We start from the raw sequence: 53,313 nt of genomic DNA on the forward strand, positions 1-53,313 counted from the left end.
CGCCGAGGCGACCCTGGCCGATGCGCAGGGCCGGCTATACGCCACGGCAACGTCCACGTTGTTGGTCTTCGATCTGGAGACGAGGGCGCCGAAGAAGGCCTGAGCAGGTTGCCCGAGCGCCGGCCGCGCGCCGGGCGGCTCGGCAATCTCCGATCAGCCTTTGCGGGGCGGACGGCGGGGCGCGTCGGTTTCCGGCCGGGCCAGCGCATCGCGCGCGGCCGCCAGTATCTGATTGGAGACCGTGTCGCCGCGGGTGGCGCGGGCCAGCATCAGCGCACCCACCATGGTGGCCAGTTGCGCCATGGCGGCGCGCGTGCGGGCGGGGGCGTCCGGACCGGGCTGCTGGCTGGCCATGGCGGCCAGCAGGCGTTTCAGTCCTTCTATATAGGCATCCTGCACCGGCGGTTCGCCATCGTGCCGGGCGACGTCGGTGGCCAGCGCGGCGGCCGGGCAGCCCTTGCCGGGGTGGTCGCGGTGCGGACTGCTGAGATAGGCGTCGACCAGGGCCTGCCTGGAAGCGCGTCCGGCCGCCACCGCCTGCCAGCGTGCGACGGCCTCGTCGAAGGCTTGTTCGCAGGCCAGCGCCGCCAGGGCGTCCTTGGATTCGAAATGGCCGTAGAACCCGCCGTGCGTCAGGCCGGCGGCGGCCATGACATCGGCGACGGTGACGCCGTCGATGCCCCGTTCGCGGAACAGCCGGGAGGAAGCCGCCTCGATGGCGAGGCGGTTCTTGCCGGCTTGTTCCCGTGAGACCCGGGGCATGCGTCTCTCCGTCCCGTCAGCCGCGCACGTAGTAGATGCGCATGGCCTGCTGGCGCGATTGCGGGTCGACCACGCGGATCGTGACCGTGCGCGCCGAGAAGCCCTCGGGCAGGGCCATGGAGCCCTGCGCGTGCGTGTACCGATCCAGCTTGATGGCGATGGGCTCGGAGGTGACCGCGTCGCGGCGGCCATTCTTGTAGTTGCCCGCCACTTCCAGGGTGATGTTGCCCTGGAAGGTCTGGCCGCCTTCCTTCTCGCGCATGATCAGCGCCTGGTAGGCCAGCTGGCCCGGTTGCTGCTGGCGGAACTCGCCCCAACGCACGCCGATGTCGCCGCCGCGTGGGTCGGGCGGGATGGCGTCCAGGAACATGGCCATTTCCTGGGTCAGCGCCTGCACGCGCTCGCGGGCCTGGGCCAGGTCGGTGGTCTGCTGTTGCTGGGCGGTCTGGTTGGCGTCGCGCTGGGCGCGCGTTTCGTCCAGCTGGGTCTGCAGGCGCTGGCGTTCCAGGTTGGCGGCGCTGAGCTCGGAGTGCAGTTGCTCGGACTGCTCGGCGGTCAGCCGCTGCGGACCGTAATTGGTCTGCAGGAACAGCACGCCCCCAGCGCCCAGGCCGATGCCCACCAGCAGCAACACCAGCCAGCGCGGAAGGCGCCGGCTACGCTTGCCCGGTTGGTAAACGGAGGGCTTGAAGACTGCCCGCTGCGATCGTCCGAATGCCATGCAAAAGACTTCCTATGCCTAAGTCGTGCCACGCCGGGCCTTCAGCCTGCTGCGGGCGAAAATACCAGAGGATACCTGCTGTATGCCGTGATGGGGCCTTGCGGACAACTCTGGTTGCTTACGTTGATACCGTGAAAAGTTTAGCCGCTGGCGACCAGCGAGGCGTCCAGTTCGTCCAGGCGCTCGGGCGTACCCACGTCGACCCAGCGGCCAGTGTGGTGCGTCGCCAGCACGGCGCCGCGCGCCATGGCGTGGCGCAACAGTGGCGCCAGCCTGGCGGGCTGGCCTGCCGGCAGGCCATCGAACAGGCGGGGCCGGTAGATGCCGATGCCCGCGAAGGTCAGCCGTGGCGCGCTGGCGTCGTCGGCCACGCGGCCATCGGCGCGCAGGGCGAAGTCGCCAGCGGGATGGTGCGCCGGATTGTCCGTCAGCAGCAGCCAGGCGTCCGCCTGCTCTGCATCCAACTGGCGTGCCAGCCCAGGCGCCTGGCCCGGATCCCAATCGCACCAGACGTCGCCGTTGATCACCAGGAAGGAATCGGCGCCCAGCAGCGGCAGGGCCTGGAGGATGCCGCCGGCCGTTTCCAACGCGGTGGGTTCGGCCGAGTACCGGATGTGCAGGCCCCATTGCGCGCCGTCGCCCAATTGCCGGACGATCTTCTCGCCCAGCCAGGCATGGTTGACGACCACGTCATGGATGCCGGCGGCGGCCAGGCGCTCCAGGTGCCAGACGATCAGGGGCTTGCCCCCGGCGGCCAGCAGAGGCTTGGGCGTGTGGTCGGTCAGCGGGCGCATGCGTTCGCCACGGCCCGCGGCCAGGATCATGGCGCGCATCAGAAGGTGTATCCGACCGAGGTTTCTTTCTGGTCGAGGCGGTCGAGCAGCCGCACCAGCGGGGCGAACACGCCGTAGCGCTGCGCCACCTGGCGCACGTAGGCATTGACGCGCGGCATGTGGGAGAGATATGCCGACTTGCCGTCGCGGTGGTTCAGCCGGGCGAACACGCCCAGGATGCGCAGGTTGCGCTGCAGGCTCATCCACTCGTAGGCGCGGTGGAACTCGGCGAAGTCGGGGTCCACCGGCAGGCCGGCGGCGCGCGCCATTTCCCAGTAGCGGATCGCCCAATCCAGTTGCTGAGGTTCTTCCCAGGTGGTGCGCGCGTCCGTGACCAGCGACGCCAGGTCATAGGTGAGCGGACCCGCCAGGGCATCCTGGAAATCGAGCACGCCGGGGTTGGGGCCGTGGCGCGGATCCTCGCAGACCATCAGGTTGGGCGAATGGAAGTCGCGGTGCACGAAGACCGTGGGCTGGCCGTCGGCGCTGCTGGCCAGCAGTTGGAACACCTGGCGCAGCGCGTCCTTCTCCTTGTCGTCCAGGGCGGCGCCGTGGTGGCGGCCGACATACCACTCGGGGAACAGTTCGAGTTCGGCGCCCAGGCGCGAGGCGTCGTAGGCGGGCAGGCCGGTGACCGCCGCCTGCTGCATGCATACCAGCGCGGCCAGGGCCTGCCGGTACAGCGCCTGCAGGCGCGCATCGTCCAGGCCGTCCTGGATGCGCTGGTAATAGGTGTCGTTGCCCAGGTCGGACAGCAACAGCAGGCCCTGCTCGGGCGCCTGCGCCAGCACGGTGGGCACGTTCAGGCCGGCATCGCGCAGCAGGTTGCCGGCGTGCAGGAAGGGGCGCACGTCTTCGTGCGGGGGCGGGGCATCCATGACGATGGCGGTGCCGTGGCCGGCATCCAGCCGGAAATAGCGGCGAAAGCTCGCGTCGCTGGACGCGGGGCGCAGGGTGCCGGGTTGCAGCGCCAGGTCGGCGGGCAGGCTGCTCAGCCAGGCCTGGAGCTGTTCCAGGCGGGAATCGGGGGGTGTGCTCAAGGCGGCCGTCTCTGGGTCGAAAAGCGGGGAAACCGGCCTGGGCCGGTGCCGTGATTGCCCGGGTATTGGGGTGTCGCGCGGCTTCTCTATAATACCGGGTCGTTCCAGCCCATGCGGTTGGTCGTTTCCTCATCGATAAGGTCGACTCGTTCGTGCGCATGGTCCGGTGCTTGTTTCTCTCCGCAGTCTGCGTTGCCGGGGCCGTGCAGGCCCAAAGCCGCCCGGACGCGTCGCCGCCGGCCGCCTCGACGGGCGTCGAGGTCCTGGGCCTGCGCCAAACCCCCCAGTTGCGAACCTCCTCCGGATTGCGTGTGCATCGTCTGAACGACGACCAGATCCCGGCCCACATGGAGGCCGACGACATGCAGGGCAGCGTCGATTCGCAACTGGTGCTCAAGGGCAATGCGCAGGTGCGCCGCATCGACGGCATCATCAAGGGTGACCAGATCACCTACGACCGCAACTCCGGTGACGTCGACATCCAGGGCAACGCGCGCATCCTGCGCGACGGCACGCTGATCACCGGACCCTCGGCGCGCCTGAACGTCGACACCTACAGCGGCGAGATCCGGCAGCCGAATTTCTGGATCGGCGCCACGGGCGGCCACGCCGAGGCATCGCACGCCGACATCTTCAGCCAGTCGCAGATGCGCCTGAAGCAGGTCACCTTCAGCGGTTGCCCCTGCGACAAGCCCGCCTGGTACATCAAGGCCGATACGGTCGACCTGGATTTCGACGAGAACGAAGGCGTGGCGCGCAGCGGCGTGCTGTACTTCAAGGACGTGCCCATCCTGGCGTCGCCCTTTCTCAGTTTTCCGATCAAGGCCGAGCGCAAGTCCGGCTTCCTGCTGCCCACCTACGGCACCTCCAGCAAGAGCGGCATCGACATCGCGGTGCCTTACTACTTCAACCTGGCGCCCAACTACGACCTGACGCTGACGCCGCGCTATTTCGGCAAGCGCGGCATGCAGCTGGGCGCCGAGGGCCGATATCTTGGACCGAGCTATTCCGGCATCCTGCAGGGCACCTACCTGCCCAATGACAAGGAAGCCGACATGGACCGCTGGATGTACCGCTGGGTGCATACGCAGCAGTTCGGCAACGGTTTCTATGGCCTGTGGGACGTGGCCAACGTCTCGGACGACGACTATTTCCGCGACATGTCCTCGCTGGGCCTGAACGAGTCGTCCACCACCTATCTGCCGCGCCGCGCGCTGTTCGGGTGGGGCAGTACCTACTGGCAGAGCTACATCCAGGTCTACAAGTACCGTACGCTGCAGGATCCGGACGCACCCATCAGCCCGCCGTTCGACAAGGAACCGGAGCTGTACCTGAAGGGCGCCCGCTACGACTGGAACGGCTTCGACGTCGAATGGGAATCCACGGCGGTCCGCTTTCGCCGTCCGCTGTTCATGGGCCAGCAACTGGGCGCCGAAGGCGACCGTCTGCAGACCTATCCCACGCTGGCGTATCCCATCGTGCGGCCGGGCTGGTTCGTCATCCCCAAGGTCGGCGTCAACTTCACGCAGTACAACACCGACTGGCACAATGGCGACTGGAACGGCCTGGGCAGCACCGATGCCTACCGCCGCAGCGCGTCGCGCACCGTGCCCATCGGTTCCATCGATGCCGGCATGGTCTTCGAGCGCGATGCCTCGCTGTTCGGCAAGGCCGCCACGCAAACCCTCGAACCGCGCCTCTATTACCTGCGCGTGCCGTACCGGGATCAGTCGGCCCTGCCGGTGTACGACACCACGCTGGCCGATTTCAGCTTCGCCCAGGCGTTCCAGCCCAACCTGTACGTCGGCGGCTGGGACCGCATCGCCAACGCGAACCAGATCACGGCGGGCCTGACCACGCGCTGGCTCGATGCCGACACCGGTTTCGAGCGCCTGTCGCTGTCGGCGGCGCAGCGTATCTACTTCGAGGATCAGCGCGTCATCCTGCCGGGCGAAACCCCGCGCGAGAACGTGCGCTCCGATTTCCTGGTGGGCGCCAGCGCCGCCCTGACCGACACGCTGAGCACCGACGTCGCGGCCCAGTACAACCCGTACGACAACCGCTGGGCGCGCACCTACCTGGCCGCGCGCTGGTCGCCGCAACGCCTGACCTCGATCTCGCTGGCCTACCGTTACCAGCGCGATCCGCTGCCCGGCGTGTCGTACCAGCCGCGCGGCCAGAACCAGATCAGCCTGGGCATGCAGTGGCCCTTCACCAAGCGCTGGTATGGTGTCGGCCGCATCGACTATTCGCTGCGGTCCGAAGATTCCACCGGCAGCACGATCGCCGAGTCGCCGCGCGTCACGCAGGCCATCGCGGGCCTGGAGTACAAAGGCGATTGCTGCTGGACGGGTCGCGTGGTGTTCCAACGCTATGCGGTCTCGGCTGCCGACACCAATACCGCGCTGTTCTTCCAACTGGAGCTCACTGGGCTCGGTGCACTGGGCACCGATCCCATCGGGCTGCTCAATCGCAGTATCCCGGGCTATCAGTCGGTTACGCCGCGCCCCGTGCCCGGCACGTCATTTGAAAGGTATGAGTAATGCGTAGATTGCAGAACCCGCGCCGCACGTCCGGCAATGCACTGCTGCTGGCCTTGTGCGCAAGCCTGGGGGCCGCACCGGCCTTCGCCCAGCAGGGTTCCCAGCAGGGCAGCCATCGCCCGGTGGCTGCGCGGGCGCCAGCCGCCCAGCAGCCCGCGGCGCCGCAACCGGCCGTCCAGGGCGAGCAGTTCGCCGACGGCATCGCCGCCATCGTCAACAAGGACGTGATCACGCTGCGCGAAGTGCGCCAGGCCGCGCAAGAGGCCGTCGCCGACCTGCAGCGCCGCAAGATCGCCGTGCCCGACAATGAAACGCTGCAGCGCCAGGTGCTGCAACGCCTGATCATGGAGCGCCTGGAGCGCCAGGAAGCCGATCGGCTGGGCATCCGCGTGGACAACCCCCAGATCGACCAGGCGGTCACCATGGTCGCCACCCGCAACAAACTGTCGGTCGACCAATTGCGCGCCGAGGTGCAGAAGTCCGGCGTCAGCTGGGAAGAGTACCGCCGCACGCTGCGCGACGAAATCCGCCTTGACCGCCTGCGCCAGCGCACGGTGGACTCCAGCATCATCATCACCGACGCCGACATCGATGCCTTCCTGAAGGATCAGGCTCGCGGCGGCGGCCAGTTTGGCGCAGGCGGTGCGCCGTCTGCCCCCGCCGCGGCGCAGGCCGCTCCCCAGGCCGCCGGCCCCGTGTCGCTGACACTGGCGCAGATCCTGGTGCGCGTGCCCGAGGGGTCGTCGCCGGAAGCCATCGCCGCGCTGCGCAAGAAGGCCGAAGACCTGCTGGCCCGCGCGCGCAAGGGCGACGATTTCGCCAGCCTGGCGGCCGCGGGCTCCGACGGCCCCGAGGCGCTGCAGGGCGGCCAGATGGGCTCGCGGCCGCTGGACGGCTGGCCCGATCTGTTCATCCGCGCGGTGGGCAATCTTCCGGCCGGCCAGGTCTCCGACCTGGTGCAGAGCGGCAACGGTTTTCACATCCTGAAGGTGGTGGCGCGTTCGGGCGGCGGTGCCGCGCCGCAAGGCGGCCAGCAGCCTGCCACGCAGCCGGGCGGCCAGTTCGCGGCGCCCACGCAGGCCAACCAGGGCCCGGTGCGTGTCACGCAGACCCACGCGCGCCACATTCTCATCAAGACCTCGGCGGTGATGACCGACCAGCAGGCCCGCGAGCGCCTCGAACAGGTGCGCCAGCGCATCGCCTCGGGCAGCACCACCTTCGAAGCGATGGCGCGCCAGTACTCGCAGGATGCCACGGCGCCGCAGGGTGGCGACCTGGGTTGGACCAACCCAGGTGAAATGGTGCCCACGTTCGAGGCTGCCATGAACGCGTTGCAGCCCAACGAAATAAGCCAGCCCGTGCAATCGCCGTTCGGCTGGCACCTGATCCAGGTGCTCGAACGCCGGGAGCAGGATGTCACCGACGAAATGCAGCGCATGCAGGCTCGCCAGATCCTGTTCGAGCGCCGCGCCGCACCGGCTTTCGAGGATTGGCTCGAGAACCTGCGTGGCCAGGCGTACATCGATAACCGCCTCGAAAAGCGCGAAACCATCGAGCAGCGTTATCGCTAGGCCGTCCGCGCACCGCCCTGCCTTGCCAGGGCGGTGCGCGACAGGCAAGGTAATACCCAATAATGTCCCAGCATCAGGCGCGCAAGCGCTTCGGCCAGAACTTCCTTACCGACGAAAGCGTGGTCGAGTCCATCGTGCGGGCCATCGGTCCGGCGCAGGATGACCGCGTCATCGAGATCGGCCCTGGCCTGTCCGCACTGACCAGACCCCTGCTCGAGCGGCTGTCGCATCTGACGGCCGTCGAGATCGACCGCGACCTGGCCGCGCGGCTGCGCAAGCAGTATCCCGCCGAGCGCCTGACCGTGGTCGAGGCCGACGCCTTGACGATCGACTTCGCCGGATTCGGCGCCGATCTGCGCGTGGTCGGCAACCTGCCGTACAACATCTCCAGTCCGCTGCTGTTCCATCTGATGACGGCGGTCGAGCACGTGCGTGACCAGCATTTCATGCTGCAGCGCGAGGTCATCGACCGCATGGTGGCCCAGCCGGGCGGCGCGGACTACAGCCGCCTGACGGTGATGCTGCAGTCGCGCTACCGCATGGTCAAGCTGTTCGACGTGCCGCCCGAAGCCTTCGATCCGCCGCCGCGCGTGGTGTCGGCGGTGGTGCGCATGCTGCCGTTGCCGGCAGACCGGTTGAAGCCGCGCAGCGACGCCGCCTTCGAGACCGTGGTGGCGCGGGCGTTCTCGCAGCGCCGCAAGATGCTGCGCCGCGTACTGGCCGATTGGGCTGCGCACGTTCCCTGGGACGATCTCGGCATTCCGCCCACGGCGCGCGCCGAGGAAGTGTCGGTGGACAAGTTCATCCGGCTGTCCGACGTGTTGTTCGACGCGGGCCTGGTCCGCTGATTTCCTTGCGCGGCGCGGGCTGCCCCGCGCAAATTGCAGGGCGCCAGGCACGGCGGCTTGCCGTCCTTCCCGATCGCTACAGCCGGCGCTTGCCCGCGGCCATCCAAAGGCGCATGGCATCGCGCGCACGGTCGGCCAGCAGCGTTTCCGCCTGTTCGCAGGCCTGCTGCAGCGTCATCGGGCCGCTGGCCAGGCTGAAGGCGGCGGTGATGCCGCCCGCATACAGGGCGTCGTAGCCCTCTCCCAGCGAGCCCGCCAGGGCGATCACCGGCACACCCGCGCGCTGCGCGATGCGCGCCACGCCGGCGGGCGTCTTGCCGCGCAGGGTCTGCGCGTCCATGCGGCCCTCGCCGGTGAAAGCCAGGGTGGCGCCTTCCATGGCCGCTTCCAGGCCGCCCAGTTCCGCCACGATCTCGACGCCGGGCCGGAAGGCTGCGTCCAGGAAGGCCAGCGCGGCATAGCCCAGGCCGCCGGCCGCGCCAGCGCCCGGGGTGTCGCGCAGGTCGCGCGACAGGTGGGCCGCGCACACGTCAGCCAGGCGCGCCAAGCTGGCGTCCAGTTCCCGCACCTGCTCGGGCGTGGCGCCCTTTTGCGGACCGAAGATGTGCGAGGCGCCTTGCGGACCGCACAGCGGGTTGTCCACGTCGCAGGCGACTTCGACGGTGGCCTCGCGCAGGCGCGCGTCCAGCCCGCCGGTGTCCAGGCGCGCCAGGCGCTTGAGCGCCGCGCCGCCCGGCGGCAACTCGGCGCCTCGTTCATCCAGGAAGCGCACGCCCAGCGCCGCCAGCATGCCGACGCCGCCGTCGTTGGTGGCCGAGCCGCCCAGGCCCAGGATGATGCGGCGCGCGCCCGCGTCCAGCGCGGCACGCACCAATTGGCCCACGCCGTGGCTGCTGGCCCGCAGCGGATCGCGTTGCGCCGGGGGCGTCAGTTCCAGTCCGGCGGCGGTGGCCATCTCGATGACGGCCGTGCCGTCGGCCAGCCAGCCCCAGCCGGCCTGGCGCGCTTCGCCCAGCGCGCCTTGCACGGGGCTTTCGCGCCATTGCCCGCCGGTGGCGGCCAGCACCGCCTGCACCGTGCCTTCGCCGCCATCGGCCATGGGCACGCACAGCGTCTGCGCGCCGGGGAAGGCCTGGCGCACGCCATGGGCGATGGCCTCGGCGGCCGCGGGGGCGGACAGGCTTTCCTTGAACGAGTCGGGGGCGATGACGATTTTCACGGGGCGCGTCTCCTGGCGCAGGCGGTTGATGTTGTCATGTCAATGCATGATACCTGCCGCAAAGTCGGGGGCGTACCATAGGACTTTGCGCCCGCCTCGCCGAACAGGAGACAGCATGACCGTAATGCGCCGCACCAAGATCGTCGCCACCCTGGGCCCCGCCACTTCGACGCCCGAACGCCTGGAGGCGCTGATCCGCGCCGGCATGGACGTCGCACGCCTGAATTTCTCGCACGGCAGCGCAGACGACCACCGCGAACGCGCGCGTCAGGTGCGCGAGCTGGCGGCCAAACAGGGCCGCTTCGTCGCGCTGATGGGCGACCTGCAAGGTCCCAAGATCCGTATCGCGCGCTTCACCGACAAGCAGGTCGTGTTGACGATGGGCCAGTCCTTCACGCTGTCGAACTCGCATCCCAAGGAAGAGGGCACCGCGTCCATCGTCGGCATCGACTATCCCGAACTGGCGCACGACTGCAAGCCCGGCGACGAGCTGTTGCTGGACGATGGCCGCGTGGTGCTGCAGGTCGACCGCATCGAGGGCGATGCCGTGCACACCACGGTTACCGTGGCCGGCCCGCTGTCGAACAACAAGGGCATCAACCGCCGTGGCGGCGGCCTGTCGGCCCCCAGCCTGACCGACAAGGACCGTGCCGACATCCTGCTGGCGGCCGAACTGGAACTGGACTACGTGGCCGTGTCGTTTCCGCGCTATGGCCACGACATCGACGAAGCCCGCACGCTGGTGCAGGCGGCCGGCAGCCAGGCCTGGATCATCGCCAAGATCGAGCGCGCCGAGGCCGTGGCCGACGACGAGGCCCTCGATGCCCTGATCCGCGCCAGCGATGGCGTGATGGTGGCGCGCGGCGACCTGGGCGTGGAAGTGGGCGACGCCGAGCTGGTCGGCATCCAGAAGCGCATCATCCTGCACGCGCGCAAGCTGAACAAGGTGGTCATCACCGCCACGCAGATGATGGAGTCGATGATCAACAGCCCGATGCCCACGCGCGCCGAAGTGTCGGACGTGTCGAACGCCGTGCTGGACTACACCGATGCCGTGATGCTCTCGGCCGAGAGCGCCTCGGGCCAGTATCCCGTCGAGGCCGTGCAGGCCATGGCGCGCGTGTGCCTGGGGGCCGAGAAGCATCCCACCAGCACCAAGTCGCACCACCGCCTGGAAGAGGTCTTCGAGCGCTGCGACGAAACCATCGCCTTGTCGGCCATGTACGCCGCCAATCATTTCCCCGGCGTGAAGGCCATCATCGCGCTCACCGAAAGCGGCAACACGCCGTTGATCATGTCGCGCATCCGCTCGGGCGTGCCCATCTACTGCTACAGCCCCAGCCCGATCACGCAGCACCGCGCGGCGCTGTTCCGTGGCGTGTACACGGTGCCCTTCGAGGCCGAGAAATACGATCCCGCCGAGTTGAGCGACGCCGCCATCGAGGAACTGAAGAAGCGCGGCCGCGTACAGGAAGGCGATTGGGTCATCCTGACCAAGGGCGATTTCCACCGCGACAGCGGCGGCACCAATGGGATGAAGATCCTGAAGGTGCAGTAGCAGGCGGCGTCGCGCGGCCGCGGATTCAGTCCGTGCCGTGCCGTCTCAGGCGCAAGGCATACGTGAAGCGGTCGGCGGGAAATACGCTGACCGTGATTTCGAAGGGGCCGCTGCCGCGCTCGCTCTGATACCAGCGCGTCACTTCCAGGGCATGCGTATCCGGCTCCACGCCCAGTGGGTGCGCAGCGTTCGGCGGCACGCCCACCGCGCGGATTTCCTGCACCACCTCGGTCACCGTACAGCCGTAGCGGTCTTCGATCATCTCGCAGATCAGGCCGGAGCTCTGGTGCAACTGGTCGCCCAGTTCCGCGCCGATCTCGGGATCCAGGTAGACGTCGGTCCAGCACAAGGGCGCATCGGGCTTCTGCATGTCCACGCGCAGCATGGTGACGCACAGCCATTTGCGCAGCACCTCGCATTTCAGCTTGGCGGCCAGCGCGGCATCGCACACCACCGGCCGGATGTGCTGCACGTGTCGCTCGGTGACGCTGGCGAACTGCATCAGGTCTTCCAGGTCGGACATCGAGCGCTGGTAGGGCTTGCGCGGCTCGGACGCCTCGATGCGGATGCCGGCGCGCTTGCGGCGCGAGATCAGGCCCAGGTTCTGCACCACCTGCAGCGCCGAGCGCAGCGTGGCGCGGCTGACCCCGTACTGCTGCGACAACTCGACTTCCGGCGGCAATGACGCGCCCACGGGCAGTTCACCAGCCTTGATCTGCCGGATGAGTTCCTGCGCCAGTTCCATGTAGCGCGCCGCCATTGTCTATCCCGTATTCCTTTCTTGTCGCGCAGCAGCCCGCCGAGGCGTGGCGGGGCCATTCCGCGGCCGGCCGGCTGCCGGATTTCTCGTCCCGGACTCTACACGCAATGCCGGGCTTGTCCAATTCATACGGGTAAACCCCTGGTACTCAGGATGCTATCAATTCAATAAAGTACGTACTTAATAAAAATGTACGAACTTATTGTCGATGCACGGAGACTGTAGTCATGGGCGTTTCACCCCCCACCGCAACACCTGATACCCGTCCGCCGGGCCCGTTCTATACCCGCCTGGGATTCCAGATCACCGCCGGCATCGTCCTCGGCATCGCGCTGGGCTTCATCGAGCCCAAGCTGGGCATGTCGATGAAGGTGCTGGGCGACATCTTCCTGCGCCTGATCAAAACTGTGGTGGCACCGCTGGTCTTCCTGAACCTGGTGCTGGGCATCCTGGCCGCTGGCGACCTGAAGAAAGTCGGCAAGATCGGCTTCAAGGCGCTGATCTATTTCGAGATCGTCTCGACCATCGTGCTGGCCATCACGATGGTGCTGGCCAACTTCTCCGAAGTCGGGGTCGGGATGCACCTGCAGCCCGATGCGGCCGCGCAGGCGTCGGCCCAGGCTGCCTATGGCAAGGCGGCGGCGCCGACGTTCGATGCCTTTCTCACCTCCATGATTCCCGACAGTTTCGTGGGCACGCTGACCGGTCATTCCTTGCTGCAGGTCGTGGTGCTGGCCATCGCGTTCGGGGCGGCCGTCCTGATGCTGACGGCCAAGACCCGCACGACCGTCGAAGGCGCCTTCACCACGATGTCCGAATGCTTCTTCAAGCTGACCGACCTGGTGATGCGCTTCGCACCCATCGGCGCGTTCGGCGCCATCGCCTATGCCATCGGCGCAAGCGGCACGCAGGCATTGATCTCGCTGGGCTACCTGCTGCTGGTGATGTACGCCATCCTGGCCTTCGTGGTCGTCGTGGTGTTCGGCGTGATCCTGCGCTGCGTGGGCATGAACATCTTCCATTTCCTGCGCTACTTCAAGTCCGAGATCGGCATCCTGTTCGCCACGGGGTCGTCCGAAAGCGCCTTTCCGCGCCTGATGGAGAAACTCCAGGCCCTGGGCTGCTCGAAGCAGACCGTGAGCCTGGTGCTGCCCACGGGCTATGCGTTCAACCTGGACGGCACGTCGGTGTACATGCCGCTGTGCGTGATGTTCCTGGCCAATGCCTACGGCATTCCGTTGACGTGGGAACACCAATTGGGCCTGTTGCTGATCATGCTGGTGACGTCCAAGGGCGCGGCCACGGTGTCGGGAGGCACGTTCATCGTGTTCGCCGCAACCGTCACGGCCTCGGGCATGTTGCCCATCGAGGGGCTGCCGCTGCTGTTCGGCATCAATCGCTTCACGTCACAGGCGGTGTGCATCTGCAACGCCATGGGCAACAGCGTAGCCACGGTGGTGGTGGCCAAGCTCAACGGCGACTTCGACACCGACGTCGCGCGCGCCGAGTATCACCGTGCGCTGGGCCGGCCAGCGAACGCTTCGCTGTAATGGCGCAGGTTTCCTTGCGCGCCATCCATATTCTCCTCAAGGTCAGTACTCATGAAGCTTATCGACGTACGTGAAATCTCCGTGCGCATGGAAGGCAACGTCGCCAACGCGTTGGTCAATTTCTCCGAGCACGATATTTCGCTGGTGGCATTGGTCAGCGACGTGATCCGCGATGGCAAGCCCGTCATCGGCTATGCGTTCGATTCCATCGGCCGCTATGCGCAGGGCGGCATCCTGCGCGACCGCATGATCCCGCGCCTGAAGCAGGCCGAGCCCGAGTCGTTGCTGGACGCCAGCGGCCGCCGTTTCGATGCGGCCAAGGTGCTGCAGACCGTGCTGCGCAACGAGAAGCCGGGTGGCCACGGCGACCGCGCTGCGGCGGCCGGCGCGCTGGAACTGGCGGTGTGGGACCTGAACGCCAAGCTCGACGATGAACCGGCCCACGTGGGCATCGCCCGCCATCACGGCCGCCAGGGCAGGACGCAGGGAGTGGACGTATATGCCGCGGGCGGCTACTACTATCCCGACGAGGGAGCGTCCGACGGCGCGGCGCGCCTGCGCGACGAACTGCAACGCTATCGCGAGCAGGGTTTCCAGGCCTTCAAGATGAAGATCGGCGGCGCCCCGCTTGCGACCGACCTGAAACGCATCGAGGCCGCGTTGGCCGTGGCCGGCGACGGCAGCCGCCTGTCGGTGGACGTCAACGGCCGCTACGACCTGGACGCCGCGCTGGCCTGCGCGCGCGCCATCGAGCCGTATCGGCTGCGCTGGTACGAAGAGGTGGGCGATCCGCTGGACTACGGCCTGAACCGCCGCCTGACCGATGCGTATGCGCTGCCGGTGGCCACGGGCGAGAACCTGTTCTCGCTGCAGGACGTGAACAACCTGGTGCTGTTTGGCGGCATGCGTCCAGGCAAGGACATCTTCCAGATGGACGCGGGCCTTTGCTATGGCCTGACCGAGTACGCGCGCATGCTCGATCTGCTGGAGACGCATGGCTACAGCCGCGCGCAGGCCTATCCGCATGGCGGGCACCTGATCAACCTGCACATCGCGGTCGGGTTGGAGCTGGGCGGTTGCGAAGCCTATCCCGGCGTATTCCAGCCGTTCGGCGGCTATCCCGAAGGCTGCGGCGTGGGTGGGGGGCTGGTGCGGCCCACCGATGCGCCGGGTTTCGGGCTGGAACAGAAGACCAATCTGCGTCCCTGGCTGGACAAGCTGGCAGGGCTTTGAGGAGACATGAATCCATGACTATTTCCGCTTTCCAAGGCGCCACCACCGTATTGGACTCGGTGCTGTTCCGTGATGCCTTCGGCACGCCGGCCATCCGCGAGATCTTCTCTGACCGTGCGCTGATCGAACGCTACATCGAGGTCGAGGTCGCGCTGGCTCGCGCGCAGGCCTCGTGCGGCGTGATTCCCGCCGAGGCCGCCGAGGCGATCGCCACGCATTCGAAGTTCGAATCGCTGGATCTCGACCATCTGCGCCACGAGACGGACATCGTGGGCTACCCGATCCTGCCGCTGGTGCACCAGTTGGTGAAGTTGTGCGGCGAGGCCGGCCGCTATGTGCATTGGGGAGCGACGACGCAGGACATCATGGACACAGCCGTGATCCTGCAGGTGCGCGCCGCGCTGGACCTGGTGGACGCGGACATCGCCGAACTGCGCCGCATCCTGGCCGGCCTGGCCGTGCGCCACCGTGACACGCCGATGGCCGGCCGCACGCACTTGCAACAAGCGTTGCCCATCACCTTCGGCTACAAGGCGGCCATCTGGCTGGCGATGTTCGACCGCCACGCCGAGCGCTTGCAACAACTGCGTCCGCGCGTGCTGGTGGGCCAGTTCGCCGGCGCCGCCGGCACGCTGGCCTCGCTGGGCGACCAGGGCCTGGCGGTGCAGCGCGCCCTGATGCGAGAGCTGAACCTGGGCGTGCCCGCCACGACGTGGCACGTGGCGCGCGATGGCCTGGCCGAAGCCGTGAATTTCCTGGCGCTGGTCACGGGTTCGCTGGGCAAGATCGCGCTGGACGTGATGCTGATGGCCTCGACGGAATTCGCCGAACTGTACGAGCCGTTCGTGACGGGCCGCGGCGCCAGCAGCACCATGCCGCAGAAGCGCAATCCGATTTCCAGCGAACTGATGCTGGCGGCCTCCAAGGCCGTGCGTCAGCATGCCGGCCTGATGCTGGACGCAATGGTGCAGGACTTCGAACGCGCCACGGGGCCGTGGCATGCGGAGTGGATGGCAATCCCCGAGAGCTTCGTGCTGACGGCGGGCGCGCTGAATCAGGCGCGTTTCATGCTCGGAGGCCTCATCGTCGACACGGATCGCATGCGGCGCAACCTGGGCATCACGTCGGGCCTGATCGTGGCCGAGGCCGTGATGATGGGACTGGCGCCGCACATGGGACGTCAGCAGGCTCACGACGTGGTGTACGCGGCATGCCGCCACGTGAACGAAAAGGGTGGCACGCTGGCAGAGGCGCTGGAGGCCGTGCCCGAGGTGTCGGCGCACTTCGATCGCGCGGCGTTGGAGCGATTGACGGCGCCGGAGAACTATCTGGGATCGGCGCCGCGGATGGTGGACCAGGTGGTGGGGATGCGGGACGTCTGATTCTTGCCGAGGCCTGCAACGTCTGCCAGGACGGTGTTTTTTTGTTGACGATGGCTCCAGCCCGGTACTTCGCTGGACTGCGTCGTAGCTCGATACAGCAGGTTTATCAAGAGCTTACGCGCATCCAGCATATGCCGGTGCTTTCTGAAACTTGACCCGGTTTCCCCTCGCGCTGCTCCTATCTGGCTCTTAAAGGACATCGAACTTCGGGATACCGTGGTGCCCGGCTTCCTGTGCAAGATTACCCCGGCGGGTCGCAAGGTGTTCATGCTTCAGTACCGCACGAACGCCGGGTAGCCTCGCAAGCCTTGGCTGGGACTGTACGGGGAACTGGTCGTGGAGCAGGCCCGCGCCATGGCGCAGGACTGGCTGGCCGAGGTTCGCCGGGGCGGCGATCCCGGCGGTGCCAAGGCCGAGGCGCGCAAGGCGCCCACGGTGGAGGCGCTGTGCAGGAAATTCATGGAGGACTACTCCAAGAAGCGCAACAAACCCACCACGCAGCGCGGCTATCAGGGCGTCATCGACCGCTGCATTGTTCCAGTATTGGGCCGCAAGAAGGTGCTTGATGTGAAGCGCCCCGACATTGCTGGACTGATGGAGAAGTTTGCCTACAAGCCGGCCGAAGCCAACCGCGCTTTCGGCGTGCTGCGCAAGATGTTCAACCTGGCCGAAGTGTTGGGCTACCGCCATAGATTATGATTCATCACCTTTGAGGTTGTACTTTTGCACGAGCGGCTTCCTCCGGGTTTGAAGGCTCGCGGTAATACTTGATCAGAAGTTCGGTGAGAACTTGTACTTTCCGAGAGGGGTGCTGACTTGGGGGGCGAACGACGTATACGGCCCCTGAAGGTACCGGATAGCGTGTCATGATCGGTACCAGCGCGCCGGAGGCCAGATGTTCCTCTGTGACGTAATCGGGCAGCCAAGCGATGCCGAGCCCTGCCACTGCCGCGATGGCAAGAGCTGTAGCACTGTCGGCCTTGAACCTACCCTGCGGCCGAACGGTGACAACCTTGTTGCCGTCCATAAATCGCCATGCCTCAGTCCCCTGCATGAGCGCCTGATGCATGACTACTTCCCCGATGGTTTTGGGCGACCCGTGCGCCTCGATATAGTCTGGGCTCGCGACGAGCTTTCCATCGATTGGCCCGACGCGCTTCGCGATCAGGTTGGAGTCCTGAAGGTAAGCGCCTCGGATCGCGCAATCGAAACCCTCTGCAATCAGGTCAACGAAGCGATCGCTGTAGCAGGCGTGAATGTGAAGCTGCGGGTGCTGGCGTGCCATTTCAGCTAGCACCGGGGCGAAGTGGGTTGGACCGAAAGTAAGTGGCATGGCGACCCGCAGACTGCCGCGAAGACCCCCTTCGGGAAGGATCGTTTCCCTGGCCATTTCGATCTCGGCGTATACCCTGGCTGCATAGTTCCGAAACGTGGCTCCGGCCTCTGTCAAAGTAGCCCCGCGAGTGGATCGTGCAAGCAACTGGACGCCAAGTTCCGCTTCGAGTCGGGCGAGCCGACGGCTGACAATCGACTTGGACAAGCCCAACCGAAGCGCGGCAGGCGAAACTCCTCCCGCCTCAGCAACTTCTACGAATGTCCGTAGCTCTTCGATGTTCATTCCGTGTTCCTTTTTCCGCAATATGATGGCCATGGAATGGTGCCGCTGCATTGGATGCAGGAACAGAAGACGGCCAATTTCGACTTGGCGTCAGCGCCTACACATGTCTTCTCGAGAGAAATACTCACCTGAAAGCGCAGTATCTACTGAGTGACCACTCGCTAGGCAGTTGCTGAGTCGAGCGGCTCCGAGTCGAAGAAACGCTCGAAACGACGGGCTAATCAGAAGGTTGTTGTGATACTGACGAGCCGGCAAGCGGCTCAGGGATAGGTTGTAGAAGCAACCTATCCCGGCCCGACATGAAGTCTCCCTGCACTTGTTCGGACAAGCGCTCGTTATCCCGCTGGCGGATGACCTCGGCTGCTTCCTCGATATCGACTTCGGCGTGCCCCAGCGCTCGAAGCCCAGCCGCTCCCATGAGATAGGCGGATTCCACCGTCTCCCGAATCTGATAGTCGACACCTGCGCGGATCAGTTCCACCGCATGTCCACGGTCGCGGCTTCGAACCAGCAGCCTGGCCTGTGGAAACTCGTGGCGAGCCAGCTCCACGATCTGCATCGCGGCCTTGGGGTCGTCTATGCAGACCATAATGGCATCGGCATCACCCGCACCAGAGTGGCGCAGGGTGTCGAGCCGGACGCCATCGCCGAAGAACACCTTGAAGCCATAGCGTCCCGCGTCGCGGATTCGCTCGGGATCCTTGTCGATGACGGAAAGCCTGACACCTTTGGCCAGCAAGATCTGCGAACTGATCTGGCCGAAGCGGCCAAAGCCGATGATGAGTATCCGCCCCTTCAGATCGCGGGCGGCTTCGACGTCGTCGTACGACGTTTCGGTCCGCAGCAGCCAGTCGGCCGCGATCATGAGCAGCGGGGTCATTGCCATGGACAGGATCACGACGGTAATAAAGAGCGCGTGTTCGCGCCCGTCAATCACGCCACCCGAGGCCGCCGCCGCATAGAGCACGAAGGCGAATTCCCCGCCCTGCAAGAACATGGATGTTCGATGCAGCGCCTGGCGGTTGGACGCGCCGAACAGGTGTGCGGCGGCAAAGACCACGATTCCCTTTGCGACTGTGAATGCGAGCAGCATCGCAAGCAGCAACTGCCATGCGGCCACCACGATGGTTAGGTCGAGCGACATGCCAACAGCCAGGAAGAACAGCCCCATGAGCAGGCCACGGAAGGGCTCAATGTCACTTTCGATCTGGTGCCTGTAGCTTGAACCCGACAGCATCACCCCGGCAAGGAAGGCGCCCATCGCCATCGACAGGCCGGTGACCTCCATCAACAGCGCCGCGCCCAGCACCACGAGCAGCGCGCCCGCAGTCATAACTTCGCGTATACGTGTCTGCGCGAGCAGGGCGAAGAACGGATTCAGGCCCCACCGTGATACCGCCAGCAGTGCCAGCAACGCGGCCAATGCCATCAACACGTCAGGCCATCCCGCCTGTCCATGGGAGAGCGGCGAGAGGAATGAGACCACGGCCAGCAGCGGCACGATCATCAGGTCCTCGAACAGCAGGATGGCGACCGACTTCTGGCCTTCCGGGCTCGATGTCTCGCCCCGATCCTGCAGTACCGACATGATGACGGCGGTCGAGGACATGACGAAGCCCGCGCCGGCGACGAAGGCAACCGGAGCGGAAAGGCCGAAGATCGCCACGCCGGCCAGCGCGAGCGCAGCGATCGCGCCGGCGACCTGGAGCAGGCCCAGGCCGAAGATCTGGCCACGCATCGCCCACAATTTGTGCGGGCGCAGCTCCAATCCGATCACGAACAGGAGCATCACCACGCCGAGCTCCGAGAAGTGCAGCATGGATCGGGTATCGGTGAAGAACCCGAGCACCGATGGGCCGACGAGCACGCCGGCGGCAAAATAGCCCAGTACCGAACCCAGGCCGAGCCGCCGGAACAAGGGCACCGCAACGACGGCCGCTCCCATCAGGACGACCGCAGGTCCGATCGTCTGCCCCAGGCTCGCTTCGGCCATCTAATTACCTTTCTGATCTTGAGCCATTAACTGATCAAGCGTATCGCCGCAAACGTCTGTTGGGCTAGCCGTAGCCGGGGTGAAGCTGTGTCGCAAAAAGTGCAACGCCCGGTTCGAGTAGCGGATTTCGACACTTAGATAGATATGAATCAAGTCGATACGCATCAAGTGTTCCACTTCTCGCAACACAGCTCATCGCGGAGCGCTACTACCACGTCAAAATTAGGTCAGCACAATAGTGCCTTAAAGCAGCGACGCAGATCGTCGTAGCACGTAGCAGTGCAATTAGGATGAGAAGTAGCGAGCCATCTTGACCCGCGCCTCGTCCGGAACAGATGTGGCATTCGAGAGCTTGGTCAAAAGAGGCTGCGACCTTGTGGTGGCGGCTCGCCTGAGCCAATTCGGCGCAACCCTCTGCCTATACACGAATGAAGGAGCCCAGGAATGACGATGATGACCACGCAAGACGGAACCCGCATCTTCTACAAGGATTGGGGGCCGAAGGAAGCGCGCCCCATCATGTTCCATCACGGCTGGCCATTGAGCGCAGACGATTGGGACAACCAGATGCTGTTTTTCCTCAGCAAGGGCTATCGAGTCGTTGCCCATGACCGACGTGGTCACGGACGCTCCGACCAGACCGACACCGGCAACGAGATGGATACTTACGCCGCCGACGTCGCGGAGTTGGTGCGAGCACTCGATCTGAACGACGCCGTCCATATCGGACACTCGACCGGTGGCGGCGAAGTCATCCGCTATGTTGCGCATAGCGAGCCCGGGCGCGCGTCCAAGGCTGTGCTCATCGGCGCAGTGCCGCCGATCATGCTGAAGACACCCGAGTATCCCGGTGGCCTGCCGATGGCGGTGTTCGACGGATTTCGCGAGGCGCTCTTCCGCAACCGCGCACAGTTCTTTCTCGATGTCCCGACCGGTCCCTTCTACGGCTTCAACCGCGAGGGTGCCGAGGTGAGTGACGGGCTGATCCGCAATTGGTGGCGGCAGGGCATGATGGGCGGCGCCAAGGCCCATTACGACTGCATTGTCGCCTTCTCGGAAACTGACTTCACTGAGGATCTGCGGGCCGTCTCCTTGCCGGTGTTGCTGATGCATGGCGAGGACGACCAAGTTGTGCCGATCGACGCCTCGGCGCGCACGGCGATCAAGTTGCTGTCGAACGGTACGCTGAAGACCTATCCGGGTCTGTCGCACGGCTTGTTCGCCACGCATCCCGACCTCATCAATGCCGATCTGCTGGCATTCATCGAGGAGCGGGCAGGCGCATGAGCACGATGCGCAATCCGGGAGAGTCCTGATCGGGAGGCTAGTTCGGTCGCAGGGGGAGGCAAGGAGCGGGGAGAATCGTTGGTATACCCGGTACGGTCTATTACATGACGAAAGCGGCGCTTCAGGCATTCAACCGCGGCCCCGCGCGTGAACTGGGACCCCGGGACATCACGGTAGATCTCGTTCAACCGGGATCGACCAACACCGACTCGAATCCCGAAACGGGCGAATCTGCGGATTACCAGCGTAGGCTGATCCCCCTCGCCCGCTTCAACCAACCAGAGGACGTCGCGGCCGCGGTCGCCTTCCTCGCAACGCTTGCCGCCCGGCAGATCACCGGGACGATCCTCACTGTGGACGGTGGCGCGCTTTCATGGATGGAAGCACGGTGCTCTGGATGGTCATTCGACGAAACCGATCCGGATTCATTGATGAGGTAGAGGAACAATCATGAAAGCAGCGGTTTACGACGCGCAAGGCGCACCCAGCGTCTTGAGGTATGTCGATATCCCCAGTCCAACCGTAGAGCCAGACGACGTCCTGATTTCTGTCGAGGCGATCTCGATCGAAGGGGGCGATCTGATCAACCGTCGCTCGACACCGCCGCCTCGTCCTTCCTGGGTGGTCGGCTACGCTGCCTCGGGCACGGTGATCGCGGTCGGATCGAACGTCAGAAGCCGCACGATCGGAGATCGGGTCGCGGCTTTTGACATGCAGGGATCGCATGCGGAACTCTGGGCCGTGGCGGCGGGGCGAACATGGCTCATTCCAGATGGGGTGGCTGCGGCAGATGCGGCGGTGTTGCCGATCTCTTTTGGAACCGCGCATCACTGCCTTTTCACGCGAGGCGCGCTCCGGCGTGGAGAAACCGTTCTTGTCCAAGCAGCTGCTGGTGGCGTGGGTCTCTCCGCCGTTCAGCTTGCCGCACAGGCTGGCGCGACGGTTATCGCTGTGGCAAGCGGAACGCGGCGAAGCAGCCGGTTGATTGAACTCGGTGCCGACCTCGTCGTGGATCGCACGACGAGTGACGTCGCGGACACCGTCCGACAGATCACCCACGGCGCCGGCGCTAACCTCGTCATCGACCCGGTGGGGGCGACCTTGCCAGCTTCTCTTTCCGCCCTTGCTCCGGAGGGACGTCTCGTCTTCGTTGGCAATGCGGGCGGTGGCAGCCTGGCCGTCGACCTGTGGCCGCCCATGCAATCTAACCAGACGCTTCTGGGGGTGTTCATGGGACCTCTTTTCGAAAGGCCCACTGTTCGGTCAAGTGTGGACGACCTGTTGCAAGCCGTTGCCACCGGGCGCATCCGGGCCGTCATCGACCGAACGTTCCCCTTGGCCGAAGCTGCGGCAGCCCACGAATTCGCGGAGACGGCGAAGCCGCTTGGCCGCATCGTCATGAAGCCGTGAAGCGCGTCCGGCCAGTGTAAGTAGTTCGGCCAAACTGCGAGCTGGCCAATTCAGACGCCCATATCCCACTCAAGCTGCATTGAGCAGAGCTGGCGATCCTGCATAGTTTAGCGCGGGACTCACGACAGACCGCACGTCCAGAGACCCAGGCCGCGCTCGATCCAACGGGATCGTTGCGGGCCTCGTGCGACCGGAACTCCTGATGACATAACTATTCCCGCCACCGCCGCCAGCACGGAGTGTCGTAGCGTCGGGGGCATAAATGTCCAAGTTTCTTCTTGAGGCCCATGTTGATGTTCCTGTTTCTGCGACACAGCTCGCCGGGCAACGGCACTATCGAATCGAGCATGCGAAAAGCACAATGTTGATTCAGGGAATAAACGTTGCAAGCGCTTGTTTTTCTGAAGCCCCATCCTTCTTCCAAACGGCAACAAAGGAAATGCGCATGACTTTTCGAAATGGCCTCGACTCACTTCTTCGTCCCGAAGACTCAGTGCTCGTTCTGATCGATCACCAACCCTACCAGCTCGCCAACCTAAATAGTCATGATCCGCAAGCCGTGGTCAACCTTACAACCGCGCTGGCCAAGCTGGCCAAGGCGTTCGAAGTCCCGACCATTCTCACCAGCGTGATCGCGGCGCGCGGTGGGCTTCTCTTCAAGCAGATCACCGACGTATTCCCGGACCAGGAAGTCATCGATCGCACCTGGGTGAACACCTGGCAGGACAAAAGCGTGGTCGACGCGGTCAAGGCGACTGGCCGCAAGCAGTTGATCATCGCCGGCCTCTGGACCGAGGTCTGCGTCGCAATGCCTGTCATCCAGGCCGCTGGCGAAGGCTGGGACGTGACCGTGATCACCGACGCGTCGGGCGGGATTTCGAAGGAGTCTCACGAAGTTGCCATCCAGCGAATGATCGCGGCCGGCGCGAACGTGATGACCGTGATGGCGCTTGCTGGCGAATGGCAACGCGATTGGGCGCGCACCGAGCATGTCGAGGCGCTGACCGAAATTCTCATCGAGCACTTCAGCGGCAGCGGCATCGCGTACCTGTGGGAGCAGCAACTGCTCAACACCCCCGTCGAGAACAAGGCGAGCTGACCCCGATGGATGGCGAGGATCGACCTGGCATGGCGATGCCCGCCATCCCTTCTGATCGGGTCGGGAGCGTGTCGAGCCATCTACCGTGCCGCGATGGCAATCGACACACAACCACTCGGCCGGCGAATGCCATATGGTGGCGAATGTTCATTGCTGCGGCCACGCCGTTCGCGGCGAACGCGCAGGTATCGACCAACCTAGAGCGCGCCCCGACACTGACGATCGAGCGCTATTCTGAAGATTGGTCCGCGCTCGCCGATCCCGCAAACCGCAAGGGGCGTTGGACAGAGCCATTCAAATACATTCCCCTCAGCGTCGACGGCACGACCTACCTCACGACCGGTGTCGAGGCGCGATCACGCTACGAAGGCTATGAGAATGTGAGCTGGGGATCATCACCGGACGACAGCTACGTCTGGAATCGTCTGATGCCCTACGCTGATCTCCACATTGGTAACGTCCGGATGTTTGCGCAGCCGATCCTGTCGACGATATCAGGGACAGATCGTATGAAAGGGCCAGCAGACACGACTGGCGTCGACATGCTCCAGGCGTTTGTCGATGCCGGGGTTGCGGTACCGGGTAACGCCTTGCTCCAATTGTCGGCAGGACGAAAGCTGGTTTCGTTTGGATCGGGACGCTTCATCGACAGGCGGTATGGCACCGGTGTTCCGCTGCCCTTTGACGGCGTTGAAGCGACTCTCACCGGCGAGGTACATCAGTTGACCGGCTTCTACCTCCAGCCGGTCGACACGAAGATCGGCGGGTTCAACGACCGACGTTCGCGCAATAAAGCAGTCTGGGGGCTTTACACCACGCAATGGTTCGATGCGAAGCATCTGAGCGGCTTCGATGTGTACTACATCGGCCTGCGAGATCGAAATGCTGTCTTCGACCAGGGCGCTGGCAAGCAGTTGGCGCACACTGTTGGTTCCAGAGTCTTCGGATATGACGGCGCCTGGCACTGGAACGTCGAGGCGGCGTTCCAGCTTGGCACATTTGCAGGTCATCGCTCGCAGGCGTGGGGCGCAGGAGCCGAGACGGGGTATCGCTTCCGGAGTACGCCGCTGCAACCAGAAATTGCGCTCACCGCCGATATCGTCTCAGGCGACAGCGATCCAGACGATCCGAAGTTGGGAACGCTGAACCCGCTTTTTCCGAACGGGAAGTATTTTGGAGCACTGTCGCCAATCGGCCCGCGGAACCTCATTCACGTGCGCCCCTCGATCTCGGTGCATCCGCACGAGGATGTCGCAGTATCGCTGACCGCGGTGGCCTACTGGCGTCAGAGCACTGCTGACGGAATCTACGGCATTTCAGGGTTGCTCGTACGCAGCGGTCGGCGAAGCGACGCGCGCTTTATTGGCAAACAGATCGAACTAGCCACAAGCTGGCAGATGACACCAGAGCTGAACTTGACCGCGTCGCTCAGTGCTTTTGATCCCGGGCCATTCATTCGTGACACCGGGCCCGCGCGCACTATCAAGATGGTCGGTTTCCAGACGACGTACAGGTTCTAACCTCAAGGAGGCAACCATGGCCGACTTCGTTTCGCCGACACACAACCGTCTTTCACCCTTCGCCGATATGCGCGGCCATCACGTCGCGGTCCGCACCCGTGACATTGAGGCGTTCAAGCGCTGGTATGTGGAGAAGCTGGATTTCCGCATGGTCGCTGAATGGGACTACGCCCACGCGAAGCTCGCCTTCATCGCTCCGCCGACCGACGATCTTTTCTACATCGAGATACTCGGCGGGGATGAGCCCGTCCCGCAGGACGTGCGGCCCTATACCGACCTCGGCGGCAGCCTTGCCTACGCTGGCTATCACCACTTCTGCCTCACCGTGGCCAATGTCGATGCAACTGTCGAGGAGCTCCGGGCGCGCGGAGTGAATATCGTCGCCGAGCCGTTCGTGGTCGAGGCGATCAGTCGCCGGCTCGCGTTCTTCGCCGATCCCTTCGGAAACCTAGTCGAGCTAGCAGAGCTCCTCGCCTAGCCGGCACAGCCGAGCACCTTTAGGCATGAATCGAATAGGAGCACCAACAATGATGCAGATCGGCATCGACAGCTTTGCAGCGATACTGCCCGATCCCACGACCGGCGCGCTGCCGTCGGCGGCCGACCGCATGGCCAACCTGCTCGCCGAGGTCGAAATCGCCGACCGGGTCGGGCTCGACGTGTTCGGGATCGGCGAACATCACCGTGCAGAATTCCTCGATTCCGCGCCGTCGATCATCCTCGCGGCGGCGGCGGCCCGCACCACTCAGATCCGGCTGACCAGCGCGGTGACGGTGCTGAGCGCGGTGGACCCCGTGCGTCTTTTCCAGGAGTTTGCGACGATCGACCTGATCTCCAGAGGGCGTGCCGAACTCGTCGTCGGACGCGGGTCGTTCGGCGAGGCTTTCCCGTTGTTTGGCCTCGATACGCGTGCCTACGACGACCTGTTTGCGGAGAACCTCGAACTCTTCTTGAAGCTCGTCGAGACGACCCACCCCACTTGGCAGGGGCGGTTTCGGCCAGCGCTGACCGGCCAGGGCGTCTTCCCGCGACCGCACCAACAGCGCCTGCCCGTCTGGCTCGGCGTCGGCGGCACGCCGCAGTCGTTCGCGCGTGCTGGCACGCTCGGCCTTCCGTTAATGGTGGCCATCATTGGTGGCTCGTTCGAACGCTTCCGACCGGCGGTTGATCTCTACCGTGAGGCCGGCCTTCGAGCCGGCCACGACCCGGCCACCTTGAAGGTCGGTATCCACGCGATGGGCTTCGTCGGCGAGACCGACGTTGCGGCGGGTGACGCCTTCTTCCCCGGTTGGTCCCAGCTTACCGCCAAGGTCGGAAGCGAACGCGGCTGGTCGCCTCCGACGCGCGCGCAGTTCGACGATATGGCGAGCCCCAAGGGCGCGTTTCTGGTCGGCAGTCCGGACACGGTTGCGGCGAAGATGCTGCGCGCCAGCGAGGTGCTTGGCGGCGTCTCGCGCATCACCTTCCAGATGAGTACCGCCTCTCTGGAAACAGCGGCGATGACGCGTTCGATCGAACTTCTGGGCTCCGAGGTCGCGCCGATCGTCCGCGTGGCCACCACGCCGGAGACGCACCATGATTGAAATGATCATCGAGCAGCGGCGTCGCAACCTCGGCGGCGGCTTCGACGTAGGCCGCGTGCTGCCGTTCGCAAAGCGGCGCATGGTGGGGCCCTTCATCTTCTTCGACCACATGGGGCCGCTCGACCTCGCGCCGGGACTCGATAGGAGCATGGACATCCGCCCCCATCCGCACATCGGTCTTGCCACGGTGACCTACCTGTTCGCCGGCGAGGTGATGCATCGCGACAGCCTCGGCTATGAACAAGCAATCCGGCCACAGGAGGTGAACTGGATGACCGCGGGGCGCGGCATCACGCACAGCGAGCGCTTCGAGCGCGCTCGTGTGCAGGGCGATCACCTGCACGGCATCCAGGCTTGGGTCGCACTGCCGACCGAACTGGAGGAGATCGCCCCGTCCTTCTCCCATCACCCTGAAAGCGAATTGCCGAAATGGAGCGACGCCGGCGTGAATGGGCAGCTCATCGCCGGCAGCGCCTACGGTTTGACCGCTGGCGCCAAGACGCATTCGCCGCTGTTCTACGCCCATCTCGACATGGCGCCTGGTGCGACCGCCGAGATTCCGGGCGGACACAAGGAACGCGCGCTTTACATCGCGACCGGTGCGGTGGAATTGGACGGTGTGCGCTACGAGGACGGAAGGATGCTCGTGCTCGGCCCAACCGCTTCGCACGTGCGGGCCTTGGCGCGCTCTACGGTCATGGTTTTGGGCGGCGAGCCCCTGGGAGAGCGGTTCCTTTACTGGAACTTCGTGTCCTCCTCGAAGGACCGGCTTGCGCAGGCGGCTTCCGATTGGAAGGCCGGAAGGATGAAACTGCCGGATGCGGACGACGCAGAGTTCATCCCACTGCCGGAGGAGCCGAAGCCGCCCTCGTCAGCTACGTAATGAGCCAGGACATCCATCCGACCTGGTGCATGGCAAGAAAACCAATCGTCCCTGCGCAGTCTTGCGGCGTTGGGTGCAGTACCAGCATCGACTTTGGCAAATCACGGCCACCAATCCCGGTGGGACGTTGGATGCATGCCTTGGAGAAATACAATGGAAAAGCCAGAATTTTTCGTCGTCCCCGGGTCTGGCGCTATGTTCCGGGAAAACCTGCACTTCTCGTCCGCCGTCAGGGTTGGAGACCGGGTGGAGACCTCCGGCCAGGGCGGCTGGAACGACGATCTCGTAATGCCCGAGGCGATCGAGGAAGAAATCACCGCCGCATTTCGGAATATCGAACGGGTTCTGGCGCAAGCCGGTGCAGGCTGGAGCCACGTCATTCACGTCAATACATACCATGTGGGTGGCTTCCCTCCGATCGTCAATGAAACGATCGTCAGGCTGTACCGTCAGTACATGCCGAACCATGCGCCGATCTGGACGCAGCTGGGTGTCGAAGCACTGGGGCTTCCGACGATGCGCTTCGAGATTCGCGTCACCGCGATCATTCATTGAACGCTTCGGGAAGACCGCCATGACGCGGAATTCCGTTTTCCCTGACTGTCGTCATGCGCTTATCCCGGCGCACGACAAGCGGCATGAGCCCCCGGGCATCAACCCGTCATCCAAAGAACCAATAACAGACAAAGATCGAAGCCAGCACCCCCGCCAGATCCGCGATCAACGCGCACCCGACCGCATGCCGCGTGCGGACGATGCCGACTGCCCCGAAGTACACAGCCAGCACGTAGAACGTCGTTTCGGTGCTGCCCTGCATCACCGCGGCCAGCAGCGCCGGGAAACTGTCCACGCCGAAGTGCGTCATCGTCTCGAGCATCATGGCGCGCGCCGCGCTGCCCGAGAACGGCTTGACCAGCGCGGTCGGCAAGGCATCGACGAAACGCGTGTCCCAGCCCACCGCATGCGCCAGCCAGCGGATGCCTTCCAGCGCGAAATCCAGCGCGCCCGAGGCGCGCAGCACGCCCACCGCGCACAGCATCGCCACCAGATAGGGCAGCAGGCTGCGCGCCACGTCGAAACCTTCCTTCGCGCCCTCGATGAATGTCTCGTAGACGGGGATTTTCTTCCACGCGCCGATCAGCAGGAACGACAGCAGGATGCCGAACAGCGCCAGGTTGCCCAGCAGCGACGACAGCGCGGCGATGGCGCTGGCCGTCATGGTGGACAAGAGCGCCATGAAACCGCCCAGCAGCAGGGCGCCGCCGCCCAGCCAGGCCAGCGCGATGGGGTCGTGCAGCTTCAGGCGCTGGCAGGCGGCCACGGCCAGCAGGCCCACCAGCGAGCCGATGCTGGTGGCCAGCAGGATGGGCAGGAACACCAGCGTGGGATCGGGCGCACCCTGTTGCGCGCGGAACATGAACAGCGTGACCGGCAGCAGCGTCAGCGACGACGCATTCATCACCAGGAACAGGATCTGCGCGTTGGTGGCGGTCTCGGGCGTGGGGTTCAGCGTCTGCAGCTCGCGCATCGCGCGCAGCCCGATGGGGGTGGCGGCGTTGTCCAGGCCCAGGCCGTTGGCCGCGAAGTTCAGCGTGATCAGGCCGATGGCGGGGTGGCCGCGCGGCACCTCGGGCATCAGGCGCGCGAACAGCGGGCCCAGCAGCCTGGCAAGTTTCTCGACCAAGCCAGCCGCCTCGGCGATGCGCAGGAAGCCCAGCCACAAGGTCAGCGTGCCGAACAGCAGCACCATGACCTCGACCGACACGCGCGCCATGTCGAACAGGGCGGCCACGATGTGGCGGAACACGTCGGCGTCGCCCCAGCCGATCCACCGCACCAGGCCGGCGGCGGCCGCCGCGATGAAAAAAGCCAACCAGAGTTTGTTCAGCATCGACGAGGACGTAGGGCAGGGCTGCAAGAAACGGCCATTGTCGCAGAGTGACCCGCGGGCGAGGCGTGTGGCCCCGACGGGCTAGTGACTTGAATGTGACGGAATCGGCCCCGTTTTGTAGCAATCGACATGTCAGGAAAACATTGAGAACACGCTTGTAACCAGTCCACAGAAAACGGGTCCGTATAATCCCGATCCTCAGTATTTACCCTAGGTCTCGTCGATGCCCCGCAGTGGTGACGCCCGGATCATGCAACGCGATCCGCTGGTTTCCTGTACGACCTGACGCCGCCCGTGCGGTCGTCCTGCTGATCTCTCTTCAATATCTCCAAGCGACTGGTTCTTACCGGCCGCAGGGACTTTCTTTGCCTTTTACTTTAGAACGAGGAGCTCTCATGATCGTCAAGAATGCGATCCGGTCGCTGGCCGTGGCAGCCTGCGTGTTGGCGTTGTCCGCTTGCGGCGAAGACAAGCCCAAGCAGCCCGATGCGCCGAAGGTGTCGGCCGATCAGGCCGAAATCCAGAAGTACAACGCCTATGTGGGCGTGGCGAACTCGGTGACCGATTCGTACGGTGGCGCGCTCGAGAAGTACCAGAAGTACGTGCAGCCGGTGATCGAAGGGAAGGAGAAGAAGGACGTCCAGTACTACGCCTCGTTCTATATGGACCGCACCAGGGAGCAGTTGGACAAGGCCGTGGCCATGAAGCCCGAGATGGCTGAGCTGGACGGCCCCGCGCGCAAATACATCGAGGCGCTGACCAAGGCCGCGCCGCTGTACAACGACATGACGCAATACATCAGCGCCAAGACCTACACCAGCGACAACGGCGCGCATGGCCGTGAGATCCAGCCCGCGTTCATCGAGAGCATGACCGCGCTGGCCACCGCCCAGGAAGGCTTCTTCGAAGGCATCGAGGCCAAGGACCGCGCCCGCACCAAGGCCGAGTTCGAGAGCGCCAAGAAGGATACCGTGGCCTACTTCCGCGCCGGCATGGTCTATTACAGCAAGGACGCCATGGACCAGGCCGAAGGCGTATTCGATGGCACGGGCCTGGGCGACAAGAAGGACGCCTTCAAGCAGTCCGTGGACCAATTCAACACCATGGCCACCCGTTTCGACGCCAAGATGCGCGAGTCCAACCAGAAGGGTTGCTCGTCGTTCATGATGGACGCCAACGCCTTCACGGCCATCGGCCGCTCCATCGTCCAGCGCACCGAGGACGGCACCTACGTGAAGGAAGCCAAGGACCGCAAGCCGTACATGCCGCAGACCCAGGCCGTGCGGGACGCCTACGACCTGCGCCAGAAGTTCAATAACGTGGTCAGCGCGATGAACACCAACCGCTGCTAAGCACCGCGGCTTTCCCGAAAGGGAAAGCACCTCGGGCCCGTATCGCCATCGCCGGCGGTACGGGCCCGAGTCATTCAGGGCGTGGAATCCGCGCCTGTTGCGAGTATCTGCCACGCGCGTATCGGGCGCGCGTCTTCAATCGTCCTGGTTGGGATCCATGCCCGGAAACAGGATCTCGGTGAAGCCGAACTTCGAGAAATCCTGGATGCGGGAGGGATACAGCCGGCCGATCAGGTGATCGCATTCGTGCTGCACCACGCGGGCGTGGAAGCCTTCGGCCTCGCGGTCGATGACGTTGCCCTGCGGATCGCGGCCGGTGTAGCGGATGTGGTGGTGGCGCGGCACCACGCCGCGCAGGCCGGGCACCGACAGGCAGCCTTCCCAGCCGTCTTCCATCTGGTCCGACAGCGGGGTGATGACCGGATTGCACAGCACCGTCAGCGGCACCGAGGGGGCGTCGGGATAGCGTTCGTTGTGCTCGAAGCCGAAGATCACCAGTTGCAGGTCGACGCCGATCTGCGGCGCGGCCAGGCCCACGCCGTGCGCGGCGACCATGGTCTCGAACATGTCGCGGATCAGTTCGTCCAGCGCGGCGCTGCCGAACTCGGTGACCGGCGCGGCGACGCGCAGCAGCCGCGGGTCGCCCATCTTCAGAATGGGATGGATCATGGCGAGGTCAGTCGGCGCGGCCGCTGCGCTGGATGAACTCGATCTTGTAGCCATCCGGATCCTCGACGAAGGCGATCACGGTGCTGCCGTGCTTCATCGGGCCGGCCTCGCGCGTGACCTTGCCGCCCTTGTCCTTGACCTTCGCACAGGCCTCGTAGGCGTCCTCGACTTCCAGGGCGATGTGGCCATAGCCGTTGCCCAGGTCGTATTTGTCGGTGTCCCAGTTGTGGGTGAGTTCGATGACGGCGCCTTCGTCCTCGTCCTGGTAGCCCACGAAGGCCAGCGTGAACTTGCCGTCCGGATAGTCCTTGCGGCGCAGCACGCGCATGCCCAGGACGTTGGTGTAGAAATCGATGGACTGGTCCAGGTTGCCGACGCGCAGCATGGTGTGCAACATACGCATGATGGGGTTCCTCGGTACGGAGAGACGACGAAAGCCGTCATCGTAACAAGAAACCCCTGGGGGAAACCCGAAGGCGCGCGGGCCCTCGAGGTGTTGCGGCGGGGCGATTCCGCTCAGGACTCTCAGTCCGAGACTTTCAGTCGGAGACTTTCAGTCCGAGACTTTCAGTCCGATCCCAATTGCAGTTTGTTGGGTTGGCGTTTCTCTATCGCGAACTTCAACAGTGCGGCGCTGCGGAAGATGCCGTGCGCGAACTTGCCGTAGGGCAGGGTCAGGAACAGCGCCATCACCACGCCCAGGTGCAGCGCCAGCATCAGGCCCATGACGCGGGTATCGCGCAGCGCCAGCAGCAGCAGCCCCGTCAGGCTGATCAGGAACAGCAGCACGATGAAGCCGCGGTCCATCGGCCGTTGCGCGGCGTCGCCCTGCATGGGATGGCGCTTGAGGTTCAGCCACAGCAGGCCGGCCGGGCCGATCAGCAGGCCGATGCCGCCCGCCGTGCCCAGCAGCACCGGCGCACTGAAGAACGGATAGGGCGCGTGCCAGTCCAGCAGGTAGTGATACAGCGTGGCGACACAGGTGGCCGCGAAACACAGCATGAAGCCGTAGAACGTGAAGTGGTGGAAACGCCGCCGCGCCAGCGAGAAGGCATCGTCCTCGTTGTTGCAGCCCTTGCCGTGCCCGCCGCCCAGGTAGCGCAGCCGCAGGGCATCGTGCGTCGCCTCGGCAATGGCGGGGCCACTGGCCGAGCCCGGACTGACGTCGCGCCAGAAGCGCGTCACGCCGATGCCCAGGGCCAGCATCGAGAACAGGAACACCGCGCCGAACATCAGGGCCAGCGTGTTGTGCGGAAAGACGGCGTAGAAGTTGCCCGCCAGCGGCTCGTGCAGCAGGCCGCCGGCCAGGTGCGCGGCCAGCGCCAGGAACAGCACCAGCGCGGCCGAGGCGATCAGCGACACCGCCAGGCCGTTGCGCTTGTACAGGCCGCCCAGCGCGGCGGGCCAGGCATAGTCGCCGTAGGTTTGTACGCGGACCTTGGCCATGGCCTGGGGCACGTTCACCATGAACTCGTGCGGCGGCGCGTATTGGCAGGCATGCAGGCAGCCGCCGCAGTTGTGGCACAGGTTGGCCAGGTAGTTGACGTCGCCCTTGCCGAATTCCAGCCGCCGCGTCATGGCCGGAAACACGGCGCAGAAGCCTTCGCAGTAGCGACAGGCGTTGCAGATCTGCATGACGCGCGCCACTTCGGCTTCGTCGGCGGTCAGGTCGGCGCTTTGGACCTTGCGGCGGTGGATATGCACGGGCTGTTCGGTGGCGGTCTGACCATCCGTGGCCCGGCCATTCGTGGCCCGGCCCCCAGGGGCCGCGCCGAAGTCCTGTGCGCCGCGGGTCAGTTCTTCAAGCTGCTGCACGCTGTGCCTCCGGGTTCTGGATCGATCGCGCCGCCGCCGCGGCCTGCGTGCCGGCGATGCGGCCGAAGGCCGTGCCGATGGACATGCCCACGCCCGCCGTATAGCCCTTGCCCAGCACGTTGCCGGCCATCATCTCGCCCGCCACGAACAGGTTCTGGCTGGGCCGGTCGCCGAAGCGCACGGCGGCGGTCTCGTCGACCTTCAGGCCCAGGTAGGTGAAGGTGATGCCCGGACGCACGGCATAGCCGAAATAGGGCGGCGTATCCAGGGGGCGCGCCCAGTGCGTCTTGGCGGGCTGCACGCCTTCGGTATGGCAGTCGTCCAGCTTGGTGTGGTCGAAGGTACCTACGCGACAGGCGGCGTTATAGGACTCGATGGTTCGCATGAACGTCGTCTCGTCCAGTTCGAGCTTGCGCGCCAGCTCGGGCAGGCTGTCGGCGCGCACGCCGGGAAACACCGGCGGCATGAAGCGGCCGATGGCCTTGGCGTCGATGATGGAATAGGCGATCTGGCCGGGCTGCATGGCCGTCAGGCGGCCCCAGATGGCATAGCGCTTGGGCCAGAAGTCTTCGCCTTCGTCGTAGAAGCGCTCGGCGTCGCGGTTGACCACGATGCCCAGCGACACGCAGTCGATGCGCGTGCAGATGCCGCCGTCGTACAGCGGCGCGCGCGCGTCGATGGCCACACAGTGCGACTGCGAGGGATCGCCGATGATGTCCGCGCCCGCGTCGATCATGAATTTCAGCAGCACGCCCATGTTGAAGCGCGTGCCGCGTATCAGGAAGTTGTCGGCCGGCCATTCGCCGCGTTCGTTCCGGCCCCAGGCCTCGCGCAGCCATTCGCGGTTGGATTCGAAGCCGCCGGCCGCCAGCACACAGGCGCGCGCCTCGATGCGCTCATCGCCGATGCGCGCGGCCACGAAGCGGCCATCGTCCAGTTCGAGCGCGTCCACCGGCGCGTCGTAGCGGACTTGCACGCCCAGTTGCTCGGCGCTGCGGTAGTAGGCGTTGACCAGCGCCTTGCCCCCGCCCATGAAAAAGGCGTTGGTGCGCGCCACGTGCAGCGCGCCGGACAGGGGCGGCTGGAAGTTCACGCCATGCTTGCGCATCCAGTCCCTACAGCTCGACGACGCGCGGATCACCAGCCGGGCCAGGTGCTCGTTGGTCTGGCCGCCGGTCACTTTCAGCAGGTCCTGCCAGAACTCTTCTTCGGGATAGGCTTCCACCAGCACGTCCTGCGGCGCGTCGTGCATGCAGCGCAGGTTGCGGGTGTGCTGGGAATTGCCGCCTCGCCATTCGCGCGGCGCGGCTTCCAGCAGCAGCACGCTGGCGCCGGCCTCGCGGGCCATCAGCGCGGCGCACAGCGCCGCATTGCCGCCGCCGATAACCAGTACGTCGATCATGTCTCTTGTCCGGGTGGTTGAGCGGCGACTATAGAAACGCCGCGCCAGACCGGCAAGAAGGTGCCCGACAAGGGCTGTTCACGAATCGTGAAGGCCCGTCCTCAGGCGCCGTGCAGCTTCGCGCCCGGCCATGCGCCTTGCCGGACCAGGCCGGCGGCCGTCTGCGCCAGCAGCACGCGCACCGCCAGCGCGGCGGGCGACAGTTCGTCGTCCGACAGGCTGGCCAGCAGGTTGGTGCGCGCCAGTGCACGTTCGCGCACCAGCCGCAGGCCCAGCGACTCGCCGCGCCGCACGGCTGCCGCACCGGGCTGCAGTGTGGCGCCATGGCCGGCGCGCACCAGTTCCATCAATACTTCCAGCCCGTCGATCTCGGCGCTGAGGGTGGGTTCGATGCGCAGCCGCGTGAACGTGTGGTTCAGCAAGGCGCGCAGGCCGTGGCTGGCGCCGGGCAGCAGCAGGGGCAGGTGCATCACGTCGCGCAGCCGCACCGGACCGGGCGGCGGCATGCCGGGCAGGTCTTCCCGCGCGATCAGGAACAGCCGTTCGTCGATCAACGGCTGGATGCTCCAGCGGCGCGCGGTCTCGGTCTGGAACACGATGGCCAGGTCGAGCTGGCGCGCGTTCAGCATGGTGGTCAGGAAGCCCGAGAGGCTTTCCACCAACCGCACCCGTACGTCGGGATAGCGTTCGCGCATGGCCTGCATGAAGGGCACCGCCAGCACCGAGGCCGTGGTGGGCGCCATGCCTACGCTGACATGGCCGTTCAGGCGCGACGATTTGGCGGCCTCGATGGCATTGTCGGCATGGCGCAGCGACAACTGCGCCTGCCGCAGAAAGGCCAGGCCCGCGTCGGTCAGCGACACGCCGGTCGAGGTGCGGATCATCAGCCGGGTGGACAGTTCGCCTTCCAGGCGGCTGATCTGCTGGCTGAGCGCGGAGGTGACCATGCCCAGCTCGGTGGCGGCGCGGCCCATGCTGCCGCATTCGGCGACCTTGGCGAAATAGCGTAGCTGGCGGAGTTCCATGTCGGGTTTTCGTTGTTGGCGTGGGGCCGTTTATTGACCGGATGGCCCGCAAGGCAGGCGGCAGGCCCGAGGTCCGAGGAGAGACTTCATGGCAAAGCGGTTTCCTGGCGCCAGGCCGAAGCGCCGCCCGTGTCGTTCGGCCGGTTATGCCGACGCGGCCATCATAGCGCCGCGGCGCGGGTCTTCCACAGGCCGCGGACGTTCGTCACGCTCAGGAACAGCTGCAGCGCCACGACGGCATAGGCGGCGGCATGCAGCCCCCACGCGATCCACAGCACGTTGCTGACCACGAATGTCCAGAAACCGGCGTGACGCCGGCGCTTGCCTTTCGAGGCCACCAGATAGGAGGCGGCGACGGTCACCGCCATCGCCGGCCATTGCATTGCATCCAGAATGTCTTCCATCGTCAGTCAAAGGCAAGAGGTTGCGGCGGATGCCCAGCCGCCAGCAGGATCGGGGCATGGCCGCATCCTGCTGGCGGCTGGGCGGTGCCGTTGCCTAGCAAGCGCAGTGCCCGGGGGGATGGTCAAGAGATAGGGGAGAATCGCTATTGCATACAATTAATCCCAGGTATACAACTTATCCGGTCAAATAACGCGGAATGTTTTGATAGTTGTATGCAAAGTTCCGAAATCTCGACGCGCCTGGATAACAAGGATCATGTCTACCTGACCATCAAGGAAGCCATCCGCGATGGCCGTTATCCGGCTGGCGAGTCGCTGCGCGAGCAGCAGGTGGCCGAAAGCCTGGGCGTCAGCCGCACGCCGGTGCGCGAGGCGTTCCGGCGGCTGGGCGCCGAGGGCTGGCTCGAGGTGCGCCCCAACTACGGCGTGCGCGTGAAGGTGTGGTCTGCCCAGGACGTGCGCGAGATCTTCGAGGCGCGCGTATTGATCGAACCCTATCTGGCGGGCCGGGCCGCCACGCGGCTGCCGTCCGAGCGCATCGATGAACTGATGCGCCTGGCCGAGTCCATGAAAGAGATCGCGCGCGACACGCCCACGGCCGACACCGTGCAGGCCTGGTACCTGGCCAACGGCGCCTTCCACGACATCCTGATGCAGGGTGGCGAAAACGTCCGCCTGGCGCAGGCCCTGCGCACCATGAAGGAAGTGCCGCTGATCAAGTGGACCTTCCGCAATTTCGATCCCGAGGACCGGCAACGCGCGGTTCGCCAGCACATCGAGATCGCGCATGCCGTCGCGCAGCGCGACGCGGCATTGACCGAATCCATCATGCGCAGCCACATGCTGGGCGCGCAGGCCTCGGTGTTACGGCACCTTGCCACGGAGGCCGGCGCCATAGCCGATCTGTCCCGGCAGACCTGAATCCATACCGACGTTCACGCCGGGAACCCAGCCCCGTCCGACGGCGGCGGATGGAACCGGCGGTATCCGCCGCGCTGAGCCGCCTGCATGGGGCTGCCGCCCGGCTCTTCACGATGAGAGGAGACCCATGAGATCGACCACCGAAAAACGGCGGCTGTTGCGCGACAAACTGCATTCCGGCGAGTTCCTGTCCGCGCCGGGCATCTACGACATGATCTCGGCGCGCATGGCCGACAGCATGGGCTTCGAGGCCCTGTACATGACGGGCTTCGGCACCGTGGCCTCGTACCTGGGCGAGCCCGACGCGGGCCTGGCCAGCTACAGCGACATGGTCAACCGCGTGGGCGCCTTCTGCCGCGCCACGCAGGCGCCGGTGATCTGCGATGGCGACACGGGGTATGGCGGGTTGCTGAACGTGGCGCACACCGTGCGCGGCTACGAGGCCGCGGGCGCCGCGGCCATCCAGCTGGAAGACCAGGAGTTTCCCAAGAAGTGCGGCCACACGCCCGGGCGGCGGGTGATCCCGGCGGCCGAGATGGTGCGCAAGCTTGCGGTGGCGGTCGAGGCGCGCGGCGACAGCGGCATGCTGATCGTGGCGCGCACCGATGCCTTGTCCGGCCTGGGCGTGGACGAGGCCATCGAGCGCGGCCACCGCTATGCCGAGGCGGGCGCCGACGTGCTGTTCATCGAATCGCCCGAGAACGTCGAGCAGTTGCAGCGTATCGGCGCGAGCTTCGACAAGCCCCTGCTGGTCAACGTGGTCGAGGGCGGCCGCACGCCGCAGCTCAGCGCGCAGCAGTACCGCGAACTGGGCTTCGCCTTGGCGATCTACCCGGCGGCGGGCTTCCTGGCGGCGGCGCAGGCCTTGCGGCAGGCCTATGCGGGCGTGGCGCAAGGGCGCGGCACGCTGGACATGCAGGACGCGCTGTATCCGTTTTCGGAGATGTGCGAACTGATGGGATTTCCCGCCGTGTGGGAATTCGATCGGCGGCATGCGGACTGAGGCCGGCAACACCGCGTCTGCCTGAAAACGGGGGCGCCTGCGCGGTCCGCGCGATGCGCCGCGCGCCAGCGCGATCCCCCTTCTTCGAAAGGAGTTTCTCTTGACCCGCAATCAACGCTTCCGGTCCCTGTTCCGCCCGGGATCCCCCTTCGTCTGCATGGGCGCCTTCGACGCCATCAGCGCCAGGCTGGCCGAAGCCGCCGGCGCGCAGGCGCTGTTCGTCAGCGGCTTCGTGGCCTGCGGCATCGAGGCCGGCGAGCCCGACATGGGCGCGCTCTCGCAACGCGACATGTTCGAGCACATCCGCCGCGTGTGCCGCGCCACCACGCTGCCCGTGTTCGCCGATGCCGACACCGGCTACGGCGGCATGCTGGACGTGCAGCGCACCATCCGGCTGTGGGAAGAGGCCGGGGCCTCGTGCCTGCACCTGGAAGACCAGGCCCTGCCCAAGAAATGCGGCCACTTCGCCGGCAAGCAACTGGTCAGCCGGCAGGACATGGTGCAGAAACTGCGCGCCATGGCCGATGCGCGTCAGGACCCGGACTTCTTCATCGTGGGCCGCACCGACGCCATCGCCGTGAACGGCCTGGACGATGCGATCACGCGGCTGATCGACTATGCCGAGGCGGGCGCCGATGGCCTGTATGCCGATGCGGTCGAAAGCGTGGACCAGATGCGCGAACTGAGCCGCCGCCTGAAGCCGCTGGGCAAGCCCCTGCTGTTCAACATGGTCACGTCGGGCAAGAGCCCCGCGCTGTCGCTCAAGGAGGTCGGCGAACTGGGCTTCGATTTCACGCTGTGCCCGGTCGAGCCGCTGCTGGCCATGCACAAGGCCGTGAAGGACATGATGGAGACGTTCTACCGCGAAGGCGCCGACACGCGCGCCATCGCGCATCTGTTGACGCCGTTCGAGGACTACAACCGCTTCGTCGGATTGGACGAGGCCGTGGCCCGCGAGCGGCGCTATACCCAGGCCTGAACACAGGCCGGTCCGGCGGGCCCGGCTACGGGGCCGCCTACAACGACAAACCCTCGCAACGACGAGACCACGGTAGGAGACAAGCATGAACAGACGACTGACCGGCCTGTGCTGCGCCGCCTTGCTGGCGCTGGCGGGCAACGCCGCGACCGCGCAGGACAAATGGCCCGATCGCGCGATCCGCGTGATCATTCCTTCCACGCCCGGTGGCGGCACCGATTTCATCGGCCGCACGCTCAGCCAGAAGATCGGCGAGGCCACGCAATGGAACCTGGTCCCCGAGAACCGGCCCGGCGCTTCGGGCACGCTGGGCCTGGCCGAAACCAGCCATGCGCGGCCCGACGGCTATGACATCGTCATCGGCCAGACCGCGAACGTGTCGCTGGCGCCGTGGATGATGAAGCTGAGCTTCGATCCCGCCCGCGACCTGAAGCCGATCGCCTGGGCGGTGGACGCGCCGACCGTGCTGCTGGTCAATGCGAGCTCGCCGTACAAGACCTGGCAGGATCTGGTGAAGGACGCGGCGAAGAAGCCGGGGCAGGGCATGACCTACGGCACCTCGGGCACCGGCAGCGTGGCGCAGGTGGCGGGCGAATTGTTGCAGGAGGCCAGCGGCTTCAAGCTGCTGCACGTGCCGTACAAGGGCTCGGCGCCGGCCATCGCCGACCTGATGGGCGGGCACCTGGACATGGCGGGAACCTCGGTCACTTCGGCGCTGTCGCTGGTGCAGAGCGGCAAGGTGCGGGCGCTGGCGGTCACGTCCCTGAAGCGCAGCACCGCGCTGCCGGACGTGCCGACGCTGGACGAGCTGGGCTACAAGGGCTTCAACATCGTCGAGTGGTATGGCGTGTTCGGGCCGGCCAAGCTGCCGGAAGCGGTGGCCGACCGCATCAATGCCGAGGTGAACAAGGCGCTGAAGCGTGACGACGTCCGGAAAGCCATCATCACGCAAGGCCAGGAGCCGCGCGCGGAAAGCCGCGCGGCGTTCGCCAGCATGGTGGATGCCGACATCAAGCGCTCGAAAGAGGTGATCGCCAAGAGCGGCATCAAGGCGCAGTGAACCGGCGGTGCCGTCAGAACTGCGGCAGCGATGCCGGATCGTGTCGGCGCAACTGCTTCTTGGCATCCTCGAAGCCCGGCAGGATGTTGCCGACCTCGGCCCAGAAATCGTTGCTGTGGTTCATCTCGCGCAGGTGCGCCAGCTCGTGCGCGATGACGTAGTCGATGATGGCGGGCGCGAAGTGGATCAGGCGCCAGTTCAGCATGATCTTGCCGTCGCTGGTGCACGAGCCCCAGCGCGTGGCCGCGGACGACAGGCGCCAGCGGCTGATGGTCAGGCCGGTGGCCTGCAGGAAATGGCCCAGCCGCGCGCCGAACCAGTCGCTGGCGCGCTGCTGCAGCCAGGCCTGGGCGGCGTCGCGCACGCGGGTCTGGTCGGCGTCGGGCGGCAACGGCAGCCACAGCACGGCGCCGTCCTGCGGAGCCGCGGCGTCGCCTTCCAGGCCGGCCTGGCGCCGGTCGGCGCCCAGGCGCAGCATGATGCGGCGGCCCAGGTAGGGCAGTTCGCCGCCCTCCTGCCAGCGCGTGTGGGACATGGCCAGCTGCTGCTTGCGGGCATGCCAGTCGCGCAGCTTGGACAGGATCCAACGCGCCTTCTCGCGCACCGCGTCGTCCACTTGCAGCAACGTCACCCAGTTGGGCGCCGTGACGCGCAGGCCATCCTCGGCGATCACGAAGCCGATGGTGCGGCGGCGCGAGCGCAGCAGCACGAAACCGATGGGCTGCTGGGGCGTGACGACCTCGCGCCAGCGCGCGCCGTCAGGCAGCGGATCGGGGCGCGGCGTGGGAACCAGCGTGGTGGTGACGGGGGGAGGAGAAGGCGGGGGCACCAGGCCCGGCGCATGCCGTTGGGCAGGCGTCGGGGGAAACGTGACGGACAGCGAGACCGGCGGCGTTCCGTCGTCGGCTCGAGGCTCGCTGGGCGGCCCGAAGTCGAACGACAGTTCGAGCTGATCAATCTTTGCCATATCTCTCGGGGTTCAGGACTCGCATCTCCGCGTCGATCCAGGCTTGCACCCTGGTATTGAGGGCTTCGGCGGAGAGGCCCTTCGATTCTATCGCGGGTCCGATGGAAACCGTGATCAGGCCCGGCCGCTTGACGAACGCATTGCGGCGCCAGCATTCGCCGGCATTGAGCGCGATGGGAATGACAGGCGCGCCGGTGACGGTGGCCAGCCGCGCGCCGCCCGTCTTGAAGCGGGCCGTCTGCCCAGGCGGCACGCGCGTGCCCTCGGGAAACAGCAGCGGCCAACGGCCTTCGTCCAGGCGCACCTGGCCCAGGCGGGCCACTTCGTCGAAGGCGTCGCGGCCGCGCGAGCGGTCGATGGGGATCATGCGCAGCAGCGCCAGGCCCCAGCCGAAGAACGGCACGCGGTGCAGTTCCTTCTTGTAGACGAAGCAGACCTGGCGCGGCATGTGCGCGGGAAAGAACAGCGTTTCCCAGGCCGACTGGTGCTTGGACAGCAGGATGGCCGGGCCGTCGGGCAGGTTGTGCGCGCCCTTGACCTGCCAGCGCAGGCCGCAGATGACGCGCGCCCCCCAGATGGCCAGGCGCGGCCAGCCGACGGTGAGCCTGTAGCGCAGGTGCAGCGGCAGCGGCGCCCACAGGATGCAGGCGAACGCGTAGGGGATCACCGTGACCGACAGGAACAGGGCGTAGAGAAAGGAACGAAGCCAGGCCATGTCTTCAGGCGGTGATGAGTGAGGGGGGATGCATCGTCAGGCGTCTTTGAGCAGTATGTCCGCGAAGGCCGCCAAGTCGTCGCACACCTGCGTGCCGGGCGGCAGTTCGCCCTTGGCCTGCGTCTTCTGGCCGTTGCCCGTCAGCGCCAGCCACGGGTCGCAGCCGGCGGTGGATGCCGCCTGCAGATCCCGCAGCGAATCGCCCAGCGCGGGCACGCCGGCCAGGTCGACGTCGTAGCGGCGCGCGATGTCGTAGTACATGCCGGGCAGCGGCTTGCGGCACGAGCAGCCGTCGCTGGGACCGTGCGGGCACAGGAAGATGGCGTCGACCTGGCCGCCGGCCTGCGCCACTTCGTGGTGCAGCTTGGCGTGGATGGCGTTGAGCGCGGCCATGTCGAACAGGCCGCGCGCCAGGCCGGACTGGTTGGTGGCGACCACCACGGTCCAATCGGCCTGCGTCAGCCGGGCGATGGCGTGCACGCTGCCCGGCAGCGCGATCCATTCGTCCGGCGATTTGACGAACGCGTCGCTGTCCTGGTTGATCACGCCGTCGCGATCGAGAATGACGAGCTTCACTGTGCCAGCCTGGAAATGTCAGCCACGCGGTTCATCAGGCCGTGCAACTGGGCCAGCAGGGCCAGCCGGTTGGCGCGCACAGCGGGGTCTTCCGCCATGACCATGACGTCGGCGAAGAAGGCATCGACCGGTTCGCGAACCTGGGCCAGGGTGCGCAGGCTGCCGGCGAAGTCGCCGGCCGCGGCCTGGGCTTCGGCCTCGGGACGCAGGCGCGCCACGGCGTCGGCCAGCGATTGCTCGGCGGGTTCGACCAGGCGGGCCAGGTCGACCTGGCCGATCTCGCCTTCGGCCTTCTTCAGCAGGTTGCCGATGCGCTTGTTGGCGGCGGCCAGGCTGGCGGCCTCGGGCATGCCTGCGAAGGCGGCCACGGCGCGCACGCGCTCGGCCACCTGGTGCAGCGGCGGCGTCAGGGCGATGACGGCCTCGACGGCATTGCGGTCGGCGTCGGCGATCAACTGGTTGCGATAGCGTTCGTAGATGAACGTGCGCACTTCGGCGATGGTCTCGGCGGGGATCTTGCCGGCGGGGAAGGCGCCTGCGGCCAGTTCGAGCAGGCCGTCCAGCGACAGCGGACCGTCGGCGTCGATCTTCAGCCAGCCGCCCGCGGCCAGTTGCTCGAAGGCGCTGATCAGGCCCAGCGCCGCGCGGCGCAGCCCGAAGGGATCGCGTTCGCCCGTGGGCGCCAGGCCGATGGCCCAGATGCCCACCAGGGTTTCGGCGCGCTCGGCAATGAACAGCACGGCGGCGGTCAGGGTCTCGCGGGTGACGGGGGCATCGAAACGGTTGCGGTATTGCCCGCGCAGCGCCTCGACCACATCGGCGGCTTCGCCATCGCCGGCCGCATAGTACGCGCCCATGACGCCTTGCAGCTCGGGGAACTCGCCCACCATGTTGGTGCCCAGGTCGGCCTTGGCCAGCTCGGCGGCGCGGTCGGCGGCGGTGGCGTCGGCGCCCAGCGCCTGCGCCACGCCGCGCGCAATGGCGCGCACGCGTTCCACGCGTTCCAGCTGGGTGCCCAGCTTGTTGTGATAGACGATGCTGCCCAGTTGCGCCACGCGCGAGGCCAGGGTGGTCTTGCGGTCGGTCTGGAAGAAGAACTGCGCATCGGCCAGGCGCGGACGCACCACGCGCTGGTTGCCTTCCACGATGTTGACCGGGTCGGCCACGTCCATGTTGCTGACGATCAGGAAGCGGTGCGTGAGCTTGCCCGAAGCCGGATCGAACAGCGGGAAGTACTTCTGGTTCAGGCGCATGGTCAGGATCAGGCATTCCTGCGGCACTTGCAGGAACTGTTCCTCGAACTCGCCCACGTATACGGTGGGGTGCTCGACCAGCGCGGTCACTTCGTCCAGCAGGGCGGCCACTTCGGGGTCGTCGCCCAGCGTGGCGCCCAGTCGGGCGGCGTGTTCGTTCAACTGGCGCGAGATCTCGTCGCGGCGGCCCTCGAACGAGGCGATCACGCGGCCGCGCCCGGCCAGCGTATTCACGTAGGCATCGGCGTCGGCGATGTCCACGGCGCCGCTGCTCATGAAGCGGTGGCCCATGGTGTAGCGGCCGGCGGTCAGGCCCAGCGTGCGCACGGGCACGATGTCGCCGCCATGCAAGGCGATCAGGCCGTGAGCGGGGCGCACGAACTTCACGCTGGTGACGCCGTCATCCAGCTGATAGCGCATCACCTTCGGAATGGGCAGGCCGTCGATGGCCGTGTCCAGGGCTTCCTGCAGGCCATCGGCCAGGGCCAGGCCGGGCGCGGTGCCGCGCGCGACGAGGTAGTCCTGCTTGCCGTCGGATTCGCGTTCCAGCGTGGACAGGTCGATGTTTTCCAGGCCCTTGGCGGCCAGCTTTTTCACCAGCGCGGGCGTGGCGGCGCCGTCGGCGGCCAGGCCGACCTTCACGGGCATCAGCTTTTCGGCATAGGCCTGGTCGGGGGCTTGCGACAGCACGGCCGACAGGCGCACGGCCAGGCGGCGGGGCGTGGCATAGGCCTCGACCAGGCTGCCGTCGGCCAGCAGGCCGTGCCTGGCCAGCGTGGCGCGGATGCCTTCGGCGTAGGCCTGGCCCAGCTTCTGCAGGGCCTTGGGCGGCAGTTCTTCGGTCAGCAGTTCGACCAGCAGGGGGCGGACGGTAATCGTCATTGTGCTGCCCCCTTGGCGCTTTGCGCCGTCGCCCCGAGGGGGAGCTCGCCCTTGGGGCGGCCCGGCGGGCTCGCCGCAGCTTCCACCGGGCGCTTCAGCATGGGGAAGCCCAGGCGTTCGCGCGAGTCATAGTAGGCCTGCGCGACGCTGCGCGACAGGTTGCGGATGCGGCCGATGTAGGCGGCGCGCTCGGTGACGCTGATGGCGCCGCGCGCGTCCAGCATGTTGAACGTGTGGGCGGCCTTCAGCGCGGCCTCGTAGGCGGGCAGCGCCAGCGGCACGTCCATCAGGCGCTTCGCCTCGGCTTCGTAGTCGTTGAAATGGGCGAACAGCATGTCGGCCGAAGAATGCTCGAAGTTGTAGGTGGACTGCTCGACTTCGTTCTGGTGGAACACGTCGCGGTACAGCACGCGGTTGCCGCCGGCGCCTTCGGTCCAGACCAGGTCATAGACGCTTTTCACGTCCTGCAGGTACATGGCCAGGCGCTCGAGGCCGTAGGTGATCTCGCCGGTGGTCGGCGTGCAATCCAGGCCGCCCACCTGCTGGAAATACGTGAACTGCGTGACCTCCATGCCGTTCAACCAGACCTCCCAGCCCAGGCCCCAGGCGCCCAGCGTGGGGTTTTCCCAGTCGTCCTCGACGAAGCGGATGTCGTGCTGGGTCGGGTCGATGCCCAGGGCCTTCAGCGAGCCGATGTACAGCTCGAGGATTTCCGGGGGGGCGGGTTTCAGCACCACCTGATATTGGTAGTAGTGCTGCAGGCGGTTCGGGTTCTCGCCATAGCGGCCGTCCTTGGGGCGGCGCGAGGGCTGCACGTAAGCGGCGCGCCACGGCTCCGGTCCGATCGCGCGCAGGAACGTGGCGGTGTGCGACGTACCGGCGCCGACTTCCATGTCGTACGGCTGCAGCAGGGCGCAGCCTTGCTTGTCCCAGTATTCCTGGAGCGTAAGGATGATTTGCTGAAAGGTGAGCATAGAGGCTTCTAGGCGGCCGCCCGGCGGGGCCGAACGCGTGTCGGCGGCCCGGCATGGGCATGGGAAACCGGGCATTTTAACTGGGTGTGGGGGAAATGCTTGCGACCGGCGGGACATGGCTTGGCGTGCTTCCTCTGTCACTCCCCCTCGCTTCAGGGCTGCATGGATAAAGGACACTTCGTCACTGCGGCTTCAGTTGGAAACGCATCGTGGGCGAATTGCCGCTCAGCAACGTCGCCATTGTTTTGTACATATATTGTATGTATTATCTTCATGAACATTGTCTTCGACCCGGTCAAAAGCGTCGATAACCAGATCAAGCATGGTATTTCGCTGGCCGCCGCGCAAAACCGGGAATGGGACTGCGCCTTGGCGGCGCTGGACGACCGGCGCCCTTATGGCGAAGACCGGATGATTGCCATCGACTATATCGGGGATCGTTTGTACGTCGTGGTGTATGTGGATCGCGACGATTGCCGCCGGGTCATCAGCCTGCGCAAGGCCAATGCCAGAGAGGTAAAACAATATGCCGAAGCTTAAATCGGGGCACGTTTCCCCCACCGTCGCGGAGAACGCCGCGATCAATGCGGCGATCCGCCATGATCCTGATACTCGCGAGATGACGGCCCGGGATTTCGCGCGCGCGCGGCTTGGCGCGACATTTCCGCCGAGCGACGGCAAGACGCGCATCACGATGTGGGTGGACAGCGACGTCCTCGACGCCTTCAAGGAATTGGCTGGAAAAGGCGGGAAGGGGTATCAGACGCTGATAAACGAAACCCTGCGCGATGTCGTGAGCGGCTTGGCGTCGGGTCGCGATACTCAAGGCAATCCCGCTTCCGCCAAGCTCGGCTTCGATGAAGAAAGGTTGCGCCAGGTGTTGCGCGAAGAGCTCGCCCGGCAACGCGAAGCCTTCATCCGGCAGATTCACGATCCGCGGGAGTGAAAAGCCGGATGAGGCCCCGCCAGCGCCCCCGCAACGCCCAGGATCCGGCTTGCGGGTGGCGCTCATCGAGCGGGTGGGTTCAGGGGCAGGTCCGCAGTGCCCGCCCGCACAGTCGTATCATTCCCCCTTGCCGCAGTCTTATACATAACCGCGGACCGTCCCCAACCCCACGGTCCGCCCACAGAGGAGCAGCAGCATGTCCGACCTGGTCAAGGTAGAAGTCGCCGATGGCGTCCAGATCATCACCGTGAACCGGCCCGAGGCCAAGAACGCCATCAACCTGGAGACCGCCCAGGCCCTGGCTGCCGCGTTCGATGCCATGGACGCCGATGACGCCGTGCGCATCGGCATCCTGACCGGCGCCGGCGGCACGTTCTCGTCGGGCATGGACCTGAAGGCCTTCGCGCAAAGCGGCCAGCGTCCGCTGATCCCGGGCCGCGGCTTCGCCGGCCTGAACGAGCGTCCGCCCAAGAAGCCGCTGATCGCCGCCGTGGAAGGCTACGCCCTGGCCGGCGGCTGCGAGATGGCTTTGTCGGCCGACCTGATCGTGGCGGCCAGCAATGCCAAGTTCGGCCTGCCCGAAGTCAAGCGCGGCCTGGTGGCCGGTTCCGGCGGCATGTTGCGCCTGCCGCGCCGCCTGCCGTACCACATCGCCATGGAAATCATCCTGACCGGCGACATGCTGGACGCCCAGCGCGCCCACGGCTATGGCCTGGTCAACCGCCTGGCCGAGCCGGGCCACGCGCTGGAAGCCGCCCTGGAACTGGCCCGCGTCATCGTCGAGAACGGCCCGCTTGCCGTGCAGACCGCCAAGAGCATCGTGGCCCAGGCCACCGACTGGGAACAGGAAGGCATGTTCGACCGCCAGCGTCCCCTGATTGCGCACATTTTCCAATCGGCCGACGCCAAGGAAGGCGCCACCGCTTTCGCCGAGAAGCGCAAGCCGGTCTGGCAAGGCAAGTAGCGCGCGTGCCGCTGGGCGGGCGCCGTTCCGCCCAGCGTTCCGTCCCCCGCCGGGGCCTGCGCCGGGCGCGCGCCCGTTCTATGATTCACGCAGGCGCGCGGTTCCATGCGGTCGCGCGCGGGCACGCAACGAGTTCCGGCAGGTCTCCCTCCGTTTTTCGTTTTTCCCCTTTCTTTCCGCGAACCAGGCGGGTCTCCGGCCCCGTCCTTCCTACATCATGACCACGCTCATCAAAGAAGAAGACCTGATCCAGTCCATCGCGGACGGTATCCAGTTCATCAGCTACTACCATCCCGTCGACTACATCCGCCACCTGGCGCGCGCCTACGAGCGCGAGGAAAGCCCCGCGGCGCGCGACGCCATGGCGCAGATCCTGACCAACTCGCGCATGTGCGCCGAGGGCAAGCGCCCGCTGTGCCAGGACACCGGCATCGTCAACGTGTTCCTGAAGATCGGCATGGACGTGCGCTTCGACACCAAGCGCAGCCTGCAGGAGCTCTGTGACGAAGGCGTGCGCCGTGGTTACCTGAACCCGGACAATCCGCTGCGCGCCTCGGTGCTGGACGACCCGCTGTTCGCGCGCAAGAACACGCGCGACAACACGCCCTGTATCCTGCACGTCGAACTGGTGCCCGGCGCCAAGGTCGACGTGCAGATCGCTTCGAAGGGCGGCGGTTCCGAGAACAAGTCGAAGTTCGTCATGCTCAACCCCAGCGACTCGCTGGTCGACTGGGTACTGAAGACCGTGCCCACGATGGGCGCCGGCTGGTGCCCGCCGGGCATGCTGGGCATCGGCGTCGGCGGCACGGCCGAAAAGGCCATGCTGATGGCCAAGCAGTCGCTGATGGAAGACATCGACATGTACGAACTGCTGGCCCGCGGCCCGCAGAACAAGCTCGAAGAGCTGCGCATCGAGCTGTACGAGAAGGTCAACGCGCTGGGTATCGGCGCGCAGGGCCTGGGCGGCCTGACCACCGTGCTGGACGTGAAGATCTCGACCTTCCCGACGCACGCGGCTTCCAAGCCCGTGGCCATGATCCCGAATTGCGCCGCCACCCGCCATGCCCACTTCGAGCTGGACGGCTCGGGCCCGGCGCGCCTGGATCCGCCCTCGCTGTCCGAGTGGCCGGAAGTGCACTGGGCGCCCGACTACAACAAGTCCAGGCAGGTCGACCTGGACACGCTGACGCGCGAGGAAGTCGCCAGCTGGAAGCCGGGCCAGACCCTGCTGCTGTCGGGCAAGATGCTGACCGGCCGCGACGCCGCGCACAAGCGCATCCAGGACATGCTGGCCCGCGGCGAGCCGCTGCCGGTGGACTTCACCAACCGCGTCATCTACTACGTGGGCCCGGTCGATCCGGTGCGCGACGAAGTGGTCGGTCCGGCCGGCCCCACCACCGCCACCCGCATGGACAAGTTCACCGAGATGATGCTGGCGCAGACCGGCCTGATCTCGATGATCGGCAAGTCCGAGCGCGGTCCGGTGGCCATCGACGCCATCCGCAAGCACAAGTCGGCGTACCTGATGGCGGTGGGCGGCGCCGCTTACCTGGTGTCCAAGGCGATCCGCACGGCCCGCGTGCTGGCGTTCGAAGACCTGGGCATGGAAGCCATCTACGAATTCGACGTGAAGGACATGCCGGTGACGGTGGCGGTGGATGCCGAGGGTATCTCGGTGCACAACACCGGCCCGCAGGAGTGGCAGGCCAGGATCGGCAAGATTCCGGTCGCGGTGGCTTGATGGAAGACGCCGGTCCGTTCGATCGGGCCGGCCATCGATAGCGCCGCCCGGCATCCTGCCTGGCGGGACATGAAGCATCCGGGCTTGCCCGGATTTTTCATGGGTCGCGCTATGCCGTCTCGTGGGCCGAGTGCGGCGCTGCGCGGCCGGCCAGCAAGGCGTCGATGGCCTGCGAGACCAGTTCGTTGAGCGAGACCCCGCGCCGTTTCGCCTCGATGGCGGCCAGGCGATGTGTCTGTGGACTGACGCGCACGTTGAACGAGCCCTTGTACGGCACGTCGGGCTGCGTACCCGTTCGTTCGCAATGCGCGAGATAGTCGTCCACGGCGCGCTGGAAGGCCGGGCGGATCTGCGCGACGTCTTCGGCCTCGAAGGTGATCAGGTCCTTGATGAACTCGATCTTGCCGAACAGACACTCGTCCTCTGCGCTATACGAGACCGAGCCGTGAAAGCCTTTGTAGTGAAGCAGGTTGTTCATGTGATTCCCCAGTCTGCGAGTTTCCGGACGATTTCCTTGATCTGGTAGATCTTGATGACCGTGTCCGGATGCGGGCGACTGCGTTGATGCGGTAGTGAAGGCCACGGCGGCGAAGTACGAAGAAGTGGTGTGACCCGCCGTTTTCCTGGTTCAGCTCGAAGCCATAGGTTGCCAAGGTGTAGACGAGCTCTTCCCAGCGCAAATCCCTGGGAGGAGGCCTGCGGAGGAACTTCTCCCGCGCTTTCTGGATTCTGGACATCGATTATCGGCCTATAGTGTCCGCCTTGCAACTGAAATTTAGTTGCAAGGCGGACGTACGATTGACAGGGCCTCCGATGATATTGGCGCGGGCGCCGGGATTCGAACGGGACCGTGACGGAACGGTCTCTTCCGCGTCCCCCACGCGAGGCGCCAGCCGGCGTTTTTCCCGGGGCCGGCGGCCGGCTACGACGCTGCCGTCGAGGCAGAGCCGGCGGCAGGCGGTCGCGCCGCCGGCCTGGCGTGGCCGACGTCGACCCGTTCCACCAGGAAATCCAGGAAGGCGCGCACGCGGGGCGGCATCAAGCCGCGATGGCCGACATAAACCGCGTGCACCGCTTCCCGGTCGCCCGGATTGCAATCCTCCAACACCGGGTGCAGGCGGCCCGCCGCGATGTCTTCGCTTACCTGGAAGGCCGCCAGCCGGGCCAGGCCCAGGCCGGCCAGTGCGAGCCTGCGCAACGCTTCGCCATCGCTGGCCTGCGCGTTGCCGGTGACAGGAACGATGGTCTCCTGCGTCTGGTGACGCAGCGGCCAGCCTGGCTGCGCCCGGGCGTAGGTCGCGCCCAGACGGTTGTGCGCCAGCAGTTCCTGGGGCGTGGCGGGCATGCCGTGGCGTGCGAAGTAGGCAGGCGCCCCCACGATCACCATACGCGTGCTGCCCAGCCCGCGCGCGATCAGATTCGAACTTTTGAGCGGGCCCGCGCGGACCGCGACGTCGGTGCGTTCTTCAAGGATGTCGATGACCTCGTCGGTCAGGACGATGTCCAGCGTCATCTCCGGGTGGGCCACCAGGAATTCGGGGACCAGCGGCAGCAGGAAGTGATGCCCGAAAGGCACGTTGGCATTGATCCGCAGCCTGCCGCGCGGCGTGGTGCGTTCACCGGCGCAGCGTTCCGCCTCGTCCAGATCCGCCAGGATGCGCACGCCCTGTTCGTAGAACACACAGCCCTCGGGGGTGAGCTGCAGTTGCCGGGTGGAGCGGTTGAGCAACCGCGCGCCCAGGCGCTGTTCCAGCCGGGTGACCAGTTTGCTGACGGCCGAAGGTGTCATGCCGTAGGCGCGGGCGGCGGCGGAGAACCCGCCCAGTTCGATCACGCGCGCGAACACTTCCAGTTCGCCAGACCGATTGACGTCCAGGCGTGCCATGGCTGCTCCTGTCGTGAGTTCAAATCACAAATGATTTTCCATCGGGCAGTCTATTCGATATTTGGCTTTGGATTCATGATTTGTCCCCTGACGAATCCTGAAGGCCTGGCCATGAATACACCGACCCTTTCCATGAAGATGGCCACCGCCGTGCTGGCCTTGGCCGGCATCTTGCCTGCCGGGCATGCCGAGGCGGATTCCGCTGCGGGGGCGGCGTGGGTGACGAGCTGGCAGGCCAGCCCGCAACCCGTCTGGGGAGCGGATTTCCTGTTTCCCTCCAATGTCCCGACCATTCTGAGTAATCAGACCGTGCGCCTGGTGGCGCGGCTCAGCCTGGGTGGCAAGCGCCTGCGCGTCGTGCTGTCCAATGCGTATGGCAGGCAGCCGCTGGCGTTGGGCAAGGTGACGGCGGCGCATCCCATACAGGGCAGTGTCAAGGGAGAGATCGCCAGCGACAGCCTGCGGACCGTGACCTTCGCCGGTCGCTCCTCTGCGACGATTGCGCCCGGCGCATCGCTGGTCAGCGATCCCGTCGATCTGCCCACGGCGAACTTGAAGCAGGTGACCATCAGCATCCATGTGCCTCAGGCCACGCCGTTGACCACGTTTCATTGGGATGGCCGCCAGACAGGCTGGATCACGGCGGGAGAGCAGTCCGCGATGGGCGTGTTGCGCGGGCTGCCCGGCAACGACCCCGGGAGCACCACGGCGCGGCCCATTCTGACCGGGTTGCTGGTCGAGACGGAACAGGCGCCGCGCGCGGTGGCGATCATCGGCGATTCGATCACCGATGGCGCGACGGCCAGTCTGGATCGCGATCGGCGCTGGCCGGATTTCCTGGCCGCGCGCCTCGCGCCGCATGGAGTGGCGGTGAGCAATGCCGGCATTTCCGGCGGACGCTTGCTGTCGGACGGCATGGGCGTCAACGCGTTGGCGCGGCTGGATCGCGACGTGCTTTCCCTGCCTGGCGTGCGCAGTGTCGTGGTGCTGATCGGCATCAACGACATTGCGTGGCCCGGCACCGCTTTTGCGCCGGATGCGCCTCGCCCCGGTTTCGACGACCTGGTCGCCGGATATCTCCAGTTGATCGGGCAGGCGCATCGCCGTGGCGTGCGCGTCATCGGCGGCACGTTGACGCCCTTCGAGGGGGCGTTGCCGGACACGCCGTTGGCGGATTACTACGGCAAGGAAAAAGACGCCTTGCGCAAGCGGGTCAATGCCTGGATACGCCAGGGCGGCGCGTTCGACGCGGTCATCGACTTCGATGCGGTGCTGCGCGACGCCGCGCATCCGGACCGCATCGCTGCCCGCTTCGATTCGGGCGACCACCTGCATCCCGGGGACGAAGGCAACCGCGCCATGGCGCAGGCCGTCGATCTGCAGGCGCTGTTGCCCGGCCTGGCCGTGACCCCCGGCCTGCCGGCCCCGCGATAGCGCCGGGCCGGAGGCCTCGATGGACCGGGTTCGATGCCTACGCCGCCGGCCGCGGCAGCCGCTGCATCCAGCCGGCCCATTCCAGCAGATCGAGATCGCGGTCGGGCAAGGCCACGCATTGCACGCCCACCGGCAAGCCGGTGGCGGTCCTGCCGGTGGGCAGGTGCACGCAGGGCCAGCCCAGCAGCGACCACACGCGGTTGAACACCGACGAGCCGGTGGTGGTGAATCCCGCCGGGGCTTCGGAGGGGGCGCTGGGTGCCAGGATGACGTCGACATCGGCAAACTGGTCCTGCCAGCGCCGCGCCAACGGCATCCTGGCCTGTTGCAAGGCCGCGTAGCCGGCAGGCGGGATGGCCAGGCCACGGTCGATGGCATGCCGCAGCGCGGGGGTCAGGTCTTCGTCTCGCGCCAGCCGCAACGCCAGCAGGCCGCGCGCCAGTTCGGCCAGCATGATGTCGCCGTGCACCCGCAGCAGTTCCTTCATGTCCGTGTCGCAATCCGGCTCGACGACGTGGGCGCCGTGTTCACGCAGCAACGCGACCTGCTGGTCCAGCGCGGCCTGTGCCGCCGGGCTCAGCGTGCCCAGTGTACGGGAACGCAGCAGGGCGACGCGCGGCGCGCGCGTGGTGGGTAGGGATGCGCCGGCCGATCCCAGGAACACGCGCGCCGTGGCGGCCGACTGTTCCAGCGTGCGTGTGAACCAGCCGATGGTGTCCAACGAATCGCACAGCACGTGCATGCCCTGGCGATGCACGCGTCCGAATGTGGGCTTGAAGCCGATCACGCCGCAGAAGGCCGCCGGCCGGATGATGGATCCTCCGGTCTGCGTGCCCAGCGCCAGCTCCACCATCCCCGCGGCCACGGCGGCGGCCGATCCGCTGGACGAGCCGCCCGGCGTATGGTCCAGGTTGTGGGGATTGCGGGTCGGACCGGGCGTCACGTAGGCGAATTCGGCCGTCACGGTCTTGCCGATCGGCACGGCGCCAGCGTGGCGCAGCAGCGCCACGCTGGCGGCATCGAACGGGCGTGGCTCCCCGCC

Annotated in this window: 50 protein-coding genes and 1 pseudogene (1 of these 51 cut by a window edge); 28 read left to right on the forward strand and 23 right to left on the reverse strand. The window is 66.0% G+C overall.

Annotation, left to right across the window (positions count from 1 at the left end):
• Positions 1-103, forward strand: the final stretch of a protein-coding gene (locus tag A7W11_RS02945; RefSeq protein ID WP_066407687.1) for a PaaI family thioesterase. It extends 371 nt beyond the left edge of the window; 103 of the gene's 474 nt are visible here — the last part of the coding sequence; its start codon lies off the left edge, out of view; its stop codon occupies positions 101-103.
• 50 nt (positions 104-153) lie between these two features.
• Here the strand turns inward: A7W11_RS02945 and A7W11_RS02950 are convergent, their stop codons facing one another.
• From A7W11_RS02950 to A7W11_RS02965, 4 genes are all read right to left on the reverse strand, one after another.
• On the reverse strand, positions 154-762 hold the full coding sequence (locus tag A7W11_RS02950; RefSeq protein WP_066407692.1) for a TetR/AcrR family transcriptional regulator: 609 nt from the start codon (positions 760-762) through the stop codon (positions 154-156).
• Between the two features lie 16 nt (positions 763-778).
• On the reverse strand, positions 779-1,483 hold the full coding sequence (locus A7W11_RS02955) for a DUF6776 family protein (RefSeq protein ID WP_066407693.1): 705 nt from the start codon (positions 1,481-1,483) through the stop codon (positions 779-781).
• Between the two features lie 140 nt (positions 1,484-1,623).
• The gene (gene murU, locus A7W11_RS02960) at positions 1,624-2,316 is read right to left on the reverse strand and encodes an N-acetylmuramate alpha-1-phosphate uridylyltransferase MurU (protein WP_066407696.1); all 693 of its coding nucleotides are present in this window, start codon (positions 2,314-2,316) and stop codon (positions 1,624-1,626) included.
• Positions 2,316-3,356, reverse strand: coding sequence for an aminoglycoside phosphotransferase family protein (locus A7W11_RS02965; protein WP_066407699.1), 1,041 nt, complete (start codon positions 3,354-3,356; stop codon positions 2,316-2,318). Before A7W11_RS02965 ends, murU begins: the two co-directional genes overlap by 1 nt.
• Before the next feature lie 152 nt (positions 3,357-3,508).
• Between A7W11_RS02965 and A7W11_RS02970 the strand changes: the two genes are divergently transcribed.
• From A7W11_RS02970 to rsmA, 3 genes are all read left to right on the forward strand, one after another.
• Entirely contained in the window at positions 3,509-5,899 is a 2,391-nt protein-coding gene (locus A7W11_RS02970; RefSeq protein WP_156522980.1) for an LPS-assembly protein LptD, read from the forward strand.
• Positions 5,899-7,470, forward strand: a complete 1,572-nt coding sequence (locus tag A7W11_RS02975) for a peptidylprolyl isomerase (RefSeq protein ID WP_066407705.1) — start codon at positions 5,899-5,901, stop codon at positions 7,468-7,470. The genes A7W11_RS02970 and A7W11_RS02975 overlap by 1 nt, the downstream gene beginning before the upstream one ends.
• 62 nt (positions 7,471-7,532) lie before the next feature.
• Positions 7,533-8,318 (forward strand): 16S rRNA (adenine(1518)-N(6)/adenine(1519)-N(6))-dimethyltransferase RsmA, encoded by a 786-nt coding sequence (gene rsmA, locus A7W11_RS02980; protein WP_066407710.1) that lies wholly within the window; start codon positions 7,533-7,535, stop codon positions 8,316-8,318.
• A 76-nt stretch (positions 8,319-8,394) separates the two neighbouring features.
• Here the strand turns inward: rsmA and A7W11_RS02985 are convergent, their stop codons facing one another.
• A complete protein-coding gene (locus A7W11_RS02985) occupies positions 8,395-9,537 on the reverse strand; it encodes a glycerate kinase (protein WP_066407713.1) in 1,143 nt (380 codons plus the stop codon).
• 115 nt (positions 9,538-9,652) lie between these two features.
• On the opposite strand from A7W11_RS02985, the gene pyk reads away from it, so the two are divergent.
• Positions 9,653-11,095, forward strand: coding sequence for a pyruvate kinase (pyk, locus tag A7W11_RS02990; RefSeq protein WP_066407716.1), 1,443 nt, complete (start codon positions 9,653-9,655; stop codon positions 11,093-11,095).
• Between the two features lie 25 nt (positions 11,096-11,120).
• Here pyk and A7W11_RS02995 read toward each other — a convergent pair whose 3' ends face one another.
• Positions 11,121-11,855 (reverse strand): GntR family transcriptional regulator, encoded by a 735-nt coding sequence (locus A7W11_RS02995; protein ID WP_066407719.1) that lies wholly within the window; start codon positions 11,853-11,855, stop codon positions 11,121-11,123.
• Positions 11,856-12,082: 227 nt separating this feature from the next.
• Between A7W11_RS02995 and A7W11_RS03000 the strand changes: the two genes are divergently transcribed.
• The 4 genes and pseudogenes from A7W11_RS03000 to A7W11_RS03015 form a co-directional block, all read left to right on the forward strand.
• Positions 12,083-13,405: a cation:dicarboxylate symporter family transporter gene (locus A7W11_RS03000; RefSeq protein WP_066407721.1), complete on the forward strand. Its 1,323-nt coding sequence runs from the start codon at positions 12,083-12,085 to the stop codon at positions 13,403-13,405.
• A gap of 51 nt (positions 13,406-13,456) precedes the next feature.
• Positions 13,457-14,638 (forward strand): enolase C-terminal domain-like protein, encoded by a 1,182-nt coding sequence (locus A7W11_RS03005; RefSeq protein ID WP_066407724.1) that lies wholly within the window; start codon positions 13,457-13,459, stop codon positions 14,636-14,638.
• Positions 14,639-14,652: 14 nt separating this feature from the next.
• The gene (pcaB, locus tag A7W11_RS03010; protein WP_066407727.1) at positions 14,653-16,020 is read left to right on the forward strand and encodes a 3-carboxy-cis,cis-muconate cycloisomerase; all 1,368 of its coding nucleotides are present in this window, start codon (positions 14,653-14,655) and stop codon (positions 16,018-16,020) included.
• Positions 16,021-16,164: 144 nt separating this feature from the next.
• Positions 16,165-16,707, forward strand: a pseudogene (locus A7W11_RS03015) (integrase arm-type DNA-binding domain-containing protein); the annotation flags it as partial.
• Positions 16,708-16,723: 16 nt separating this feature from the next.
• On the opposite strand, the gene A7W11_RS03020 reads toward A7W11_RS03015, so the two are convergent.
• Entirely contained in the window at positions 16,724-17,638 is a 915-nt protein-coding gene (locus tag A7W11_RS03020; protein WP_066407734.1) for a LysR family transcriptional regulator, read from the reverse strand.
• 217 nt (positions 17,639-17,855) lie between these two features.
• Positions 17,856-19,631: a monovalent cation:proton antiporter-2 (CPA2) family protein gene (locus tag A7W11_RS03025; RefSeq protein WP_066407737.1), complete on the reverse strand. Its 1,776-nt coding sequence runs from the start codon at positions 19,629-19,631 to the stop codon at positions 17,856-17,858.
• A 444-nt stretch (positions 19,632-20,075) separates the two neighbouring features.
• On the opposite strand from A7W11_RS03025, the gene A7W11_RS03030 reads away from it, so the two are divergent.
• The 9 genes from A7W11_RS03030 to A7W11_RS03070 all read left to right on the forward strand — a co-directional run bounded on the left by A7W11_RS03030 (position 20,076) and on the right by A7W11_RS03070 (position 27,968).
• The gene (locus tag A7W11_RS03030) at positions 20,076-20,918 is read left to right on the forward strand and encodes an alpha/beta fold hydrolase (protein ID WP_066407744.1); all 843 of its coding nucleotides are present in this window, start codon (positions 20,076-20,078) and stop codon (positions 20,916-20,918) included.
• A 74-nt stretch (positions 20,919-20,992) separates the two neighbouring features.
• On the forward strand, positions 20,993-21,358 hold the full coding sequence (locus A7W11_RS03035) for an SDR family oxidoreductase (protein WP_268874725.1): 366 nt from the start codon (positions 20,993-20,995) through the stop codon (positions 21,356-21,358).
• 10 nt (positions 21,359-21,368) lie between these two features.
• Positions 21,369-22,328: a quinone oxidoreductase family protein gene (locus tag A7W11_RS03040; protein ID WP_066407748.1), complete on the forward strand. Its 960-nt coding sequence runs from the start codon at positions 21,369-21,371 to the stop codon at positions 22,326-22,328.
• Between the two features lie 262 nt (positions 22,329-22,590).
• Entirely contained in the window at positions 22,591-23,427 is an 837-nt protein-coding gene (locus A7W11_RS03045; RefSeq protein ID WP_235816788.1) for a hydrolase, read from the forward strand.
• A gap of 143 nt (positions 23,428-23,570) precedes the next feature.
• The gene (locus A7W11_RS03050; protein ID WP_066407767.1) at positions 23,571-24,947 is read left to right on the forward strand and encodes an alginate export family protein; all 1,377 of its coding nucleotides are present in this window, start codon (positions 23,571-23,573) and stop codon (positions 24,945-24,947) included.
• 16 nt (positions 24,948-24,963) lie between these two features.
• Positions 24,964-25,425, forward strand: a complete 462-nt coding sequence (locus tag A7W11_RS03055) for a VOC family protein (RefSeq protein ID WP_066407776.1) — start codon at positions 24,964-24,966, stop codon at positions 25,423-25,425.
• Positions 25,426-25,474: 49 nt separating this feature from the next.
• Positions 25,475-26,530, forward strand: a complete 1,056-nt coding sequence (locus A7W11_RS03060; RefSeq protein ID WP_218188568.1) for an LLM class flavin-dependent oxidoreductase — start codon at positions 25,475-25,477, stop codon at positions 26,528-26,530.
• Positions 26,523-27,413, forward strand: coding sequence for a pirin family protein (locus A7W11_RS03065; RefSeq protein WP_066407789.1), 891 nt, complete (start codon positions 26,523-26,525; stop codon positions 27,411-27,413). Before A7W11_RS03060 ends, A7W11_RS03065 begins: the two co-directional genes overlap by 8 nt.
• 153 nt (positions 27,414-27,566) lie before the next feature.
• The gene (locus tag A7W11_RS03070) at positions 27,567-27,968 is read left to right on the forward strand and encodes a RidA family protein (RefSeq protein ID WP_066407799.1); all 402 of its coding nucleotides are present in this window, start codon (positions 27,567-27,569) and stop codon (positions 27,966-27,968) included.
• Between the two features lie 106 nt (positions 27,969-28,074).
• Here the strand turns inward: A7W11_RS03070 and A7W11_RS03075 are convergent, their stop codons facing one another.
• On the reverse strand, positions 28,075-29,304 hold the full coding sequence (locus A7W11_RS03075) for a nucleoside recognition domain-containing protein (RefSeq protein WP_066407810.1): 1,230 nt from the start codon (positions 29,302-29,304) through the stop codon (positions 28,075-28,077).
• 395 nt (positions 29,305-29,699) lie between these two features.
• Here A7W11_RS03075 and A7W11_RS03080 point away from each other — a divergent pair, with 395 nt between their 5' ends.
• The gene (locus tag A7W11_RS03080) at positions 29,700-30,656 is read left to right on the forward strand and encodes a YiiG family protein (protein WP_066407817.1); all 957 of its coding nucleotides are present in this window, start codon (positions 29,700-29,702) and stop codon (positions 30,654-30,656) included.
• A 135-nt stretch (positions 30,657-30,791) separates the two neighbouring features.
• Here the strand turns inward: A7W11_RS03080 and def are convergent, their stop codons facing one another.
• From def to A7W11_RS03110, 6 genes are all read right to left on the reverse strand, one after another.
• Entirely contained in the window at positions 30,792-31,325 is a 534-nt protein-coding gene (def, locus tag A7W11_RS03085) for a peptide deformylase (protein ID WP_066407823.1), read from the reverse strand.
• A 7-nt stretch (positions 31,326-31,332) separates the two neighbouring features.
• Positions 31,333-31,728 (reverse strand): lactoylglutathione lyase, encoded by a 396-nt coding sequence (gene gloA / locus A7W11_RS03090; protein ID WP_066407826.1) that lies wholly within the window; start codon positions 31,726-31,728, stop codon positions 31,333-31,335.
• Positions 31,729-31,892: 164 nt separating this feature from the next.
• Positions 31,893-33,140 (reverse strand): tricarballylate utilization 4Fe-4S protein TcuB, encoded by a 1,248-nt coding sequence (gene tcuB / locus A7W11_RS03095; protein ID WP_082887054.1) that lies wholly within the window; start codon positions 33,138-33,140, stop codon positions 31,893-31,895.
• Entirely contained in the window at positions 33,127-34,542 is a 1,416-nt protein-coding gene (tcuA, locus tag A7W11_RS03100) for an FAD-dependent tricarballylate dehydrogenase TcuA (RefSeq protein ID WP_066407829.1), read from the reverse strand. Before tcuA ends, tcuB begins: the two co-directional genes overlap by 14 nt.
• Before the next feature lie 101 nt (positions 34,543-34,643).
• Positions 34,644-35,567 carry a LysR family transcriptional regulator gene (locus A7W11_RS03105; protein WP_066407830.1) on the reverse strand — a complete coding sequence of 308 codons (924 nt, stop codon included), beginning with the start codon at positions 35,565-35,567 and terminating at the stop codon, positions 34,644-34,646.
• A gap of 161 nt (positions 35,568-35,728) precedes the next feature.
• Complete coding sequence (locus A7W11_RS03110; RefSeq protein WP_066407833.1) at positions 35,729-35,971, reverse strand: hypothetical protein; 243 nt, start codon at positions 35,969-35,971, stop codon at positions 35,729-35,731.
• A 213-nt stretch (positions 35,972-36,184) separates the two neighbouring features.
• On the opposite strand from A7W11_RS03110, the gene A7W11_RS03115 reads away from it, so the two are divergent.
• The 4 genes from A7W11_RS03115 to A7W11_RS03130 all read left to right on the forward strand — a co-directional run bounded on the left by A7W11_RS03115 (position 36,185) and on the right by A7W11_RS03130 (position 39,934).
• On the forward strand, positions 36,185-36,892 hold the full coding sequence (locus tag A7W11_RS03115; RefSeq protein ID WP_066407844.1) for a GntR family transcriptional regulator: 708 nt from the start codon (positions 36,185-36,187) through the stop codon (positions 36,890-36,892).
• A gap of 127 nt (positions 36,893-37,019) precedes the next feature.
• A complete protein-coding gene (locus A7W11_RS03120; RefSeq protein WP_066407848.1) occupies positions 37,020-37,895 on the forward strand; it encodes an isocitrate lyase/PEP mutase family protein in 876 nt (291 codons plus the stop codon).
• A gap of 100 nt (positions 37,896-37,995) precedes the next feature.
• Positions 37,996-38,874, forward strand: a complete 879-nt coding sequence (locus tag A7W11_RS03125) for an isocitrate lyase/PEP mutase family protein (protein ID WP_066407856.1) — start codon at positions 37,996-37,998, stop codon at positions 38,872-38,874.
• Positions 38,875-38,959: 85 nt separating this feature from the next.
• A complete protein-coding gene (locus tag A7W11_RS03130) occupies positions 38,960-39,934 on the forward strand; it encodes a Bug family tripartite tricarboxylate transporter substrate binding protein (RefSeq protein ID WP_066407858.1) in 975 nt (324 codons plus the stop codon).
• A gap of 13 nt (positions 39,935-39,947) precedes the next feature.
• On the opposite strand, the gene A7W11_RS03135 is transcribed toward A7W11_RS03130, so the two are convergent.
• The 5 genes from A7W11_RS03135 to glyQ are packed head-to-tail and all read right to left on the reverse strand — an operon-like array spanning position 39,948 to position 45,301.
• Positions 39,948-40,901, reverse strand: coding sequence for a M48 family metallopeptidase (locus A7W11_RS03135; RefSeq protein WP_082887055.1), 954 nt, complete (start codon positions 40,899-40,901; stop codon positions 39,948-39,950).
• Entirely contained in the window at positions 40,888-41,616 is a 729-nt protein-coding gene (locus tag A7W11_RS03140) for a lysophospholipid acyltransferase family protein (protein ID WP_066407859.1), read from the reverse strand. Before A7W11_RS03140 ends, A7W11_RS03135 begins: the two co-directional genes overlap by 14 nt.
• A 36-nt stretch (positions 41,617-41,652) precedes the next feature.
• Complete coding sequence (gmhB, locus tag A7W11_RS03145; RefSeq protein ID WP_066407870.1) at positions 41,653-42,192, reverse strand: D-glycero-beta-D-manno-heptose 1,7-bisphosphate 7-phosphatase; 540 nt, start codon at positions 42,190-42,192, stop codon at positions 41,653-41,655.
• Positions 42,189-44,327: a glycine--tRNA ligase subunit beta gene (gene glyS, locus A7W11_RS03150; RefSeq protein ID WP_066407875.1), complete on the reverse strand. Its 2,139-nt coding sequence runs from the start codon at positions 44,325-44,327 to the stop codon at positions 42,189-42,191. The genes gmhB and glyS overlap by 4 nt, the downstream gene beginning before the upstream one ends.
• Positions 44,324-45,301 carry a glycine--tRNA ligase subunit alpha gene (gene glyQ, locus A7W11_RS03155; protein ID WP_235816789.1) on the reverse strand — a complete coding sequence of 326 codons (978 nt, stop codon included), beginning with the start codon at positions 45,299-45,301 and terminating at the stop codon, positions 44,324-44,326. Before glyQ ends, glyS begins: the two co-directional genes overlap by 4 nt.
• A 273-nt stretch (positions 45,302-45,574) precedes the next feature.
• Here glyQ and A7W11_RS03160 point away from each other — a divergent pair, with 273 nt between their 5' ends.
• The 4 genes from A7W11_RS03160 to A7W11_RS03175 all read left to right on the forward strand — a co-directional run bounded on the left by A7W11_RS03160 (position 45,575) and on the right by A7W11_RS03175 (position 48,952).
• Positions 45,575-45,841, forward strand: coding sequence for a BrnT family toxin (locus A7W11_RS03160; RefSeq protein WP_066407879.1), 267 nt, complete (start codon positions 45,575-45,577; stop codon positions 45,839-45,841).
• On the forward strand, positions 45,828-46,247 hold the full coding sequence (locus tag A7W11_RS03165; RefSeq protein WP_156522981.1) for a BrnA antitoxin family protein: 420 nt from the start codon (positions 45,828-45,830) through the stop codon (positions 46,245-46,247). Before A7W11_RS03160 ends, A7W11_RS03165 begins: the two co-directional genes overlap by 14 nt.
• A gap of 196 nt (positions 46,248-46,443) precedes the next feature.
• Positions 46,444-47,211, forward strand: a complete 768-nt coding sequence (locus tag A7W11_RS03170; RefSeq protein WP_066407892.1) for a crotonase/enoyl-CoA hydratase family protein — start codon at positions 46,444-46,446, stop codon at positions 47,209-47,211.
• Between the two features lie 217 nt (positions 47,212-47,428).
• Entirely contained in the window at positions 47,429-48,952 is a 1,524-nt protein-coding gene (locus A7W11_RS03175) for a fumarate hydratase (RefSeq protein ID WP_066407895.1), read from the forward strand.
• 109 nt (positions 48,953-49,061) lie between these two features.
• Here the strand turns inward: A7W11_RS03175 and A7W11_RS03180 are convergent, their stop codons facing one another.
• Both A7W11_RS03180 and A7W11_RS03185 read right to left on the reverse strand, forming a co-directional pair.
• Entirely contained in the window at positions 49,062-49,430 is a 369-nt protein-coding gene (locus A7W11_RS03180; RefSeq protein WP_066407898.1) for a type II toxin-antitoxin system HicB family antitoxin, read from the reverse strand.
• 444 nt (positions 49,431-49,874) lie between these two features.
• Entirely contained in the window at positions 49,875-50,837 is a 963-nt protein-coding gene (locus A7W11_RS03185; RefSeq protein ID WP_066407907.1) for a LysR family transcriptional regulator, read from the reverse strand.
• A gap of 111 nt (positions 50,838-50,948) precedes the next feature.
• Between A7W11_RS03185 and A7W11_RS03190 the strand changes: the two genes are divergently transcribed.
• Entirely contained in the window at positions 50,949-52,271 is a 1,323-nt protein-coding gene (locus A7W11_RS03190) for an SGNH/GDSL hydrolase family protein (RefSeq protein ID WP_156522982.1), read from the forward strand.
• A 37-nt stretch (positions 52,272-52,308) separates the two neighbouring features.
• Here A7W11_RS03190 and A7W11_RS03195 read toward each other — a convergent pair.
• Positions 52,309-53,313 (reverse strand): amidase (locus A7W11_RS03195; RefSeq protein ID WP_082887056.1); only part of this gene is annotated, 1,005 nt, incomplete at its 5' end.

Source organism: Bordetella ansorpii (assembly GCF_900078315.1).
Lineage (GTDB): Bacteria > Pseudomonadota > Gammaproteobacteria > Burkholderiales > Burkholderiaceae_B > Bordetella > Bordetella ansorpii.

Coding starts and splice junctions, on each gene's coding strand:
- A7W11_RS02950 (WP_066407692.1), bottom strand. CDS start 762: ATGCCCCGGGTCTCACGGGAACAAGCCGGCAAGAACCGCCTCGCCATC.
- A7W11_RS02955 (WP_066407693.1), bottom strand. CDS start 1,483: ATGGCATTCGGACGATCGCAGCGGGCAGTCTTCAAGCCCTCCGTTTAC.
- murU (WP_066407696.1), bottom strand. CDS start 2,316: ATGCGCGCCATGATCCTGGCCGCGGGCCGTGGCGAACGCATGCGCCCG.
- A7W11_RS02975 (WP_066407705.1), top strand. CDS start 5,899: ATGCGTAGATTGCAGAACCCGCGCCGCACGTCCGGCAATGCACTGCTG.
- rsmA (WP_066407710.1), top strand. CDS start 7,533: ATGTCCCAGCATCAGGCGCGCAAGCGCTTCGGCCAGAACTTCCTTACC.
- pyk (WP_066407716.1), top strand. CDS start 9,653: ATGACCGTAATGCGCCGCACCAAGATCGTCGCCACCCTGGGCCCCGCC.
- A7W11_RS02995 (WP_066407719.1), bottom strand. CDS start 11,855: ATGGCGGCGCGCTACATGGAACTGGCGCAGGAACTCATCCGGCAGATC.
- A7W11_RS03000 (WP_066407721.1), top strand. CDS start 12,083: ATGGGCGTTTCACCCCCCACCGCAACACCTGATACCCGTCCGCCGGGC.
- A7W11_RS03005 (WP_066407724.1), top strand. CDS start 13,457: ATGAAGCTTATCGACGTACGTGAAATCTCCGTGCGCATGGAAGGCAAC.
- pcaB (WP_066407727.1), top strand. CDS start 14,653: ATGACTATTTCCGCTTTCCAAGGCGCCACCACCGTATTGGACTCGGTG.
- A7W11_RS03020 (WP_066407734.1), bottom strand. CDS start 17,638: ATGAACATCGAAGAGCTACGGACATTCGTAGAAGTTGCTGAGGCGGGA.
- A7W11_RS03025 (WP_066407737.1), bottom strand. CDS start 19,631: ATGGCCGAAGCGAGCCTGGGGCAGACGATCGGACCTGCGGTCGTCCTG.
- A7W11_RS03030 (WP_066407744.1), top strand. CDS start 20,076: ATGACGATGATGACCACGCAAGACGGAACCCGCATCTTCTACAAGGAT.
- A7W11_RS03040 (WP_066407748.1), top strand. CDS start 21,369: ATGAAAGCAGCGGTTTACGACGCGCAAGGCGCACCCAGCGTCTTGAGG.
- A7W11_RS03045 (WP_235816788.1), top strand. CDS start 22,591: ATGTCCAAGTTTCTTCTTGAGGCCCATGTTGATGTTCCTGTTTCTGCG.
- A7W11_RS03050 (WP_066407767.1), top strand. CDS start 23,571: ATGTTCATTGCTGCGGCCACGCCGTTCGCGGCGAACGCGCAGGTATCG.
- A7W11_RS03055 (WP_066407776.1), top strand. CDS start 24,964: ATGGCCGACTTCGTTTCGCCGACACACAACCGTCTTTCACCCTTCGCC.
- A7W11_RS03060 (WP_218188568.1), top strand. CDS start 25,475: ATGATGCAGATCGGCATCGACAGCTTTGCAGCGATACTGCCCGATCCC.
- A7W11_RS03065 (WP_066407789.1), top strand. CDS start 26,523: ATGATTGAAATGATCATCGAGCAGCGGCGTCGCAACCTCGGCGGCGGC.
- A7W11_RS03070 (WP_066407799.1), top strand. CDS start 27,567: ATGGAAAAGCCAGAATTTTTCGTCGTCCCCGGGTCTGGCGCTATGTTC.
- A7W11_RS03075 (WP_066407810.1), bottom strand. CDS start 29,304: ATGCTGAACAAACTCTGGTTGGCTTTTTTCATCGCGGCGGCCGCCGCC.
- A7W11_RS03080 (WP_066407817.1), top strand. CDS start 29,700: ATGATCGTCAAGAATGCGATCCGGTCGCTGGCCGTGGCAGCCTGCGTG.
- def (WP_066407823.1), bottom strand. CDS start 31,325: ATGATCCATCCCATTCTGAAGATGGGCGACCCGCGGCTGCTGCGCGTC.
- gloA (WP_066407826.1), bottom strand. CDS start 31,728: ATGCGTATGTTGCACACCATGCTGCGCGTCGGCAACCTGGACCAGTCC.
- tcuA (WP_066407829.1), bottom strand. CDS start 34,542: ATGATCGACGTACTGGTTATCGGCGGCGGCAATGCGGCGCTGTGCGCC.
- A7W11_RS03105 (WP_066407830.1), bottom strand. CDS start 35,567: ATGGAACTCCGCCAGCTACGCTATTTCGCCAAGGTCGCCGAATGCGGC.
- A7W11_RS03110 (WP_066407833.1), bottom strand. CDS start 35,971: ATGGAAGACATTCTGGATGCAATGCAATGGCCGGCGATGGCGGTGACC.
- A7W11_RS03115 (WP_066407844.1), top strand. CDS start 36,185: ATGCAAAGTTCCGAAATCTCGACGCGCCTGGATAACAAGGATCATGTC.
- A7W11_RS03120 (WP_066407848.1), top strand. CDS start 37,020: ATGAGATCGACCACCGAAAAACGGCGGCTGTTGCGCGACAAACTGCAT.
- A7W11_RS03130 (WP_066407858.1), top strand. CDS start 38,960: ATGAACAGACGACTGACCGGCCTGTGCTGCGCCGCCTTGCTGGCGCTG.
- A7W11_RS03135 (WP_082887055.1), bottom strand. CDS start 40,901: ATGGCAAAGATTGATCAGCTCGAACTGTCGTTCGACTTCGGGCCGCCC.
- A7W11_RS03140 (WP_066407859.1), bottom strand. CDS start 41,616: ATGGCCTGGCTTCGTTCCTTTCTCTACGCCCTGTTCCTGTCGGTCACG.
- glyS (WP_066407875.1), bottom strand. CDS start 44,327: ATGACGATTACCGTCCGCCCCCTGCTGGTCGAACTGCTGACCGAAGAA.
- glyQ (WP_235816789.1), bottom strand. CDS start 45,301: ATGCTCACCTTTCAGCAAATCATCCTTACGCTCCAGGAATACTGGGAC.
- A7W11_RS03160 (WP_066407879.1), top strand. CDS start 45,575: ATGAACATTGTCTTCGACCCGGTCAAAAGCGTCGATAACCAGATCAAG.
- A7W11_RS03165 (WP_156522981.1), top strand. CDS start 45,828: ATGCCGAAGCTTAAATCGGGGCACGTTTCCCCCACCGTCGCGGAGAAC.
- A7W11_RS03170 (WP_066407892.1), top strand. CDS start 46,444: ATGTCCGACCTGGTCAAGGTAGAAGTCGCCGATGGCGTCCAGATCATC.
- A7W11_RS03175 (WP_066407895.1), top strand. CDS start 47,429: ATGACCACGCTCATCAAAGAAGAAGACCTGATCCAGTCCATCGCGGAC.
- A7W11_RS03180 (WP_066407898.1), bottom strand. CDS start 49,430: ATGAACAACCTGCTTCACTACAAAGGCTTTCACGGCTCGGTCTCGTAT.
- A7W11_RS03185 (WP_066407907.1), bottom strand. CDS start 50,837: ATGGCACGCCTGGACGTCAATCGGTCTGGCGAACTGGAAGTGTTCGCG.
- A7W11_RS03190 (WP_156522982.1), top strand. CDS start 50,949: ATGAATACACCGACCCTTTCCATGAAGATGGCCACCGCCGTGCTGGCC.